General features: G+C 56.5%; 55 protein-coding genes, 1 rRNA gene and 1 pseudogene (1 of these 57 only partly in view). 28 read left to right on the top strand and 29 right to left on the bottom strand.

The genetic code is table 11. From position 1 onward, the window contains the following. Window positions 1-165: the beginning of an SDR family NAD(P)-dependent oxidoreductase gene (locus HDE72_RS12960; RefSeq protein ID WP_183741431.1), read on the bottom strand. Its footprint begins 585 nt before the window's first position; 165 of the gene's 750 nt are visible here — the first part of the coding sequence; its start codon is at window positions 163-165; its stop codon lies beyond the left edge, outside the window. 211 nt (window positions 166-376) lie between these two features. On the opposite strand from HDE72_RS12960, the gene HDE72_RS12955 reads away from it, so the two are divergent. The 4 genes from HDE72_RS12955 to HDE72_RS12940 all read left to right on the top strand — a co-directional run bounded on the left by HDE72_RS12955 (window position 377) and on the right by HDE72_RS12940 (window position 4,470). Beyond that, window positions 377-1,300, top strand: coding sequence for a LysR family transcriptional regulator (locus HDE72_RS12955; RefSeq protein WP_260176670.1), 924 nt, complete (start codon window positions 377-379; stop codon window positions 1,298-1,300). 169 nt (window positions 1,301-1,469) lie between these two features. Continuing rightward, window positions 1,470-2,939, top strand: coding sequence for an aldehyde dehydrogenase family protein (locus tag HDE72_RS12950; RefSeq protein WP_183741428.1), 1,470 nt, complete (start codon window positions 1,470-1,472; stop codon window positions 2,937-2,939). Beyond that, complete coding sequence (locus HDE72_RS12945) at window positions 2,939-3,403, top strand: nuclear transport factor 2 family protein (RefSeq protein ID WP_183741426.1); 465 nt, start codon at window positions 2,939-2,941, stop codon at window positions 3,401-3,403. The genes HDE72_RS12950 and HDE72_RS12945 overlap by 1 nt, the downstream gene beginning before the upstream one ends. 71 nt (window positions 3,404-3,474) lie before the next feature. Then, a complete protein-coding gene (locus HDE72_RS12940) occupies window positions 3,475-4,470 on the top strand; it encodes an AraC family transcriptional regulator (RefSeq protein WP_183741424.1) in 996 nt (331 codons plus the stop codon). Window positions 4,471-4,477: 7 nt separating this feature from the next. On the opposite strand, the gene HDE72_RS12935 is transcribed toward HDE72_RS12940, so the two are convergent. Further along, window positions 4,478-5,122: an NADPH-dependent F420 reductase gene (locus HDE72_RS12935; protein ID WP_183741422.1), complete on the bottom strand. Its 645-nt coding sequence runs from the start codon at window positions 5,120-5,122 to the stop codon at window positions 4,478-4,480. Window positions 5,123-5,254: 132 nt separating this feature from the next. After that, window positions 5,255-5,701 carry an Rrf2 family transcriptional regulator gene (locus HDE72_RS12930; RefSeq protein WP_183741421.1) on the bottom strand — a complete coding sequence of 149 codons (447 nt, stop codon included), beginning with the start codon at window positions 5,699-5,701 and terminating at the stop codon, window positions 5,255-5,257. Window positions 5,702-6,269: 568 nt separating this feature from the next. Here HDE72_RS12930 and HDE72_RS12925 point away from each other — a divergent pair. Continuing rightward, window positions 6,270-7,438 (top strand): IS3 family transposase gene (locus HDE72_RS12925; RefSeq protein WP_409254962.1). Its coding sequence is split into 2 segments (ribosomal slippage): window positions 6,270-6,537 and window positions 6,537-7,438, totalling 1,170 coding nucleotides; the frame shifts between segments, so codons are not numbered across the junction. Between the two features lie 30 nt (window positions 7,439-7,468). On the opposite strand, the gene HDE72_RS12920 is transcribed toward HDE72_RS12925, so the two are convergent. The 4 genes from HDE72_RS12920 to HDE72_RS12905 all read right to left on the bottom strand — a co-directional run bounded on the left by HDE72_RS12920 (window position 7,469) and on the right by HDE72_RS12905 (window position 11,251). Next, window positions 7,469-7,975, bottom strand: a complete 507-nt coding sequence (locus tag HDE72_RS12920; RefSeq protein ID WP_183741417.1) for a TniB family NTP-binding protein — start codon at window positions 7,973-7,975, stop codon at window positions 7,469-7,471. Continuing rightward, the gene (locus HDE72_RS12915; RefSeq protein ID WP_183741415.1) at window positions 7,972-9,936 is read right to left on the bottom strand and encodes a DDE-type integrase/transposase/recombinase; all 1,965 of its coding nucleotides are present in this window, start codon (window positions 9,934-9,936) and stop codon (window positions 7,972-7,974) included. Before HDE72_RS12915 ends, HDE72_RS12920 begins: the two co-directional genes overlap by 4 nt. A gap of 11 nt (window positions 9,937-9,947) precedes the next feature. After that, window positions 9,948-10,634 (bottom strand): hypothetical protein, encoded by a 687-nt coding sequence (locus tag HDE72_RS12910; protein WP_183741413.1) that lies wholly within the window; start codon window positions 10,632-10,634, stop codon window positions 9,948-9,950. A 230-nt stretch (window positions 10,635-10,864) separates the two neighbouring features. Then, the gene (locus HDE72_RS12905; protein ID WP_183759316.1) at window positions 10,865-11,251 is read right to left on the bottom strand and encodes a helix-turn-helix domain-containing protein; all 387 of its coding nucleotides are present in this window, start codon (window positions 11,249-11,251) and stop codon (window positions 10,865-10,867) included. Between the two features lie 430 nt (window positions 11,252-11,681). Here HDE72_RS12905 and HDE72_RS12900 point away from each other — a divergent pair, with 430 nt between their 5' ends. After that, window positions 11,682-12,101, top strand: coding sequence for a hypothetical protein (locus HDE72_RS12900; RefSeq protein WP_183741409.1), 420 nt, complete (start codon window positions 11,682-11,684; stop codon window positions 12,099-12,101). A gap of 208 nt (window positions 12,102-12,309) precedes the next feature. Here HDE72_RS12900 and HDE72_RS12895 read toward each other — a convergent pair whose 3' ends face one another. After that, window positions 12,310-14,031, bottom strand: a complete 1,722-nt coding sequence (locus HDE72_RS12895; RefSeq protein ID WP_260176669.1) for a reverse transcriptase domain-containing protein — start codon at window positions 14,029-14,031, stop codon at window positions 12,310-12,312. 438 nt (window positions 14,032-14,469) lie between these two features. Here HDE72_RS12895 and HDE72_RS12890 point away from each other — a divergent pair, with 438 nt between their 5' ends. Next, window positions 14,470-15,288 carry a TIGR02391 family protein gene (locus HDE72_RS12890; protein WP_183741406.1) on the top strand — a complete coding sequence of 273 codons (819 nt, stop codon included), beginning with the start codon at window positions 14,470-14,472 and terminating at the stop codon, window positions 15,286-15,288. A 210-nt stretch (window positions 15,289-15,498) separates the two neighbouring features. On the opposite strand, the gene HDE72_RS12885 is transcribed toward HDE72_RS12890, so the two are convergent. Continuing rightward, on the bottom strand, window positions 15,499-16,248 hold the full coding sequence (locus tag HDE72_RS12885) for a hypothetical protein (protein ID WP_183741404.1): 750 nt from the start codon (window positions 16,246-16,248) through the stop codon (window positions 15,499-15,501). Between the two features lie 55 nt (window positions 16,249-16,303). On the opposite strand from HDE72_RS12885, the gene HDE72_RS12880 reads away from it, so the two are divergent. Continuing rightward, entirely contained in the window at window positions 16,304-16,732 is a 429-nt protein-coding gene (locus HDE72_RS12880) for a helix-turn-helix domain-containing protein (RefSeq protein WP_260176668.1), read from the top strand. Between the two features lie 84 nt (window positions 16,733-16,816). On the opposite strand, the pseudogene HDE72_RS28070 reads toward HDE72_RS12880, so the two are convergent. Then, window positions 16,817-17,056: pseudogene (locus HDE72_RS28070) on the bottom strand (hypothetical protein); the annotation flags it as partial. A gap of 333 nt (window positions 17,057-17,389) precedes the next feature. On the opposite strand from HDE72_RS28070, the gene HDE72_RS12875 reads away from it, so the two are divergent. Continuing rightward, complete coding sequence (locus HDE72_RS12875; protein ID WP_183759315.1) at window positions 17,390-18,535, top strand: FRG domain-containing protein; 1,146 nt, start codon at window positions 17,390-17,392, stop codon at window positions 18,533-18,535. An 858-nt stretch (window positions 18,536-19,393) separates the two neighbouring features. Here HDE72_RS12875 and HDE72_RS12870 read toward each other — a convergent pair. Beyond that, window positions 19,394-20,863: a S41 family peptidase gene (locus HDE72_RS12870; protein WP_183741399.1), complete on the bottom strand. Its 1,470-nt coding sequence runs from the start codon at window positions 20,861-20,863 to the stop codon at window positions 19,394-19,396. 284 nt (window positions 20,864-21,147) lie between these two features. Here HDE72_RS12870 and HDE72_RS12865 point away from each other — a divergent pair, with 284 nt between their 5' ends. The 3 genes from HDE72_RS12865 (at window position 21,148) to HDE72_RS12855 (ending at window position 22,246) form a co-directional block, all read left to right on the top strand. Next, window positions 21,148-21,606: a GNAT family N-acetyltransferase gene (locus HDE72_RS12865; protein WP_183741398.1), complete on the top strand. Its 459-nt coding sequence runs from the start codon at window positions 21,148-21,150 to the stop codon at window positions 21,604-21,606. A gap of 126 nt (window positions 21,607-21,732) precedes the next feature. Continuing rightward, window positions 21,733-21,921: a DUF1737 domain-containing protein gene (locus HDE72_RS12860; RefSeq protein WP_183741396.1), complete on the top strand. Its 189-nt coding sequence runs from the start codon at window positions 21,733-21,735 to the stop codon at window positions 21,919-21,921. Window positions 21,922-22,000: 79 nt separating this feature from the next. Then, window positions 22,001-22,246, top strand: a complete 246-nt coding sequence (locus tag HDE72_RS12855) for a hypothetical protein (RefSeq protein ID WP_183741393.1) — start codon at window positions 22,001-22,003, stop codon at window positions 22,244-22,246. A gap of 97 nt (window positions 22,247-22,343) precedes the next feature. Here HDE72_RS12855 and HDE72_RS12850 read toward each other — a convergent pair whose 3' ends face one another. Next, the gene (locus tag HDE72_RS12850; RefSeq protein ID WP_183741391.1) at window positions 22,344-23,258 is read right to left on the bottom strand and encodes a LysR family transcriptional regulator; all 915 of its coding nucleotides are present in this window, start codon (window positions 23,256-23,258) and stop codon (window positions 22,344-22,346) included. Between HDE72_RS12850 and HDE72_RS12845 the strand changes: the two genes are divergently transcribed. The 3 genes from HDE72_RS12845 (at window position 23,257) to HDE72_RS12835 (ending at window position 25,353) form a co-directional block, all read left to right on the top strand. After that, the gene (locus tag HDE72_RS12845) at window positions 23,257-24,159 is read left to right on the top strand and encodes an isocitrate lyase/PEP mutase family protein (protein WP_260176666.1); all 903 of its coding nucleotides are present in this window, start codon (window positions 23,257-23,259) and stop codon (window positions 24,157-24,159) included. The two genes, HDE72_RS12850 and HDE72_RS12845, sit on opposite strands and share 2 nt — an antisense overlap. 157 nt (window positions 24,160-24,316) lie before the next feature. Further along, window positions 24,317-24,613 carry a hypothetical protein gene (locus HDE72_RS12840; RefSeq protein ID WP_183741389.1) on the top strand — a complete coding sequence of 99 codons (297 nt, stop codon included), beginning with the start codon at window positions 24,317-24,319 and terminating at the stop codon, window positions 24,611-24,613. A 194-nt stretch (window positions 24,614-24,807) separates the two neighbouring features. After that, a complete protein-coding gene (locus HDE72_RS12835) occupies window positions 24,808-25,353 on the top strand; it encodes a demethoxyubiquinone hydroxylase family protein (protein WP_260176664.1) in 546 nt (181 codons plus the stop codon). Between the two features lie 116 nt (window positions 25,354-25,469). Here the strand turns inward: HDE72_RS12835 and HDE72_RS12830 are convergent, their stop codons facing one another. Further along, window positions 25,470-26,363, bottom strand: a complete 894-nt coding sequence (locus tag HDE72_RS12830; protein ID WP_034788517.1) for a LysR family transcriptional regulator — start codon at window positions 26,361-26,363, stop codon at window positions 25,470-25,472. Between the two features lie 224 nt (window positions 26,364-26,587). On the opposite strand from HDE72_RS12830, the gene HDE72_RS12825 reads away from it, so the two are divergent. From HDE72_RS12825 to HDE72_RS12815, 3 genes are all read left to right on the top strand, one after another. Further along, window positions 26,588-27,679 carry an alpha/beta hydrolase gene (locus HDE72_RS12825; protein ID WP_152615395.1) on the top strand — a complete coding sequence of 364 codons (1,092 nt, stop codon included), beginning with the start codon at window positions 26,588-26,590 and terminating at the stop codon, window positions 27,677-27,679. Window positions 27,680-27,781: 102 nt separating this feature from the next. Next, window positions 27,782-28,903 carry an MFS transporter gene (locus tag HDE72_RS12820; protein WP_205412615.1) on the top strand — a complete coding sequence of 374 codons (1,122 nt, stop codon included), beginning with the start codon at window positions 27,782-27,784 and terminating at the stop codon, window positions 28,901-28,903. A 239-nt stretch (window positions 28,904-29,142) separates the two neighbouring features. Further along, the gene (locus HDE72_RS12815) at window positions 29,143-29,487 is read left to right on the top strand and encodes a cyclophilin-like fold protein (RefSeq protein WP_034788561.1); all 345 of its coding nucleotides are present in this window, start codon (window positions 29,143-29,145) and stop codon (window positions 29,485-29,487) included. 608 nt (window positions 29,488-30,095) lie between these two features. On the opposite strand, the gene gyrB is transcribed toward HDE72_RS12815, so the two are convergent. The 3 genes from gyrB to dnaA all read right to left on the bottom strand — a co-directional run bounded on the left by gyrB (window position 30,096) and on the right by dnaA (window position 35,423). Then, the gene (gene gyrB, locus HDE72_RS12810; RefSeq protein ID WP_183741386.1) at window positions 30,096-32,594 is read right to left on the bottom strand and encodes a DNA topoisomerase (ATP-hydrolyzing) subunit B; all 2,499 of its coding nucleotides are present in this window, start codon (window positions 32,592-32,594) and stop codon (window positions 30,096-30,098) included. Between the two features lie 163 nt (window positions 32,595-32,757). Then, window positions 32,758-33,864: a DNA polymerase III subunit beta gene (gene dnaN, locus HDE72_RS12805; protein ID WP_034754341.1), complete on the bottom strand. Its 1,107-nt coding sequence runs from the start codon at window positions 33,862-33,864 to the stop codon at window positions 32,758-32,760. Window positions 33,865-34,025: 161 nt separating this feature from the next. Next, window positions 34,026-35,423: a chromosomal replication initiator protein DnaA gene (dnaA, locus tag HDE72_RS12800; protein ID WP_183741384.1), complete on the bottom strand. Its 1,398-nt coding sequence runs from the start codon at window positions 35,421-35,423 to the stop codon at window positions 34,026-34,028. A 531-nt stretch (window positions 35,424-35,954) separates the two neighbouring features. Between dnaA and rpmH the strand changes: the two genes are divergently transcribed. From rpmH to mnmE, 5 genes are all read left to right on the top strand, one after another. After that, window positions 35,955-36,089, top strand: a complete 135-nt coding sequence (gene rpmH, locus HDE72_RS12795) for a 50S ribosomal protein L34 (RefSeq protein ID WP_010401996.1) — start codon at window positions 35,955-35,957, stop codon at window positions 36,087-36,089. A gap of 23 nt (window positions 36,090-36,112) precedes the next feature. Then, entirely contained in the window at window positions 36,113-36,559 is a 447-nt protein-coding gene (rnpA, locus tag HDE72_RS12790) for a ribonuclease P protein component (protein ID WP_183741382.1), read from the top strand. Next, a complete protein-coding gene (gene yidD, locus HDE72_RS12785) occupies window positions 36,556-36,816 on the top strand; it encodes a membrane protein insertion efficiency factor YidD (RefSeq protein WP_183741380.1) in 261 nt (86 codons plus the stop codon). The genes rnpA and yidD overlap by 4 nt, the downstream gene beginning before the upstream one ends. Before the next feature lie 11 nt (window positions 36,817-36,827). After that, window positions 36,828-38,561 (top strand): membrane protein insertase YidC, encoded by a 1,734-nt coding sequence (gene yidC, locus HDE72_RS12780; protein WP_183741378.1) that lies wholly within the window; start codon window positions 36,828-36,830, stop codon window positions 38,559-38,561. A gap of 82 nt (window positions 38,562-38,643) precedes the next feature. After that, window positions 38,644-40,023, top strand: a complete 1,380-nt coding sequence (mnmE, locus tag HDE72_RS12775) for a tRNA uridine-5-carboxymethylaminomethyl(34) synthesis GTPase MnmE (protein WP_183741376.1) — start codon at window positions 38,644-38,646, stop codon at window positions 40,021-40,023. Window positions 40,024-40,041: 18 nt separating this feature from the next. On the opposite strand, the gene HDE72_RS12770 is transcribed toward mnmE, so the two are convergent. Then, window positions 40,042-40,992 (bottom strand): AraC family transcriptional regulator, encoded by a 951-nt coding sequence (locus HDE72_RS12770; protein WP_183741374.1) that lies wholly within the window; start codon window positions 40,990-40,992, stop codon window positions 40,042-40,044. Between the two features lie 76 nt (window positions 40,993-41,068). On the opposite strand from HDE72_RS12770, the gene HDE72_RS12765 reads away from it, so the two are divergent. The 3 genes from HDE72_RS12765 (at window position 41,069) to HDE72_RS12755 (ending at window position 42,574) form a co-directional block, all read left to right on the top strand. Then, window positions 41,069-41,887 carry an SDR family oxidoreductase gene (locus HDE72_RS12765; RefSeq protein WP_183741373.1) on the top strand — a complete coding sequence of 273 codons (819 nt, stop codon included), beginning with the start codon at window positions 41,069-41,071 and terminating at the stop codon, window positions 41,885-41,887. Between the two features lie 15 nt (window positions 41,888-41,902). After that, entirely contained in the window at window positions 41,903-42,265 is a 363-nt protein-coding gene (locus HDE72_RS12760) for a patatin-like phospholipase family protein (RefSeq protein ID WP_183741370.1), read from the top strand. Window positions 42,266-42,370: 105 nt separating this feature from the next. Next, a complete protein-coding gene (locus HDE72_RS12755; RefSeq protein WP_183741716.1) occupies window positions 42,371-42,574 on the top strand; it encodes a hypothetical protein in 204 nt (67 codons plus the stop codon). A gap of 9 nt (window positions 42,575-42,583) precedes the next feature. On the opposite strand, the gene HDE72_RS12750 is transcribed toward HDE72_RS12755, so the two are convergent. Further along, window positions 42,584-43,219, bottom strand: a complete 636-nt coding sequence (locus tag HDE72_RS12750) for an Hpt domain-containing protein (protein ID WP_183741369.1) — start codon at window positions 43,217-43,219, stop codon at window positions 42,584-42,586. Between the two features lie 104 nt (window positions 43,220-43,323). Further along, entirely contained in the window at window positions 43,324-44,292 is a 969-nt protein-coding gene (locus HDE72_RS12745) for a CAP domain-containing protein (RefSeq protein WP_221291260.1), read from the bottom strand. A 252-nt stretch (window positions 44,293-44,544) separates the two neighbouring features. Here HDE72_RS12745 and pssA point away from each other — a divergent pair, with 252 nt between their 5' ends. After that, complete coding sequence (pssA, locus tag HDE72_RS12740) at window positions 44,545-45,330, top strand: CDP-diacylglycerol--serine O-phosphatidyltransferase (RefSeq protein ID WP_409254964.1); 786 nt, start codon at window positions 44,545-44,547, stop codon at window positions 45,328-45,330. A gap of 16 nt (window positions 45,331-45,346) precedes the next feature. Here pssA and HDE72_RS12735 read toward each other — a convergent pair whose 3' ends face one another. From HDE72_RS12735 to HDE72_RS12690, 10 genes are all read right to left on the bottom strand, one after another. Continuing rightward, window positions 45,347-46,273 carry an aldo/keto reductase gene (locus HDE72_RS12735; protein WP_183741366.1) on the bottom strand — a complete coding sequence of 309 codons (927 nt, stop codon included), beginning with the start codon at window positions 46,271-46,273 and terminating at the stop codon, window positions 45,347-45,349. Window positions 46,274-46,407: 134 nt separating this feature from the next. Continuing rightward, window positions 46,408-47,553, bottom strand: a complete 1,146-nt coding sequence (locus HDE72_RS12730) for a D-alanyl-D-alanine carboxypeptidase family protein (protein ID WP_183741364.1) — start codon at window positions 47,551-47,553, stop codon at window positions 46,408-46,410. A 113-nt stretch (window positions 47,554-47,666) separates the two neighbouring features. Further along, the gene (locus HDE72_RS12725; RefSeq protein ID WP_183741362.1) at window positions 47,667-48,320 is read right to left on the bottom strand and encodes an alpha/beta hydrolase; all 654 of its coding nucleotides are present in this window, start codon (window positions 48,318-48,320) and stop codon (window positions 47,667-47,669) included. Between the two features lie 57 nt (window positions 48,321-48,377). Further along, complete coding sequence (locus tag HDE72_RS12720; RefSeq protein ID WP_183741360.1) at window positions 48,378-48,695, bottom strand: (2Fe-2S) ferredoxin domain-containing protein; 318 nt, start codon at window positions 48,693-48,695, stop codon at window positions 48,378-48,380. 40 nt (window positions 48,696-48,735) lie between these two features. Beyond that, the gene (locus tag HDE72_RS12715) at window positions 48,736-49,923 is read right to left on the bottom strand and encodes a VanZ family protein (RefSeq protein WP_183741358.1); all 1,188 of its coding nucleotides are present in this window, start codon (window positions 49,921-49,923) and stop codon (window positions 48,736-48,738) included. Beyond that, complete coding sequence (locus HDE72_RS12710) at window positions 49,920-50,531, bottom strand: ABC-type transport auxiliary lipoprotein family protein (RefSeq protein ID WP_183741356.1); 612 nt, start codon at window positions 50,529-50,531, stop codon at window positions 49,920-49,922. The genes HDE72_RS12715 and HDE72_RS12710 overlap by 4 nt, the downstream gene beginning before the upstream one ends. Before the next feature lie 12 nt (window positions 50,532-50,543). Beyond that, entirely contained in the window at window positions 50,544-51,503 is a 960-nt protein-coding gene (locus HDE72_RS12705; protein ID WP_183741354.1) for an MlaD family protein, read from the bottom strand. Then, a complete protein-coding gene (locus HDE72_RS12700) occupies window positions 51,503-52,393 on the bottom strand; it encodes an ABC transporter ATP-binding protein (RefSeq protein WP_183741352.1) in 891 nt (296 codons plus the stop codon). The genes HDE72_RS12705 and HDE72_RS12700 overlap by 1 nt, the downstream gene beginning before the upstream one ends. After that, window positions 52,390-53,526, bottom strand: a complete 1,137-nt coding sequence (locus HDE72_RS12695) for an MlaE family ABC transporter permease (protein WP_183741350.1) — start codon at window positions 53,524-53,526, stop codon at window positions 52,390-52,392. Before HDE72_RS12695 ends, HDE72_RS12700 begins: the two co-directional genes overlap by 4 nt. A gap of 69 nt (window positions 53,527-53,595) precedes the next feature. Then, window positions 53,596-55,089, bottom strand: a complete 1,494-nt coding sequence (locus tag HDE72_RS12690) for a B12-binding domain-containing radical SAM protein (protein WP_183741348.1) — start codon at window positions 55,087-55,089, stop codon at window positions 53,596-53,598. A gap of 436 nt (window positions 55,090-55,525) precedes the next feature. On the opposite strand from HDE72_RS12690, the gene HDE72_RS12685 reads away from it, so the two are divergent. After that, a 16S ribosomal RNA gene (locus tag HDE72_RS12685) occupies window positions 55,526-55,602 on the top strand; the annotation flags it as partial.

Genomic DNA, 55,602 nt, shown 5'->3' with positions numbered 1-55,602 from the left:
AGTGACGTTGCTGCCGATCAGTGCGACTGCCTTGTCCAGTTCGGACTGGCGGCGGCCGGTGATGTAGACGTACGCGCCTTCCTTGACGAAACGTTGTGCCGTTGCCAGGCCGATGCCGCTGCTGCCGCCGGTGATGACGGCTACTTTGCCTTTAAGATTGCTCATTTCAATACTCCAGTAATGGTCAGGTGAAGGGCTTGCTTGCGAGGGCCAGGTTTGCCTTGCATCCAAGCTACCCATGAAGCAAGTATCGGGGCGGGGCTACCCGCCGATAAGACCATCCAGCCGTATAATGCCTATGCCTCAAAGGCATGAATGAGCATGGAAATGACAGTGGCTATAGCTAAAGGAGCATCAATTGGATCGTCTGTTACTCATGCAATGTTTTGTACGCGCGGTGGAAACCGGCAGCTTTTCAGCCGTGGCGCGTGAGCTGGGCACGGGGCAACCCAATGTGAGCCGTAATATTGCGGCGCTGGAACAGCATCTTGCTACGCGCCTGCTGCACCGTTCGACGCGCAAACTGACGATGACGGCGGAGGGCGAGCGCTACTACGCGGAGGTCAGGCAAGTGCTCGATGCGATTGCCGAAGCCGAGTCCAATGCCCGTGGAGAAGACAAACCCGGTGGCGTGCTGAAAGTGAGTTGCCCCACCTCGCTGGGCCGCACCCAGTTGCTGCCGTGGGTAGTGAAATTTCTGGAACTGCATCCCGAGATGGAGATCGATGTGCAGATCAGCGACCGTTTTATCGATATGGTGGAAGACGGGGTCGACCTGGCTATCCGCATCGGTACCTTGAAAGACAGCAACCTGCGTGCCCGGCGTATCGGCGCGTCCGAGCGCGTGTGTGTCGCCAGCACCGCCTATCTGCAAAAAAATCGGGCGCCGACGTTGCCATCAGACCTGGCGCAGCATAACTGCATCGCTTATACCTTGTTTTCCTCCGGCACCTCCTGGCTGTTCAGTGTAGGGGAAGTGGCGATCAAGGGTAGCCTAAAGTCCAACACGCTCGATGGTGTCCATCAGGCCGTCATCGATGGCCTGGGTATCGGTTATGGTCCCCTGTGGATGTTCGAAGACGCCGTGCGCCGTGGCGAGGTGAAACTGCTGCTGACCGACTTCAGCCCGCAGCCGGTGCCGATCCAGATCGTCTATTCTGCCGCCCGGCTGATGCCGCGCAGGGCCAGCGTTTTCATGGATTTCTTTGCGGAAGCATTCAAAAGCCAGCCATCCTTGAACGAGGGTGCCTTGCAGAAACTGCTGGCTAGCGATGAAAAAGGATTGATCTTCACGGCGTGAGACTGCTGCCGCAGTTTGGCACTATGCGATGTAACTTTGGCGTGATCTGATTGGCGCGTGGCGCAAGGCAGCTTTACTCTTGACCTGTCCACCGTCAGTGGGCCTCAAGCAGGGCTCACTTTACGGGGCTCTCGTCCCTACGCTGCCCATCAACCCATAGAGGTTTGCCATGAACACATCTGCTGCCAAAGATACAGTCAAAGATACAGTCCAGACGATCACCACCCATTATATCGACGGTGCTTTCGTCGAGTCGCACGGCCGTGAAGTGGTCGACATCATCCGCCCCACCGACCGTGCCGTCATCGGCCACGCCACCCTGGCCGACGAGGAAGATACGCGGCGCGCCATCGCCGCGGCCAGACGCGCTTTCCCCAGCTACAGCCAGTCCGGCAAGGAAGAGCGCGTGCAAATCTTGCGCCGCCTGCATGCCGCCACCTCGGCGCGCGTCGATGAGCTGACCGCCGCCATGGTGGAAGAATATGGCGGCGTGGTGCAATTTTCCCGCTTGATCGTGGAAGCCGCCATCAACGCCTTCCATGCGGCAGAAGTTGCACTGCAAGACATGCCGCTGGAAAGCAGCTGGGGTACCACCAAAGTCACCCAGGAAGCGGTCGGTGTCGCCGGTTTGATTACCGCCTGGAATGCGAACGCCCTGTTCATTTGCCTGAAACTTGCTTCGGCCGTGGCCGCCGGTTGTACTGTCGTCGTCAAGCCCAGCGAGTTGTGCTCGCTGCAAACCCGCGTCTTGCTCGAAGCGCTGCACGCGGCCGACTTGCCCAAGGGCTTGCTCAACGTTGTCACGGGCCGCGGCGGCGTGGTTGGCGCAGAACTGGTGCGTCATCCCGACGTGGACAAGATCTCGTTCACGGGTTCGGTTGCTGTTGGTCAACATATCATGCGCGAAGGCGCGGCAACCATGAAGCGCATCACCCTGGAACTGGGTGGCAAGTCGCCGACCATCGTGCTGGACGACGCTGACTTGGGCCAGGCAATACCGTCGGCCCTGATCATGGCTTTCCTGAACAGCGGCCAGGCTTGCGCCGCCGGCACGCGTTTGCTGGTGCCGCGCAGCCGCCTGGAAGAAGTCAAGCAAGTCACGAAGGAAGTGATGCGCGCGTTTGCCGTCGGCGATCCGGCCGACCCCAAGACGGCGGTCGGGCCGATGGTATCGCTCAATCAATATGAGCGCGTGCAATCGTATATCCGCAAGGGTATAGAGGAAGGCGCCGAAGTGCTGGTCGGCGGCCTTGGCCATCCGCAAGGTTTTGAAGCCGGTTATTTCGTGAAACCGACCGTGTTCGTCAACGTGAAAAACGCTATGACGATTGCCCAGGAAGAAATTTTCGGCCCCGTGCTGGCTATCATTGCCTACGACACGGACGAAGACGCGATCCAGATCGCCAACGATTCCAACTACGGCTTGCACGCCGCCGTGATCGGCGCCGACACGCAGCGCGCACGCCACGTTGCCGTCCAATTGCGCGCCGGCCGCGTTGTCATCAATAATATGGCGGACGATCCGCAAGCGCCCTGGGGCGGATTCAAGCATTCCGGCGTCGGCCGCGAATATGGCCGTTACGGCATTGAGGCATATCTGGAACCACGCGCCATCCTCGAATCCAAAGGAGCATTCTAATGAGCAAGCACATCACCATTTCCCCCGCGCAAGCAGCCGATCGCCTGGCCATCCGTGAACTGGTCGAAGCCTACGCCTATTGCGCCGACCGCCGCGATGCCGAAGGCCAAATGGCGTTGTTTACCGAAGACACCCACTTCGTGGTCTACATGAACGCCAAGGACCCGACCCCGGCGATGGACTTGCACACGCGCCAGGACCTCGCCCCCGTGTTCGCGGCATTGAATCAGTACGACGCCACCACCCACTTCATCGGCCAGAGCACGATCTTGAGCTTGACGGGCGACACCGCCACCGGCGTGGCCTATTGCCTGGCGCACCATGTGACGGTGGCTGACGGCAAGCGCCGTCTGATGATTGCATCGATCCGCTATCACGACAGCTTCGTGAAAGTGGATGGCGAGTGGCTGTTCTCGGAACGCCAACTTCTGGTTGATTGGGTAGACGAGCGCCCATTAGCCTAATTCGAATAGCCAGCAGCATCGTGCTACTGTAGCTGCTGCTGGCCTTTTTCCACTATTTTCAAACACAGACGATGGCTGACCGCGTCCCCATACCCATGGTGCTGTTCGAGCATCTTGCGCAAACCGGCCTCGATGTCGATGCCGTCCTGCGCCTGGCAAAATTGCCGCGCTCGCGCTTCAACGTTGCCAGGCCGGAAGGCACGACGGCCGAATTTTTCGCCCTGTGGCGCGCCGTCGAGCAGACCGCCGCCGACCCTGGCCTTGGCTTGCAACTAGGGCATGCCGCGCTGACTGATGAAGAGAACGTGGCCTCGCTGGCCGCCCTGCATTCGAATACTTTGGGTGAAGGGCTGGAGCGCCTGGCCCGCTACAAGCGCCTGGTCTGTCCGGAAAAAGTCTGGCTTGATATTGCGCAAGGCGAAGCGCGTTTGCGCTTCCAATGGCTGCTGGCCCATGAAGAACCGCCCGCGCTGCTGACCGACCTGATCTTTGCAGGCATCGTCAAAGTCGTCCAGCAAGGTACGAATACGCCCATCAAGCCGCGCCGCATCGAACTGACCCGTGCACCCGCGCACGAAGCCATGCTGCAACAGCATTTCGGCTGCGAAATTTGCTTCGACGCCCCGCACGACGTGATGGTGTTCGACGAGGCCGCGCTGGCGCTGCCCATGGTCAAGCGCAATGCCCAATTCCTGGCGATTTTATTGCCGGGACTGGACCTCGCGCTATCGAACAATGACGCCAGCCGCACCCTGGTCGACGACGTGCGCGACGCCTTGGTCGAAGCCATGGCCGGCGAGCGCCCCGCGATCTCAAAGATAGCCAAGTCGCTCGGCATGAGCGTACGCACCCTGCAGCGCCGCCTGGGAGAACTGGGCACCACCCATCAAGACTTGCTAGACGAAGTGCGCCACCAGTCCGCACGCCGCCTGCTGAAAGCCACCAGCCTGGGCATAGGCGAAGTGGCCTTTTTGCTGGGCTACGAGGAAGTCAACTCCTTCGCCCGCGCTTTCCATTTATGGGAAGGCGTCACGCCGGCGGGGTGGCGGGCGAACACCGCAGCGTGAGTTGCCCTTACACCCTGACGAAATTATGCGTAGACAAGGCGCCAAAAGGCAGCGATGCCAATCGGCCTCCCGCGTCCAGGGTACCCAGGTCTACCGGGAAGAAACCCGTGCTTTCAATCAATTGCCGCACTGCCGACTTGGCCGCTGCGTCATCGCCGCAATAGAACAGCACGCGCTGGCCACCGTTGACTTCCGCTTCTGCGTAAGCGTTGGCATCGAGATGGTTGTACGCCTTGACCACGCGCGCGCCAGGCAGCAACTGGCTGATCAATTCACTGGAATGCTGTGCTCCAAGATCGATGGCCTTGATGCCATAAGCGGCCAGCGGATTGGTGGGGTCCTTGGCATCGGCCGAATCGGGATCGAGGAATTCGACCGGGTTGATGCCGTCGATCACGATACGTCCATGCCAGGCCGGCAAGTGAGCCAAAGCCTGCCTGGCATCGGCCCAGCGCACGGCGAGAAAAACGATATCCGCGCTGGCCGCTGCTTCGACCGTCCCTGCCGTGATGGAAGGCCCCAGTTCCTGCACCAGCGCCGCGAGTGATTGCGGACCGCGGCGGTTGGCAATGGTGGCGGCAATGCCGTTCCTGGCAAGCAGACGGGCAATGCTGGAACCCAGGGCGCCTGCGCCAATAATACCTATACTCATGATGTACTCCTGTGGATGTAAGGGGCTGGAAAGAAGAGCCGCCAGCGCCCCTGCAGGCTGGCGGTCCTTTGCATGTGTCGTTCGTATATTAATAGTGTGTTTGCGACACATCGACATTTATAAATAAAAAAATCACCAAATCAATGGAATGGAAAATTTCCCCAGGCGCGACACTTCCAGCGCAATGTCCGCGATGGTCGTTTTTGCCAATTCATCCTCCAGCGCACTACGCGCACGTGCCAGAGCAGGCTGCAGCGCATCGAGAATATTGCCACCGACAGCGCAGCTTTCACAAGGCGGCGTGCGGTGCACGGAAAACAGTTCCGTATCCTCAACCGCCGCATACACGTCCAGCAGCCTGATCTCGGCCGCCGGCTTGGCCAGCATGGCGCCACCACCAGCCCCCAACTGCGAGCGCGTCAACCCCGCATCGTTCAGGCGCGACAGCAAACCACGAATAACGACAGCACCCGTGTTCGCGGAATACGCAAGGTCTTCCGAGCGCAAGGGCTTGTCGCCACTGACAGCCAGCGCAGCGAGGACATGGGCAGCAACGGCGAAGCGGGTACTGGTGGGCATGGTGAGATGATTGGTTTGTGTGTTGGTGACTTTATTACAGATAAGTGGTGCTGTCAAACTTTGTACGGCAAGATTTTCACCGACTTAGCCAGGAAATGAGGCCAGATCTATTTGATTTGTTAAACGTGTTTATAATCAAGTGGGTCTTAACAAAAATCCTTGTGTCGGTGGTTCGACTCCGCCCCGGGCCACCAAGAATGCTTTCAAAGAGAACGCCAACCCATGCAGGTTGGTGTTTTTATTTCTGCGGATGTAAAGTCCTTGTGTCGGTCTATTTCCGGGAAATCACTCGCTCCGCAGCCCGCCACCTGATAGGTCAAAATTCAGCCTGTAGTGGGACCGCAGCTAGAAATCGCGTAACTCTCTATTTGCTCCGCTAAGCTTTTTTTTCAAATGGCTCCATCAGTAGATGGTATCCAATCAAAAGGAACCAGAGCACTACCCCTCCACTCTTCAACAAGATGCACGTCCGTAAGCTCACCCCATACTTCGTCATCTGCATGATCAATGGGGTACCCTGACTTTTTCGGACACTCTGGTTTGGTAAACTTCACCAACTGGAGAACATATGAAACGCTCAACAACATACACACCTGAGCTTCGTGAAGAAGCGGTAAAACTAGTTCTGACACAGGGCCTGACGCTGGAAGACGCCGCGTTGCGCCTCACCATTCCCAAAGGCACACTGGCCAATTGGGTGGCGGCAGCGAGACGTGGTACGTCGCCTAAAGTGGCTCCTGGCAGCCGCTCCGTGCCTGAGCTGGAAGCCGAGGTAAGCAAGCTGCGCAAAGAGCTCGCCGAGGCACGCATGGAGCGCGATATCATAAAAAAAGCGGCAGCGTACTTTGCGCGGGAGTCGCTGCCAGGTACGCGGTCATGAAGATATTGCGACTCGAATTTCCCGTCACCGTTATGTGCCGCGTCTTTGACGTGTCGCGCAGTGGTTTTTATGCCTGGGCGAATGGCAAACCGTCGCAGCGGGCACAGGACGATGCACGCCTGAAAGTGGCCATCGAGGCGGTGCACGCGCAGAGTCGGCAGACCTACGGCCCGCTGCGCATGCAGCCGGAATTGACGGCGCAGGGCTTTCCGGCGGGGCGTGACCGCATCGTCCGCCTGCGTCGCGAACTCGCCTTACGCTGCAAGCAGAAGCGCAAGTTCAAAGCCACCACGAACTCGAATCATGACCTGCCGGTGGCCGACAACCTGCTCAATCAGACCTTTGCGCCGACCCGGCCGAACGAAGCCTGGGTGACCGACATCACCTATGTGGCGACCGGCGAGGGCTGGCTTTACCTGGCCGGTATCAAGGACGTGTTCACCTGCGAGCTGGTGGGCTACGCGATGGACGAGCGCATGACGCAAACGCTGACGGCAACAGCCCTGTGGAAGGCCGTGCACAACAAACGTCCCGCGCCGGGCCTGATTCACCACTCCGACCGCGGCAGTCAGTACTGCGCTCATGACTATCAAAAACTGGTGAAGCAGTTCGGCATGCAGCCATCCATGTCGCGCCGGGGAAACTGCTATGACAACGCGCCCATGGAGAGCTTCTGGGGCAGCCTGAAAAACGAGCTGGTGCACCATCAACGTTACGCCACCCGGGCCGATGCGAAAGCTGCAATACAGGAATACATCGAAAGCTTTTACAACCGCCAGCGGCGCCACTCGCGCCTCGGCAATGTTCCGCCCGCGTTGTTCGCTGAAAAATTCAGTAAACAGCCACGGGCGGCTTGAAACAAGAGTGTCCGCTATTGACAGTACACCTCAGACGATGGGAATGCGGGCCTCGTCCAATAAGACTTTGAGCCAATCTGCCGTGTAGTGGTGAGTTTTGATTCCTCCTTTGTCGACTAGATGGTTGGCCTCGTCCAAAAGGATGACCTTGACCTTGCATTGCTTGAGTAGGCACAGCAACTGATGGGTGAGATCTTTGATTCTTCCCCGATCCCAAAAAGGTGACCCGAGTTCAAGGAGCATTGCGCTTGCGAGCGTACTTGCATTGCCGTTCGGGGGAACTCTCACGTAGAGAACCGGCACTTCGGTGTACTCCGTGTGGATAATGGGAGGGTGGGTGCCCCTGAATTTTTTAAGCAGTCGCGATTTTCCAACGCCTGAATCGCCCAGTACAAATATGTTGTCGGCTTCTTCGTCTTGCCATTTCCGCTGGACTAGCTGATCTAATTTTTCGATCAAGGACGCAACGTGTGGGAACTTCACGAATGAGCGCTTCATGGTTTGAATAATCATGATGGACTTTTCGGGAGCACTCATTGATCGTCTCCATTAACGTCGTTCATCATTTCATACTCATAGCCGTCGAGATCCTCGGAACGCGGGGCCATTTCGTCTTCCATAGAGTGGCTTGGTTTCGACTCGCTCGGTGCAGAGGCGGGCTGGTGCATTTCTTTGCTAGTTTGATTGTTGAGCTTGGCTGCCGTCTTCCTGACCTTATATTTTTTATCTACAGAGGCTTGCGCTACCATATCGCGAACGATAGCTTGAGCTGAGGCGCGAGTACGCTGATGAACATCGGTAGATTTGATCGATTGCTTCGCTGCCTTACCCTGATCTAGCGTGAGGCCAACGTAGTCGGTATCGACATTGGGCACTTCGAAATATCTCTTTTCAAACGGGTCCCAAACATGAATGTGTCCGACATCATGTCGTGGCCATTTCACATCTACGCGAGTTTTCTTCTCAGGAAGCATGCAGCGCAGATCAGAAAGCTGTTTCGATGCATAACGATACGTATTTAGATCTATTCCGTAGTGCTGTATCTTTGATACGCATGACTCGGAGAATTCGATCTCCAGGTCTTTGGCATTCGCCTTGAGCTGAGGGGGATGCAAGGCTGCGCTTTCACGCCAGACTTCAATAGGTGTTCTGCGTCCAAGACCAACATGAGGACGAACATGATAAATGCCCAGTATCCAAGCATGAATCATCCGATCTAACTGCTCCAAGGTAATACAAGCATCATCCTCAGCCTTAAACCCGATGCGATCAGTGATACGGGCGAGCGTAGTGCCGGGCAAGCGGTGAATAAATGAGTAGTTGAACGTGCGATTGAATCGTTCGATGAACGGCTTGTCATTAGGTTCACGGGATCCAGAGAATTCGGTAATCACTCCCATATTAAGTAGTGCATCGACAACAGCAAAGGCATGGAATTCGCGGCCGTTATCCATGAGCAGGCGCTCGAGCCAGCCGTAACACTCCCACTCCATGTTGAGATCTGGATATCGGTCTTTGATATAGGTTTTTGGCAGCATAGCGTGCCTAAGCGCCTCGAAGACAGCCGGCGTCCCATGTCCCGCAAGCGATAGGTGGTATCCGAGAACGCAGCGTGAATAGCGATCGAAGACAATGGTGATTGTTGGCCTGCCGATGACAATTCCCTTGTCATCAACGACCATCATATCCACAGGTGTATGATCGATTTCAACCAATTCGAGTATCTTGGATACCCGGCGCGAGGCCAACGTTGCACCATAACGACGATCTGCTTCGCGCTTACCATACCGCGCTACAGCGAGATCGTAGCCATAAATGAGATTGATCCGGCGCTGAATGGTCCGAAAGCTCGGCATTTTTAGCCATTCGCTTTCAATAAGCATAGTGTTTTTGAGCGTAATGGCCAGGAATACTGCATTGTGAATTTCTTCTGTTGAGCTAGTCTTTTGCGCCAAAAAAATGTTGTCGATTTTTGCGTCGATGATCGCTTCAACGTCGGCGCTCAGGCGTGATCGGTTTTTACCTCCGCGAGAGTCGATTCTTGAAGACAACGCTCGAATGTCTTCTTGAGCTTGCTGAAATTGCTTGTGCCAGCGATAGACAGTCGTAACGTGCGGTGGCGTGGATTCGTTTCTTTGCTGGCTGATTTCTGCGATGGCACCAATGAGATTGTGCTTTGTTCCTTCAAAAGCGTATTGATCAATCAGCTTCACGATGTAGTCGATTTGGCGCCGAGAGGCTGATTGCGCCGCTGCCGATTTCTGTAGCATTGAATACTGCCGAACTTGTGAGGTTGCGCAGCGGCTCTTGGGTTGCAGATTTAAGGGAACGACTGCCAGTTCGCCTTTGGTGTATTCCGTCAATAGCGCATACAGGTCGTGCATTGAGAACTCGCCGGTGGTCTTCTTCTCGAGTTGTACTCCCGTCGCTGTACGCCGGTCTACGCGATATTCGATACCGTTACGGAAGACAGTTTGGTCTTTCAGGAACGCAATCATGATTTCTCCACTTAGGCTGGTTCAAAAAGAGAGTCTGGGTCTCGGCGCATCACGCGCTGGAGTAGCGCATCACATTCTTGTTGTGCTGCATACCAGCGGCGAAGAATTTCTGGCGTTGCTGTGTGTATGCAATGGGGATCCCAGAGAATGCCGTCCCGCGTCGGATCAAATCGGCCTGGTGCCGGGCGCAGTCGCACGAGGTCTTTCAGCTCTTCCTGGAGGCCTTCTGGCCGCAGATCGGTATCGGTGATGAGCGCGAAGGGACTCCGCGATGTTTTCAAATGTCGGATGACATGTTGAAGACGGATTGCAACGTGCCTATTCTTTTGGAAGTCAGCTGGTTTAATTTCGATGTAGTAGTTTTGGCCGCAAAAGGCGACTTGGAGATCGGGCGTGTAACGGCGGGGCTTAAGATCTGTGGGGATGTCCAGCACGCAGGGCTGCGTTACCAGCGAGGTCACCATACTCGCCACATTGAGCACTCGCAGAGCATCCTCTTCAATGAGGCTTTCAAATTTCAGCAACTTTCCTTTGTAGCTAGGAAAGTGACCCCGTACCCCGCGGCCGCTGACTGTAACGATCTCGCGTACTTTTCTATCGGAGAGATGCAGTGCGACGTTGTTGGTAGTAGTAGGGGTTTCTAATCTGCCAAACCGACCCGGGCGCAACTTGGTTCTACGGCCGATAGGGGCGTTCATGCTCACAGCCTGGGACGTGCTCGTCCCTCCTTGATGCTTGGTCATGGTTATTCTCGTCAAAGTAATGGACGTGTTTTGTCCAGATCGCAATAAAAAAATTACGAAATTGTCGACAAGGGGGCTTGACTTGAGAAGGCGGGCAGTAGAAACTAGATTTACTAGATCAGCATCACTGCAATAGCCAAAAGCGCCAGCTCCTTGTGGGTTTCGGTGCTTTTTTGGTTTCTAGCTCATCCCAGCTCCTCCTTGCGTTGATTTAGCTGATGCGTTAAGGCAGACACCGCCCAATCGAGTGAATTCCATTCTCTGTCGCCAAAATCAGCGACTTGGCGCAGCAGTTTCCCAACTCTGGCCGCGATCTCGTCTTCTTCACCATATTCTTCAATCACATCCAGCAGCCGGTCTGTCAGAGCGAATGTGACGAGCCTATTGGTATGGTTTGCCGGCGCATTGAGAGCGGACAACAGCTTCCTGGTGGTTTCAGCATTGGGAGCTTTTCTTCTTCCGCCTTCGATTCCAGCCAGATAACTGGCGTCCATACCAACCTCACGTGCGAGTTCACCTTGGCGCTTTCGCTCGCGGGTTCTAGCCAAAGTGAACGCACTTCCAAACAACATGCTGGACATTTTTTACGGACTGGAGAGGTTATTAATGTGACCAAGATAGCATTTATTGATTACCAACGCTAGCGTTATATTTCAGTAAGATGTTGATTTTAAAGGTTTTATTTTGAATTTTATCGTGTGTTGCAAATAACGTAGCCGTCGCATATGTGCCTCCGCAGCCAAGTACTCCGAGCGCGAGAAAATTAATTCCTCTAGAGAAGGTACTGGTTAGGAGAGCACGAGGCGCTGTTGATGCAACAGTGGTCGATTTTGCATTGGGTCGATGAAATATACCGGCTGAGCGCCGAACATTCGGAGCTGATAGTTACGCCCACTTTTCATCAGAGGAAGATTGTGTTAAATTTTGAATGTTTCCACGAGGAAATTTTTGATGATTAATTTTCTTCTGGCCTAGCAATACTTAGTTGGAGTTGAGGGTTTTATGTTTATTTTGAAAGAAGGACGCAGTGCTTTTCTAGAATTTCTACGCAATTTAACCCCTCAAATATTACTCCTGTCGTTGTGTTTTTTTATGGGTAAGAAGTTAAATTTTTCAAAAATAGACTTTGGTAATTTCCCGCCAACATTCATATTTTTTATTTTTTTATTTTTGGCAATTATTGCTGGTTGGGCAAATGCGTCAATCTTCATGGAGAAATTCGTTCCTTTAATACGCATTAGACGAGCAATGGGATTGATCGGGAAGAAGCAGAGTGGCAAGCGAGCCAGGATGAGAGTAACTTACGCTTTTAAAAAAAAGATGGTTTTTTTAGAAGGTATTTTCATAATAGCAATAGTGGAATTTGGATTGGCCGGTGTATTCGTTTCAGCCGTAGTGACGGCTAATAGGATGTCGATATAAATCGCTACTGAAACGTCGTGGAAATTCTAGCCGTTGACATCACCTTTACGGTTAGTTTAATTGTTTGCTCGCCGTTGCTGCAGAGTGTAACCTATTCTACCTAGCTCATCTTGGGAATGTTTCTTTTTGCGTTGTCGGGTTCAACTATCGTCATGACTTTACTGAAGGCGGAAGGCCTTTCCATTAGCGCATAAAATCGGAAGTGTATTTAGTTCCTTGTTTTCCATGTCGCAATCCATGTATCAAGCTCATCCACGGTGAGGCATTCATCATTTCCACTAACCTGTGTCGCTCCTTCTTGGGCGACCCCAGCGACACGGAAAAGGTCATCGACGAATGGTCCGCCGCTATTACCTTGTCTAATGGTTGTTGATATTTCTAATCGCTGAAATGTACGGCGAGCAAATCGATTCGTGACGACGACATTTACTTGATTTGCTACCCGCCCAGCATTCCAGTTTGGATATCCAATTAAGTAGCCTGTTTCGTTTCGCTTTATCGGAGCGTCGAGTCCTGCAAAGTGCCGAATGTTGGGTGGTGGACCTATAAATTCAAGAATTGCTAGATCTCGATCGACGTCTCGATGGACTACCCTGACCGGCCATTCCAGGCCGAGTGCGGGACTAATTACCTTTAGATTCGCGCCGTGAACGTCTACGGAAGTGCAGTCAGTGGAAACATTATTCTCATTGACGACTCCTTCCCAGCGCAACACATGATCGCAGGTAACGAGACAGTTATTCGATTGGTATGGGAACGCTGTCCCTTGGCCTCCAACAGCTTCTGATTCGGCTACCCCAACTGGCTGGTAATCCCCCAACCAAGAAACAACAAGAACGGCACGCTCAGCATCATTGGCGTTGCGTACGATAGATTCAATTGGAAGGCGAGAAAATGAGAAGTCTGCGCTAAGCCCCTGCTCGTGCTCGCACAGTACATTGTATCGTTCGGCCAGCCTTGTGTAGATTACGTCATCAGCCCCGCGAATCATCCGTACGTATAGTAGTTTCCCCCAAAGTACATTGATTAACTCTGGGATTTTTCGTGTCCGAGTTTGACGTTTCCAAGGTCGTTTTTCATAGATGCAGGTCTTGCCTTTTGTGATGCGCCTTTCCCATTCAGCGCTGGCTGCGTCAAAACCATGCTTTTCCCAGGCATGGAGTGCACCACGAATACGATCAATAAAAATTCGCTTTACGTTTGGGAACTCATTGATCGTAATGCCAGTCACTTCGAGCCGATGAAGGCGAGTGCTCAAGCGGCTCTTAGTCGGATTGATATCAAAATTATGTTTATCGATGATAGACAGCAATTCGTGACCGATTGTGAGCCCGCCGCTTTCAAACGCGCAGATATTTTCTGGCAAGCGAGAAGTGTCACGAACGGAAAACGAGAAGGTCAGATCGTCCGCATAGCGCGTATACGTTGATCGGTGACGGCGTGCTAGATCCATGAGGTCACTGTCGAGTCGACGACATACGAGGTTCGCCAACATCGGGGAAGTCGGTGCACCTTGTGGGAGTTCATTGCGATGGGTACACAAATGAGCCAGGACTGTGGCGACGCTGTGTGAGCATGCGAATGGCCTTTTCTGAAGAACGCCGCGCACCCGGAAAAATCCTATTGACGGGAAGAAGTCTTTTAGATCAATGTTTAACAGGTGCTGAGTTTGCCGCGAACAATGCTTTCTCGCATTGGTGACAATGCTGCGGTTTTTGGTAAACCCATGAACGCAAGGTTTCGGCTTGCCGCCGTGCTCTTCGAGGAATGCCAATACCTTGAGCTGAAGCTCTTTCAATTTGCGTCTTGGCTCTTGGATCAGGCGTGGTCCGCCGCTACGTTTCGTGATTACGAAAACCTTATACGGCGGGGTTGGATAGATAATTTTCTGTATTTCGCTGTAAGGCATGCCAAGCAGATTCTTCGACATGTATTCCACGTCCGAACGCATTAGAACATCATGGAATGGGGATGCTAGTGTGGGAATGGAGATCGTGGGGCCAGTCATAATACCTTCAGAAAATGCCGTCCTAGCAACTTTCACCTGTACCTATGGCGCCATAATCTACATGGAGCAATCGTCAAGCGGCGGGGATACCTCACTGCAAGGTCTGCGTTAACGTGGACCAAATTAAGCCTGCACCAGGACGGCGATTGATTGTAGTGCAATTCTTAAGAACATGGCAACAATAGGAGTCAATTTCTTGGCCGTGCGGAACAGAAAGTCGCCGTGTCCTGCGTGTAGATTTGGATGAGTGTATTGTGTGATTTCATTATTGATAACTTTAATGGCATCAACGTGTAATTACAACAAAAAATCGCGATAGAATCTGAGGTGTATGTTTCGATGAATTTTTGGGGTAGACAAATGGCTGCGGCACCAACTCTCAACGACGCGACGTTGCAGGCACTGTCCGATATTCTTGGCGATACCGGAACAGGCCTAACTGGATCGGAAATCGGCCGATTTCTTGGTGAATGTGGCATCGTTGATCCCAATCCGCAGGTTACTAAACGCCATCGGCTTTTCCAGGCGCTTCGTGCTAGGCAGCTGCAAGACAGGTGTGCTAATCATGTATTGGGTTTTATTATGCATGTGATGAACCCAGTGCGTCATGTTGGCGGTCGTGAGCACTTCGAAACGGAACGAAGCAAGCTAAATGCGGTCTTGGGCTTTGCGGGCTATGGACTCGGAGAGGACGGTATCATTGCAATTGTTGCATCAGTAAAGACTCTCAGTGAAGCTGAAGCAAGAGCCGGTGCCTTTCGGAAAGCGCTTGTGGGCCGCCAAGTGCATACGGACGTACTTCGCTTTTGCAAAGCTGAACTTTTAGTGGATAACTACTTTCACGCCGTATTCGAAGCAGTCAAGAGTATTGGTGAAAAACTCCGGTTTCGCACAGGTTTGGCTGGTGATGGCGCGGCGCTTGTGGATGAGGCGCTTGCAATTGGAAAGGCTGGACATCCCCGCTTGGCACTTAATGCTCTGAGTACGGATAGTGAGCGGAATGAACAAAGCGGCTTGACGAACATTATTAAAGGGCTGTTCAGTGCATTTCGGAATACCGCCGCGCATGCACCAAAAATCACCTGGCCCATCTCGGAACAAGATGCGCTGGACATTCTTTCCACTGTCTCGCTTGTTCACCGACGCTTGGACGCGGCTGTTAGAACACATATTACTTAACACTTAACACTTCGACAGCAAAAGTCGCTGTGAATGCAGATTCCATCTACTTGTTTCGGTACCTTAAGCCCAAGCGCCAAGAACGAACCGTCCGTTGTATACGGCTCAGCGGATCAGCCTCAGAATTGCATCAAGTTCATTAACGGGCCTCTAAACCTGTGCATTAAGCGAGCGGGGTGTTGGTATGACGGCTCCAGAGCGATGCGCGCCCTATCTGCAAAGATCCCACTGCATAGGTGAATCCCACACCGTCGTGGCGGTAAAGGCGCTGGGGCGGAGGCTGGGGTTTCCCTTGAAATGGGCCTCAGCGATACGGATTTTAAGCTTGTCATCGGCGACCTGCTCCACGTATCCGGTATAGATAATGTTCCGGCCGACCTCTTGGCACACGTGTGCACCTACCTTGCGGATCATGGACTGATCTCGTTGGCGTTGTTCGCTAATCTGGAGGCTGGCATTAGCCGCAGCCGTTAGTTCATTGCGCTGCATGGCCTTCCAAACTTGGTCGCTGACGAACTCGTGCTGCGAGACTGAGTACAGTTCGCCGAGGTGTGATTTCTTGAATCGGTCAAGCATCACAATGGTTTGCATCGGGCCGCGCAATACGTAGGCCACACCCGGCTTTGCCTCGAACACGTAGGTGTCTGGAGTGCAGCTTTGCGTGCTGCTGGCATAACAGACATTCACCTGAACGGTGTGTCGTCCCGGGAGCACATTGACGCCCGGTCGGGTGCTCACGCCGGGGAGGATGTGGCTGCCCTCGGCCGTCATTTGTAACGCCACCCGATTGGGACCGCGATCGATTTCGGTGACTGCGGCGCCATTCCCATATATGTCTTGGGGTACGAGGAGTGCATAGTTTTGCAGTTGCACCGGGGGAATCGGCGTGGTTGCACATCCCGACATGACGAATCCAAGGCCGACTATCACACACCGAAAGACAGCAGGGGAATAGGGCATTGAAGTCTCCATTTTGAAGTGATATGCAAAATTTGTGGTTTAACCACAAATTGTGATGTTACCAGAATTTCCCCATGGCACCACCATTCATGTGGTTACTCATCATGGAATGTGGAATATGGTCACGGCGCGGCAGGAAGGGCAATTTGCCAAGAGGATAGGCATGGCATTGGCCAAGCAGCGCATCGCCCGCAATTTCACCCAGGAGCAAGTGGCGGCGCTGATCGGGGTGGAGCAGGAAACAATTTCACGCTTCGAGCGCGGCGCCACGCTGCCGCCGTTACTCCGGCTAATTGACCTGGCGGAGATTTTTGACGTGCCGCTTGATGCCTTGGTGCGCGCCGGTTCCGCCCGCTCCATAGATCAGGCCATTGGTCTAGCCGAGTCCTTAAATACACTAAGTGAAGAGGATCGCGTTTGGGTGCTCGGTTGGGTCACGGACATGTGCGCCAAACTCGCCGCAGTGACGGAAGGTAAGAAGTAGCGTATACCGAAGACTGATAATCTGAATACATCATGATATGGTTTCCAGATACATGCTTTGGGTATCCCAGGTATGCCCTGGACGTTATGTCGTTTTCTGTGATGATGAACTCGTCGAGCTGGTCGCATAGGGGTCACTAGGAGGCCAATCTAGGCCAGACTCCAAATTAGGATGGCGCGATTCATCTGTCGGCCTGCCATATTCCAGACGCCATTCTTCAATTTGACCGAGAAGGCTTAGGGCGGACTTCCGCCGCTTTGCATCCTCCAGCGACATTTTGAAGAGCCGCGCGCGTGCTTCATTCGACGCGCGTGCATGCTCTGTGAAGAAATTAGGACTTGGCCCATAGCAATCGCTATGCGCTTCACGGACGCCGGGAAGTTGGTGGCGAAGTGGGCGGGAAGACTCGCTGGTCGGCTTGCTGCGCCAGCGCGGCGATGGCTTCGCCGGTCTTCTTCAGCTTGTCCGTGATGGCGTGCCCGTCATCGAGTTTTTTCAGCCCGCTTTCGCGTCACCCAAGACGAGCGACGCCTTGTCAGACCATGCTGCGCCGGTTTCGATGGCTTGCTGACGAAACTCCGTATCTTACCTGGATGGACACGGAGGTAATTCGACACTATGATCGGTATCAATTTGAACAACCAACAAGAAGAATCTATGGCCGATAACGAAGGAATCGCGTCCCTCGGCGAATTCATGGCATGGGTGGAGGAGATGGTTAGCAAGGCCAAAGAGCAGGAGCACGACGCGTTGTTTTATCGCGGCCACTCAAATGCAAAGTACACGCTTGAACCCACTGTCTACAGGACGGACCGCAAGGGTTCGAGTTTCCGCGCGGTCGAACACCAGCTATATGAAGAAATGCTCCGCCGCGATCCTATGGCGTTCGCCAACGACACCTCGGTACTCCAACGCATGGTTCGCATGCAGCACCATGGCCTGCCGACCAGGCTCCTAGACCTGACGCATAGTCCATTGGTCGCATTATATTTTGCATGCGAGAGCCGCAGCGCAGAAACAGGCGAGGTGATGTTTTTCCATTGCAAGACCAAGGAAGTGTTGCACCCATCGGATGTTCCCGACACTGCCCTGGCAGGAATCGAGCATGCATGTAATCTAGCAGTTGTAGGGGAGAATGCCGTTCGTGCGCTCCAAAAATATCTGAACATAGAAAAGTCGAGAAAGACCGAACTGGAAGAATTCAATGGCGCCTATCAGGCGTTCCTTGATCTCTGCATAGCAAGACTCGATCTTGCACTGCGCCACAAAGACCTGCTTGTTCAAGCGTCGGTTATTACCGAGATCGAAGGAAAGCTGTTATCTGCCTTCGTGCAGGAGTGGGACGAGAAATTCGATGGGAACGTCAACGGCACTTTGGCCGAGCAATTGATAATCTCGCAAACTCATGGCGCACTGCATAAATTCAATAATCTCATCAAGAAGGAGATAGAAGTACTCATCGGGATTTTTTGTGAAAAGATGCGCATAAAATTCAACGACGAAAAAATCTCTCTTGGAAAATTCCTGCAGCAATTCACATTCTTCCATTTCGCCTTCCCGCCGATCAATAACGAACGAATACGGCGCCAACAAGGCGCGTTCGTGATTTGTCCGCCAGGTAAGACGGAACACTGGCCCCTAGAGAGTCACATCGGCCCGCATCGTATTCCAGTGCAAGCAGAGGCGAAAGCACGCATTCTCCAAGAGCTTGCCCAACTCGGCATTAATCGCAGCTACATATTTCCAGAGCTTCACGAACTGGCTGCGGACGCAAAATTGCGTTACCCAGCGATGCCCGACTAACTAGGCATCTTACCGATCTTACCCCGTTTCCACGCGTCCGGGCTTCACTCGGTAACTGAGGAGATATCGGTCATGTTGGGTAATTGACGATATTGGTGATCGGGAATTTGAGGGGCCGATCTTATACGTGACCGATTGACGGCGCGGCTATGGTCGTAGGCGGTGCGGGCTTTACGCTTACGGATTAAGTGTAGTGATTGCAAGTGATCTGACAGTTAAAGCTACTGCGTAATCGTGGAATATTCGCACATCGCCGCTACTTGATCGCATTGATTACTGATATGGCTCCCACAGATCATAACTGTCCAAGCGCATAGATCGCAGCCTCCCAACAACCAAAGGTGCGGCCCCATTGAGCGGACGATATCGGCAAAGTCCTTCACCTGACAGACCCGACTGATCACTTGATTTCAAATTCGGCGCACGCTACGCTAGCGTTTCAAGCGAATGGCGATATGCCAACCGCAACGCGACGGGGGAATATGCCTCATCGCGAAGGGGCCACTGCATCGGATCATCCAATAGCATGATGTGGGACTCGGTCATATAGTTAAAGAAGCCGGCGTCGAGTCCCCTCAGGAATTCCGTGTTGTGACTTTGTATATCGTCATCAAACAAACAATACGGGGTCGCATTGGCCAGAAATGCCTTACCTTGCATAGCTGAATATTCCTGACGGTGTTAGCACTACGCTAACTGTTGAAGTTATCGCGTTCCGTGAACAAGTGTCCTTCTATACGGCTATGGAATAGCACGCTGTCTGGCTGGCCTCTCGCAGAAAAATCCCGCGCTGCTTTTGCTCCCTCAGCGTCAGCGTTTTGTAGACATGTCAGCCAATAAGCCAAACAAGACAGCGAGCTACTTTAACAATCCGCGCTCTCGAAGAGCCTGGAGCGCTCTTTCAATTTGGGCCCGGCCACCATCGCGCAAGTCAGCAAGCGTGCTTTTGCTCTCCAAATCAGGGCGCATGCCGGCTGCTTGAGTCGCAAACGGGCGCGCACGACTTGGCGCAAAGCGGTCAATGGATACCTTTTCAAGTAATGCCGTCTCGTTTGCTTCCCCTGCCTGTAGCTCTCCACGTGGATCGAAGAAAGCGAAGCTTTCACTGGCACGAACGTTGAAGTTTGAATTCGGTAACGCGAACCCTTTCGATCCAGCTTCGAGACCACCTCCGGCACCAATCGTGCGCTCACCAATGAGCAGCGCTTTGCCCGCCCACATCCACGCTGCCGTATGCTCGCCGGCAGAGCGTGTGCCCGCATCCGTCATGACAATGATTGGCTTGTGGCTCTTGACTCGTCCGCAAGACGCATCGGTCGGCTGTGCAACCAGTTTCAGCACGCCGGATTTGCCAGAGGCGAAGACGTCGAAGGTTGGCGTTGAAACAGATGTCATCGCCTCGACCAGCAGCCTGGCTTCCCTGCCAAAGCCTCCCATGTTCCCGCGCAGATCCACCACCATCACGTCTGCCTGATCTGCGACGGCGTCAAATTCTGCAATATAGCTGCGCACGACAGCGCAGAAGCCGGCCAGCATCGCCTGGTCTTCGGTAGTTCCGGGGACCTTTTCCGCTTGGTCGTTTGCCTTATTGAAGGTGTCGGAATATTGAGGCGCGAACAGTCCTAAACGCATCGTCCCGATACGTGTTCCTGCTGCAGAGAAATGACGCGGTAGATCGCGTTGCTCGACGGCGTTGACCATTGCCAGAGCACGCTGCTCGGACATGGGCTGATACTTGAGTGTGACTTTGCGAGGAGGGTGCGCATCGGTCTGCACAAGCAGCGACACGGCATCGCCAAGCCCCTGAATCTGATGATTAGCACGCGTGCTCATCCCCAGCTGAAATGCGGCAAGAGCGGCCCGCGACCGGCGATTGCCGCCAAAGGTGACAGCCTGGACGCGATCAAGCCACGCAGCGGTCGGCACGTCATCGATGGACAATATCGCGTCCCCTGACTTGAGCTCGGCGCCGTGTGTGTCGAATACGTGCCAAACAATCATCTGGTTATCGCTTGAGGTACGAAACAGCGCCCCAAGGGTCCGGTTGCTGCCCACAGCTGTTCCTTTGAGAGAAACGTGATAATCCTCAAGACCAACCAGCGCGGAAACCAAATCCTGCGCTGTCGCGGCAGGTGGAAGAGGGCCCTCCGCCCACAGAGCATTGGAGCCTTGAATCTCTTCTGGATAGGCTGAACGGTATCGCTCTACGTAGGCCAGTGATGGATAGGTCTGACGCAAATAATTGCGCAAAGCGACCGCTTCACTCTTTTCCGCAGCGATGCCAGCCAATGGCACGAGCATGATCAGGCCGATGATGCAAGACTTCATTAACACTCCTTCGTTGAATAAGATGCACCGACGCAAGGATAGCATTTTTGTTAATGTTGAAACATGCGAATTCCGCACTTTATATTGGTGCCATCGTTTCATTCAGATGGATTCCGGTTTCAGTATTTAGCGAATATCGACCGGCGGCTTCGGGGCCCAACCTGCCAACGACGGCAACCGGCCAATACCAGACGGTCCGTGATGGATGGGAGGAATGGCGCTCCCTCGACATAGGGGAAAGCTCTCGCATAGAATCATTGCTCTGAATCACTCAAGAGGTAGCAATGTCAATTCGTAAAGCTCTTCCTATCGATAATTCCGGTGCCAAGGCTGTAGTACAGAAATCATTAGCTTCTTTCGGTTTAATCGCGGATTTTGACACTTTAGATGCTGCCATTGGTGCGCTTGGCCAAGCCAACACCCCTAACGAAATCGAATTAGTGGCAGAGGTAGATGGCAAACTAGTCGGCTGCCTTGCAATTCAGCGTATGGAAGGGGCTGTCGCCAAGCTGTTCGGCTTCCACGTCGATGCGAGCATGCAAGGACAGGGCATCGGTAGAACGCTGTTGAGCGAGGGAATAGCACAGGCCGTTATCCATAACTTCACTCAACTGGAACTCGAGACTTGGGGCGACATGGGGGCTGCGGTTCACCTGTATGAGTCTTTGGGATGGGTTCGTGGACCGGACCCACTACCAGAAAGTGGAGCGGACCGCTTTTACTGCTTGGCACTAATCAGCTAAAACCCGATTTAATGAGCGCCTCTCGCAGCTGACGACTACTGGAAAACTGAATGTTTGTAATGGAGCGATACCTGGCAACGACAGCAGCCGGCCAGTAGCCGCCACTTCAACGAGTGAAAGTAAACTATGGAAACTCCACCAGACGATTTGCCGGTCTATCGAGTATTAACTGGACCAGATGATGCAAAGTTTTGCCGTCGCGTCAGCGAGGCACTTGCGAAAGGATATGTGCTTTATGGCTCCCCATCGGTGACGTTTAATGGGGAAACCGTCATCGTGGCCCAAGCAGTTGTGTGGCCCGCAATTGCCCCTTAGTCTTCTTCATCCGGCCACAAGCGGCCATTCGGATTGCGTTCACCATCGGGAATGCTTGCAACACCTTGAGGAACGTAACGTGAAAATTGCTCACTCTGATGGAGAGACCTTGCTCGGCCCCGCCTTGGTTGGGGTCTACATTGGCGTCCTTGTCGCAGCCTGCGCCATTGCCTTTGGGAGCGAATATGGCAGAGGGACGTTGCTGTGGCAACGCGCACTCGACGTGATGTTTAGCTTAGTGGGTGGCTTTTTGCTTACCTTTGTACCGTTCGGGCTGGCGCCTGTATTGATTGGACGTTCGGTGCGTGCCGTCAAAAAGCGATAGTGGGCAATATGCCTGTTCGACTACGCCAGCGGCGGCGAGGTAGAGAGGCAGGCGTGTCATTCAGGTCCCGTTGTTGAAGTTTGCGCGAAATATAACATCAGACTACGTAAGGAGCGAGATCAGGGCTAGCCTGCCAGCGGGCGAGGAGAAATGCGAGGAAGGCACGTGCAGTGGGGCCGGGAGTTTGCGGAGGGCGAACGCAGTAGACGCCGGTCTCGCGTCCCGTCCACCCAGGCAGCACCTGGACCAGCTCTCCCGTGCGCAGCGGGTTCGCCATGGCCACGGCGGAGTGGAAGGCGAGGCCATGCCCATCCAGACAGAAGCGGTGCACGGCTTCGCCATTGTCAGCGCGCAGCCGGCCCCGTGGCCGGAAGCTGCACTCACCATCTGGCCCGAACAGGCGCCACGATTCGCCATCGTGGCTGGCCGTGGAGACCAAGCATTCGTGGCGCTTCAGTTCGTCAAGGGAGGCCGGCGTGCCTGCACGCGCCAGATAGGATGGCGAAGCGGCCAGCACACGGCGGTTGTTCAGCAGCTTGCGTGCCACCAGAGCGGAATCGTCCATCTTGCCGATGCGAATCGCTACGCTCACGCCCTCGCCAACGATGTCCACATAACGGTCCGTCATCACTACATCAAGCTCGATGTCGGGATAGGCCTGCATGAAGGCGGATAAATGCGGCACTACATGCATGCGGCCGAAAGCCAGCGGCGCGCTGACCTTGAGCAGGCCGTGCACGAGATCCTGCTGCTCCCGCACATTGCGGTAGGCGGTGTGCAACTGATTCATGGCTGCGCTGCATTCAGCGAAGTAGCGCTGGCCTACGTCGGTCAGCGACATGGTGCGGGTAGTGCGGTTGATCAGCACCACGCCCAGTTGTTCCTCCAGCTGCTTGACCAGGCGGCTGATGGACGATGGTGTCATGCCGGTTGCACCGGCGGCGCGGGCGAAGCTGCGACATTGAGCTACGGTGACGAAGACGCGGACTAATTGCAGAGAGGGTGCTTCCATGGATTCCATCGATTGGATCGCCTTAATTGATGTCAATGGCAACAGAATATGTGAGATTTTAGGCTATTATCGCGCGAAATCAACATGGATAGAATGGGCTTCTTTGCCAAGGAGAGCCCGAATGTTCCGCGACCTGCATCTGCAAACCCAACCCCTTCGCCTGCCCAACGCCTGGGATGCAGGCAGCGCCCGCCTGATCGCCAGCCTGGGCTCTCAGGCGATTGCCACCACCAGCGCCGGTGTCGCCTGGTCGCTTGGCTATCGCGATGGCGATGTGCTGCCGATGGACGAGCATGTGGCGGCTGTGCGTCGCATGGCGCGCGTGCTTGATGTGCCGCTCAGCGTGGACGTGGAGGGCGGCTATGCAAGCGGCGCGGCTGTTGTGGCTGATAATGTGGCTCGCTTCATGGACGCTGGCGCGGTGGGTATCAATATTCAGGATGGCAGCGAAGAGCCGGCGCTGTTGTGCCGCAAGATCGAGGCGATTCGCGCAGCGGCGCAGCGTGAGGGCGTGCCGCTGTATATCAATGTTCGTACGGACGTATATACTCGCAAGCTTGTTGTGGCGGGCAAAGAAGCCGATGAGGTGTTGCACCGCGCGGCGGATTATCATGCTGCAGGCGCCGATGGCTTGTTTGTGCTTGGCCTGACCGCGCAGGATGAGATTCGCCGCATTGCGGCCGGCACGCCGCTGCTGTTGAATGTGATCGTCTGGCCAGGTTTGGCGCCTGTGAACGAACTCGCGGCGCTGGGAGTTCGCCGCGTCAGCGCGGGCTCGTGGCTGCCGCAGACTATGTGGGCGCAGACGCAGGCCCTGGTGCGGGGCTTCCTTACGGACGGGCGCAGCGAGCCGTTGCTGGCAGGCGCCGCACCGTACGGCGACGTGAACGCGGCCTTCTGAGTCCACGTCGCAGCACAGGCTGCACACGTGAATCGGCCATGCGGGCCGGACGGCAGTTGCGGCTGGCGCCGCCGGTGGCACCATGTGCACATCATAAGAACTAGAAACACCGAGCCCCGTGCAAGAAAACTAGCTTCGCCTACTAAGATCCGGCAGGGTGAGCGGCGCGTTTGCCCAAGGATTGATTGCGTTTATCGTCAATGTGTCGTTGCCTGCATTGACGCCAAAGGTCGTGATGGTCATTCAGGGCGGTTCTGGTTTTTTCGTCCGAGATGAGCAAGGCAATCGCTATCTCGGCGGTGGGGTGTGGTGCATGACCGAACATATGCTCGAGGGCGTGGATCTCGCCCCGATATTTGGCGCAAACGCAGGCGTAGATGAGGAGTCAAATGTCCGGCAGGAGAATCAGTGTCCGGTTATGAGATTGACTCTCCGGGTATCCTTCACGGAATAAGTGCGCTTCTCGCAGGTTCGTTGTTTGCGCTTAGCTACATGATTTTGCGGCCTTTGGGATATCTTCCTGCGTTTTGGGCGTCCTACGTAGCACATGCTATTCATAATGGATTAATGCTCTATACAGTGCCCTCTATATTTCCAAGCCTGGGGTGACGGTGGCTGCAACCGGCCAAGAGCTGCCAGTCATTCTAAATGAAACGCGAAGGATTTTCGGCATCGATGAAGGCAACTAACTTGGCTGGGCGGGTAATGAAAGTGAACCATGCTGGTGAGCATGGAGCCGTCAGCATCTACACGGGTCAGATTTTTATGGCGCGCTTTACTGCAAAGTCGCTTTTACCGGAGCTGTTGGCCTTCAAGGTGGATGAAGAGAAGCACCGGACTATTTTTGGCAACGAACTCAAACGTCGTGGTTTGAGCCGTTGCAAGAGTTATTGGCTGTGTGCGGCGGGTGGTTATGCTCTGGGAATCGGAACCGGGTTACTTGGTGCGCACGCAATATCGCTTACGACAGTAGCTGTTGAGCGAACAGTGCTTCGCCATCTGCGTCATCAGATTGAACTCCTGGCACAGGACGTCGAGGCAGTTTCCGCCATCTCTGGCATTCTAAACGATGAGCAAGAGCATCATGATTCGGCAGCGAATCACAATTACCCGATCGGCATGTTTGGGCGAATACTTAGCTCCGCAGTCTCTCGCGCTACTGAATCAGTCATATGGCTGGGAATGCGCCTGTAGGCATCTGAACGTCTGCAACCGGCCAGAAGCAGACGGTCAGAAATATGGGCTGTATGTTGCAGCGGCTCGGACACATCAATTTAGGCGCGGTCTGATCTGACGATCAGCTCCTTGGCTTACTCCTTGTGACGAATAGCTTCGACAACAATCCGAAGTGCCCTCGATTCGTGGCGGCGGCTGGGATAGTACGCATGGAGGCCAGGAAACCTTTTACACCAGTCGCTCATGACGCTGATTAATCGGCCTTCCCGTATGTGTCCCGCAACCAGGTCTTCCGTGACGAACGCCAGGCCATTGCCGCTCAAGGCCGCTTGTACCATGGGCACGGCGCTGGTAAACACGGCCTGGCCGCTCACCCTAGCTTCCACGCTGCGTCCATCATGCTGCAGTTCCCACGCGTAGATGCCGCCACTGCCTGCGAGCCGCAGTGTGATGCAATTGTGCTTCATCAGGTCATGCAAATTGGTGGGTTGCATATGCCAAGAGAAGTAGGCAGGTGAGCCAACGATCATGGTAGGAATGTCGGGCGTGAGCCGGACAGCAATCATGTCCTCCGCCACCTGGTCTCCATAGCGTACTCCGATGTCATAACGGTCCGCGGCAATATCGATCAGCTTGTAATCTGATTGAATCTCGATATTCAGGTCTGGATAGTGAGGCAGCACCGGTGCCAGCCGTGGCCACAGCAGGGTATCGATAACGTGGTCGATAGCAGTGATGCGCACCGTACCCGCTGGCTTGCCATTTAAATCGCTGACAGCAGCGATTTCGGCATGGACCTCATCAAGCCGCGGCGCGACATTGGTCAGCAGGCGCTCGCCTGCTTCGGTCGGCGAAACACTCCTGGTCGTACGATTGAGCAGCCGCACGCCCAGCCGGGCCTCCAGATCCCGAATGATGTGACTGAGAGTGGACTGGGACATGCCTAGCTTGATGGCGGCACGGGTGAAACTGCGTTGGCGAGCGACCTCGAAAAATATAAGAATATCAATAATATTATCTCTGGCCATTTTGATGATTCCTGAAACCTGCAGTTGATGATGTCTCGGCGTGCTGCCCAGCTACCTATGATATCAAGGGGAATGTGTGAATTTAGATATAAATATACAGAGTATTCATGGCTGTAGCACATATGTTTGTTCGAGTTTTCGGTGTGCCGACGCGGTAACCGCCACGTACGATGTCGCTAAACGTAATACGCCCAGCCCATACCGAACGAACTGGAGAAACAAACATGAACATAGATGATGTAGCGCGCCGCGATTTCCTGAAGACTGCTGGCACCGGCATGGCCGTGCTGGGCAGCCTTTCCGTTGCCCCCAGTTCCGCGTTCGCCGCCGATAACAGGCCCGTGACGGACATGTCCAACAAAGCGGACAACTTCTACAGGAGCGCGACAGTCACTGCGCGCAAGGTCAGCTTCAACAACCAGTACCAGATGCAGGTCGTCGGCAATTTGTTCACGCCCAAGGATCTCAACCGCAATGCCAAGCATCCGGCGATCATCATCGGCCATCCGATGGGCGCGGTAAAGGAGCAAAGTTCAAATCTGTATGCGCAGAAACTGGCGGAGCAGGGGTTCGTCACTTTGGCCATCGATCAGTCCTTCTGGGGCAAAAGCGCCGGCCAACCGCGCAATGCCGTGGCACCTGATATCTATGCCGAAGCCTTCAGCGCCGCAGTAGACTATCTGGGCACCCAGCCATTCATCGACAGGGAGCGGATCGGCGTTCTCGGTATTTGCGGCAGCGGCAGTTTCGTCATCAGTGCCGCCAAGATCGATCCGCGCATGAAGGCCATTGCCACTGTCAGCATGTACGACATGGGTGCCGCCAACCGAAATGCGCTGAACCACTCGCAGACGCTAGAGCAACGCAAGCAGATCATTGGCGAGGCGGCGCAACAGCGCTACGTGGAATTTACCGGTGGCGCAATCGCGTACACCGGCGGTACCGTGCACCAGCTCGATGCCAATACGCATCCCATCCAGCGCGAGTTCTATGACTTCTATCGCACCTCGCGCGGCGAGTTCACGCCGGCAGGGGCGTCGCGTGAGCTGACGACTCACCCTACGCTGGCCAGCAACGTCAAGTTCATGAACTTTTACCCGTTCAACGATATCGAGACGATTTCCCCGCGCCCCATGTTGTTCATCACGGGCGACCAAGCGCATTCCCGGGAGTTCAGCGAAGATGCTTATCGCCTCAGTGCGGAGCCGAAGGAACTGGTGATCGTACCAGGCGCAGGGCACGTCGATCTGTATGACCGGGTCAAGCTCATCCCTTGGGACAAGCTGAACGCATTCTTCCACAAGAATCTGGCGTAGGCGCATCCCATGACAGCACCAATCAGCAACGCAACCCCAGGTGGCGTGCACGGGCACGCTGATGCCGTTACGCAAGCGGCCATGTGGGGCGGGGTCTTCGCAATGACGCTGTGCGTTTTCGCGCTGATCGCCTCGGAATTCATGCCCGTCAGCCTGTTGACGCCCATGGCTAAGGATCTCCTGGTCAGCGAAGGCTTGGCAGGACAGGGCATTGCCATCTCCGGCGCCTTCGCCGTACTCACCAGCCTGTCGATTTCCACAATCGCTGGCAGCATGGACCGCAAGACGCTCCTGCTGGGGCTGACCGCACTGATGGCCGTTTCTGGGGCCGTCGTCGCGATGGCGCCGAACTATTTTCTGTACATGGCGGGACGTGCGCTAATCGGCGTGGTGGTTGGCGGCTTCTGGTCTTTGTCGGCCGCCACCGCGATGCGCCTTGTGCCTTCCCATCAGGTGCCGCGCGCGCTGGCCATCTTCAATGGCGGTAATGCGCTGGCGACCGTTGTCGCCGCGCCCCTGGGCAGTTACCTCGGTTCCGTCATCGGCTGGCGTGGTGCCTTCCTTTGCCTGGTGCCAGTGGCCCTGGTTGCCTTTGTCTGGCAGTGGATCAGTCTGCCTTCCATGCCGCCCCAGGCTAGCTCGGCGGGTTCGCGCAAGGTCTTCACACTGCTGCGGGACCCGAAGGTTGCCCTGGGCATGCTGGCTGTCAGCACATTTTTCATGGGACAGTTCGCCTTGTTCACCTATTTGCGTCCATTCCTTGAAAGCGTGACGCGCGTAGACATATCCACGCTGTCGCTGATATTGCTGGCGATTGGCGCAGGCGGCTTTATCGGCACCACCGTCATCAGCAAGTTCCTGAATTGGAATTTTCCCCGGACGCTGGTCGCCATTCCCGTCCTGATGGCATTGATCGCCGTGGCGCTGACCCTCTTTGGCAGCAAGGTTGCTGCCGTGACGGTACTGCTGGGCATCTGGGGCGTTGTCGCGACCGCTGCGCCGGTGGGCTGGTGGTCATGGTTGGCTACAACGCTGCCGCGCGATGCAGAGGCGGGGGGCGGGTTGATGGTTGCCGTCGTGCAACTCGCCATCGCCCTCGGTTCCACGATCGGCGGCTTCCTGTTCGACAAGAGCGGATATCAGAGCACGTTCATCGCCAGTGCAGCCGTACTGCTTCTGGCTGCCTTCCTAACCTCGCGCTCGCAAGCGCTGCAGGCAAGCTGAGCCGGCTACCAACGAAGGAGCAAGCAATGGTTACACGCAAGCTAGAGGTTCGCAACGGCGCCCAGCATCCAGTAACCAGCATGAGCGAGCGCCGCCTATCCGGTGGCCTGCATGGGCTGGGCCTGTTGCTATGCTTGCTACCCCTCGGCGCTTGCGAGGCCCGACAGCAGTCCGCCTCCGCGCCATTCGTTCTTGCCCCGGTTGCGGCTAGCGCATCCCTGAGGCCCGAGGAGTCGCGTATGTGGATGGTTGTTGGAGAACGTCGCTTCGTCGTCATCTTGTCCGACAACGTGACCGGGCATGCATTTGCCAAGATGCTGCCGCTGACGCTGGATATGGCCGAACTCAACGGAAACGAGAAGTATGCAGATCTGCAAAGGGCGCTGCCGGCTAACGCGACTAGGATGGAAATGATCAGCAATGGCGACCTTTTGCTGTACGGCTCGAAGACCTTGGTTGTCTTCTATAAGGCATTTACTTCACCGTACTCCTACTCAAACGTTGGTCGCGTGGCAAATCCGGTTGGGCTGGCCCATGCACTGGGCGAGCACGGCGCTAGGGTCGAGTTTCTTAGATACAAATGAACGCTCACATGGCTTGCACAATGACCGCTTTGGGGCGGAAGCAGTCATTCGTAGCTTCCTAGGGTGATGGCCGCAACGCCCGCTAAGCGCTGGCGGTGTGAGCAATGAGAACGGTTGGCGGCGCTTTATGCAATTGAGTGGCGGCAGTCAGTGAGAACAGGTGGCGGCAGTGATGAGAATATTCAGGACTGCGATCCTCCTGTGGAACCACTGCTTTATTCACCACGCCGTTCCCTGTAGCTGGCAGACCTGAGACAATAACCGAACGATCAAACTCTGTTTTGATATCTGCACAGGTCAGCAGGGGGGAATATGGTCGATTGGACGATTTGGTAGGTTACCGGTACTGGGTGGCGCGGTGAGCGGGAAATATACCGGACACCAGGATTTTCCGTTGCGTGAGGTATGTTCTTGGTGGCCCAGGGCGGAATCGAACCACCGACACAAGGATTTTCAATCCTCGTGTCATCAGTTACTGACTAATTCTGCACGGCTTTTGCATTCAGCTTAGCGAAAACAATAGGCCAGTCGCACAAACTAACGGTTTTTAGTCGCAAAATTGTGGCGCCAGTTGCAGATACTTTGGCGCCCTACGTGCTACATGACGCTTAAACGTCAATATTCCCCGCCCGTAACGCATTATTCTCAATAAACGCCCGACGTGGCTCCACATCATCGCCCATCAGCGTCGTGAAGATCTGATCCGCAGCAATCGCATCTTCGATCTGCACTTTCAGCAAGCGGCGCACGGTGGGGTCCATGGTGGTTTCCCACAGTTGGTCCGGGTTCATTTCGCCCAGTCCTTTGTAGCGCTGTTTGGTGACGGTGCGTTCGGCTTCGTCGCGCAGCCATTGGATGGCCTGGTGGAAGTCGGTGACGGCGATTTCCTTGATGCGCTCGCCTTCGCCGCGGCGCACGAATGCGCCTGGGCCGATCAGGCCTTCGAAGGTGGAGGCGCCGCTGGTCAGGACTGCGTAGTCGGGGCCTTGCACGAAGTCGGCGTCGATGGAGCTGACTTTGATGTTGCCGTGATGCATGCGTTCGATGCGCAGCACGTGTTTTTCCGACAGGTCGTCGGAGCGCACGTGCACTTTCACGGCCGGGTCGTTGATGGCCGTTTGCAGGGCCTGCGCCGAGGTGTCGGCCAGTTCCAGGGTGGACAGGTCCAGCTGCACGCCGGTCATGATGGCGGTCAGGGCGGCACGGTCGATGACGCGGGTCAGACGTGTCATGATGCTGTTCGACAAGTTGAACTTGCGTACCAGTTCGGCCAGGGTGTCGCCGGACAGGCCTTCTGCGCCTTCTTTTGGCACCAGCACGGCCGTGTTCAGGGCCACCGTCATCATGTAGGTAGCTTCTTCGGCGTCATCTTTCAGATAGCGCTCGTCGCGGCCGGCCTTGACCTTGTACAGCGGCGGTTGCGCGATGTAGATGTGGCCGCGTTCGACCAGTTGCGGCATCTGGCGGTAGAACAGGGTCAGCAGCAGGGTACGGATGTGGGCGCCGTCGACGTCCGCATCGGTCATGATGATGATGCGGTGGTAGCGCAGTTTTTCAACGTTGAATTCGTCCGGTCCGATCGAGGTGCCCAGGGTGGCGATCAGGGTGGTGATCTGCTCCGAGGACAGCATTTTTTCGAAACGGGCCTTCTCGACGTTCAGGACCTTGCCGCGCAGTGGCAGAATCGCCTGGAATTTGCGGTCGCGTCCCTGTTTTGCCGAGCCACCTGCCGAGTCACCCTCGACGATGTACAGTTCGCACAGGGCGGGGTCTTTTTCCTGGCAATCGGCCAGCTTGGCCGACAGGCCCAGGCCGTCCATGATGCCTTTGCGGCGGGTCAGGTCGCGCGCCTTGCGGGCCGCTTCGCGCGCGCGCGCCGCTTCGACGATCTTGCCGCAAATGATTTTGGCGTCGTTCGGTTTTTCTTGCAGGTAATCAGCCAGGGTCTTGGCGACGATCTCTTCGACCGGGCCGCGTACTTCCGACGAGACCAGCTTGTCTTTCGTCTGCGACGAGAATTTCGGTTCCGGCACTTTCACCGACAACACGCAGGTCAGGCCTTCGCGCATGTCGTCGCCGTTGATTTCCACTTTCGCCTTCTTGGCGAATTCGTGTTCATCGATGTATTTGTTGATCACGCGCGTCATCGCCGCGCGCAGACCCGTCAGGTGGGTACCGCCGTCGCGTTGCGGGATGTTATTCGTGAAGCACAGCACTTGTTCGTTGTAGGCATCATTCCACTGCATCGACACGTCGACCGTGATGTTGGTGCCCTGGTCCGACAGGCGTTCGCCGGTGGCCTGGAAAATGGTCGGGTGCAAGACCGATTTGGCCTTGTTGATGTATTCCACGAAACCGCGGGTGCCGCCTTCGAAGGCGAATACTTCTTCCTTGCCGGTGCGCTGGTCGGACAACTTGATGTTGACGCCATTGTTCAGGAAGGACAGTTCGCGGATGCGCTTGGCCAGGATTTCGTAGTGGAATTCGACATGCGTGAAGATTTGTTCGTCGGCCCAGAAGTGCACATCGGTGCCGCGCTTGTCGGTGTCGCCGATCACCTGGATAGGCGAAGTGGCCACGCCGTCGATCATTTCGACGATGCGGTTTTGCGGCACGCCACGCACGAATTCCATGTAGTGCACTTTGCCGTTGCGGCGAATGGTCAGTTTCAGCAGTTTCGACAGGCCGTTGACGCACGATACGCCCACGCCGTGCAAGCCGCCCGATACTTTGTACGAGTTCTGGTCGAACTTGCCGCCGGCGTGCAGCTCGGTCATGACGATTTCAGCGGCCGAACGCTTCGGTTCGTGCTTGTCGTCCATTTTCAGGCCGGTCGGTACGCCGCGGCCATTGTCGGTAATCGAGATCGAGTTATCCGCGTGGATGGTGACGTGGATTTCGGTGCAGTGGCCGGCCAGCGATTCATCGATCGAGTTGTCCAGCACTTCGAACACCAGATGGTGCAAGCCGGTGCCGTCCGAGGTGTCGCCAATATACATGCCGGGGCGTTTGCGTACGGCTTCCAGGCCTTCCAGGATCTGGATGGAGGAGGCGCCGTATTCTTCCGTTTTGGCCTGGATCGGGGTGTCTTGTGGATTCTCGGACATGGACTGCTTTCTCAATTAACTGCTACTGTTCCGGGGTCAGACCCTTCGGGTCTGACCCCAGCTTTTCATTGGGTTTCTTGATTGCGTGATATTGCATTTAACCCAACGGCGAAATGCTGGGGTCAGACGGGGACGCCGAGTCCCGAGGGTCCGCCCCTTATTTTTAAATGCGCATTGGCATGACGACATATTTAAAGTCGGCATTGTCTGGAATCGAAATGAGTGCGGACGAATTCGAGTCGCCCAGCGCGATATTGACATATTCGCACTTCAGGTTGTTCAACACGTCCAGCAAATACGTCACATTGAAGCCGATGTCGACGGAATCGCCGCCGTAGTCGATTTCCAGTTCCTCGACCGCTTCTTCCTGGTCGGCATTGGTCGAGCTGATCTTCATGCTGCCCGGGGTGATGATGCAGCGCACGCCCTTGAACTTGTCGCTGGTCATGATGGCGGCGCGTTGCAGCGAGCGCAGCAGTTCATCGCGGCCAATCGTGAAGTCGTTTTTGTAACCCTTTGGAATCACGCGCGTGTAGTCAGGGAACTTGCCTTCCACCAGTTTCGAGATCAGCTCGATGTCGGCAAAGGTCAGTTTTACCTGGTTGGCGGCGATGTCCAGTTGCACTGGCTCATCGTTTTCTTCCAGCAGGCGCTGCAGTTCGATGATGGTCTTGCGCGGAATAATGACTTCCTGGCGCGCAAAAGTTTGCTCGGTTGCCACCTGGCAGAAAGCCAGGCGGTGGCCGTCGGTCGCCACGGCGATCACGTTATTGCCATCCAGAACCAGCAGCAAGCCGTTCAGGTAGTAGCGGATGTCTTGCTGCGCCATCGAGAAATGCACCATATTGAACAGGTGTTTCAGCGTTTTTTGCGGCAGGGTGACGCTGGCGTTGTAGCTTTCCGCTTGTTGCACAGTTGGAAACTCTTCCGCCGCCAGGGTTTGCAGCGCGAAGCGCGACTTGCCCGTTTGCACGGTCAGGCGCTTGTTCAGCAGGGTCATGGTGACGTCGCCCGATTCGGGCAGCGCGCGCAGAATGTCGAGCAGCTTGCGGGCGGCCACGGTGGTGCCCGTCACATCGGCGCCCGAACCGATTTCCGCGTGCGTGGTGATCTGCACTTCGGTGTCGGTGGACAGGAAGGAGACATTTTCACCGTCTTTGCGGATGAGGATATTGGCCAGAATCGGCATAGTGTGCCGACGCTCGACAATACCGCTCACGATCTGCAGTGGCCGGAGAAGGGTATCTCGGGTGGTTTTGACCAATTGCATATTTATCCTCAATCTATAGGTTTAACAATACTTAGTTTAACGTATTTATTTAACAATGTTGCTCTGGAAGCTGCTCTGCAAAGTCCGACGGATCGGCCGCGGACTCTCTTCCAGATAATAAGGGTAAAGCACGATTTGAGCCAGTGTTGCGGCTGCGTGCTCTAGCCTTTTAGCGTTTGCTCAAGAACGTGCAGTTCGTGGTTGCATTCCGGATTTTTTGTGCGGTCCAGGGCGATCTTGCGCACGGCGTGCAACACGGTCGTGTGGTCGCGGCCGCCAAACAGTTCGCCGATCTCCGGCAAGCTCTTCTGCGTCAATTCCTTGGCCAGATACATGGCGATCTGGCGCGGCCGGGCGATATTGGCCGGGCGGCGCTTCGAATACATGTCGGCGACCTTGATATTGAAGAAGTCGGCTACTGTTTTCTGGATGTTTTCCACGGAAATCTGGCGATTCTGTACCGACAGCAAGTCCTTCAGGGCTTCCTTGACGATATCGATGGTGATATCTTTACCATGGAAACGCGAGTAGGCCAGGATCTTGCGCAGCGCGCCTTCCAGTTCGCGCACGTTCGAGCGCAAGTGCTTGGCGACAAAGAAGGCCACATCGTCCGAGAAGGTCACGCCTTCCTGTTTGGCTTTTTTCAACAGAATCGCCACCCGCATTTCCAGTTCCGGCGGTTCGATGGCCACTGTCAGGCCCGAGTCGAAGCGCGAAATCAAGCGGTCATCCATGCCGGTGATTTCTTTCGGATAGGTATCCGAGGTGATGATGATCTGTTTCTTGGCAGCAATCAGTGCTTCAAAGGCATAGAAAAACTCTTCCTGCGTGCGGCTCTTGCCGCCGAAGAATTGAATATCATCGATCAACAGCATGTCGAGCGAGTGATAGTAATGCTTGAAGTCGTCGAAACCCTTGCGTTGGTAAGCGGTCACTACGTCGCGAACATACTGTTCTGCGTGGATGTAGCGAATCTTCGCGCCCGGATTGTCGGCCATTACCTGGTTGCCGATAGCATGGATCAAGTGCGTCTTGCCGAGGCCCACGCCGCCGTAGAAGAACAGCGGGTTGTAGGACACGCCCGGATTGTTGGCTACCTGGATCGCGGCGGCACGCGCCAATTGGTTGGCCTTGCCGGTCACGAAGCTGTCGAAGGTCAGGTCGGTGTTGATGCGGCTTTGCTCGCGGCGCGGCGCGGCGCCTATGCTCAGTTCCGGCACACTCGGGGGCGCTTCCACGGCGCTGCGCGCACTGGGCGCGCCGCCATTCGGATCGCTGGCCGGGGTGCTGGCGGCAACTGGTTTTTTAGGCAATGCCAGGCGCGGATCGAGCACGAACTGCACGTCCGTGGGCGCTTCGAAATATTGTATGGCCAATGCGGTAATGCGGCTGGCGAACTGGGTCTTGACCCAATCGAGCTTGAAGCGATTGGGCGCAGCGATGCGCAGCTTGCCCTCTTCGTAATCGAGAGGGATAAGCGGTTTTATCCACGCACTGAATTGTTGCGGTGTCAGCTCCAGTTCCAACTGCGCGGAACAGGCCTGCCAGAAATTATCCATGAATCGTCTATGTGAAAAGGTGTGGGAGGGCGTATCGATTCTGCCCTGCGTGCACCGTGTTGCAAGGCCGGCGTCGCGCGAGGGCTCGCCACACGTAACGCGCTATTCTACTCCCGACCGTCAAAGTTATCCACAGGCGCGGCGCTTATTTTTATGTGGAAGGCGTGGCGGCATGTGTATAAGACGCGACTTATCCTTGCTGTTTTTTCGCCCTTACCCAGTGCTGGTGCGGCATAGCGCCCTATGGCGCCAGATGGAAAATCCCTGGCGATCACGGCAATCCTTGACAACAGGGGGCCATATGCTGAATAATTCAGGGTTCCCCGCCCGTATTCCGTGTTTATTCATTTGGAACGACAATATGGACTAAGCGTGGATTAACGACGCATTAGCAGATTTGCTAGGCGTTTAAGCGGGCGATGAGATTGGCCAGCTTGTGCCTTGGCATAAGTGCGCGATTGTCATTGGCACCAAAAACTGACGGGACGTCAGACCCGATTTTGCATTTTTTTTGTTTTTAGCGAGACCAACATGAAACGTACTTACCAACCTTCCGTCGTTCGCCGTAAGCGTACGCACGGCTTCCGCGCTCGTATGGCTACCCGTGGTGGCCGTGATGTGCTCAACGCACGTCGCGCAAAAGGCCGCAAACGTCTGGCCGTCTAGGCTTGTCGTTGACAGCTGATCGCGTGGCTAGCTGTACTCCAGTCGGCAATTTCCGCGAAGGTTCACACGACTTCGCGCGCTTTCGGCGTATCGTTAAAACGGATGAATTTTCATCCGTTTTTCGTTTGCGCCCTTCGCAAAAAACAGCGCATTTTGTGCTGTACACCCGACATAATCAATTGCCGCATGCGCGGCTGGGCGTCGTTGTGGCCAAGCGTTTCGCGCCGCGCGCGGCGACCCGCAACACGATCAAGCGCGTGACGCGCGAGCTGTTTCGCAACAGCGCGCTGCCGCCGGTCGACTGTGTGGTGCGCCTGTCGCGCGCCGTCAACAGCAAGGATGGTCCGGCCACCACGGCCAGGCTGAAAGCCGAACTGCGTGATGAACTGAGCCGTTTGTTTGCGGCACAAGTCGCCGCCCAGGCCCGCTCGTCTGCTGTTGCTGCACCGCCAGCACCTTCTGTGCCATGAAAACCCTGCTGCTGTTCTTGCTGCGTGCTTATCAGTTACTGATCAGCCCCGTGCTGGGACAGAATTGCCGTTTCTATCCTAGCTGTTCGCATTACGCGATGGAAGCGTTGCGCGTGCACGGTGCCGCCAAGGGCAGCCTGCTGGCTGCCAAACGCGTGTGCCGTTGCCACCCCTGGAATGAAGGGGGCGTCGATCCGGTGCCACCGGCCGATGGCAAACAATCTTCAACGACCGCTTGCGGTTGCAACCACTCCTGACAAATACCCTAATGGATATCAATAAACGTACCATCCTGTGGATCGTGTTTTCCGTCTCGCTGGTAATTCTCTGGAACGAATGGATGATCTCGAACGGCAAGCCGTCGATGTTCTCCTCGAACACGGAACAAACCGCGAAGGCCCCCGTTTCCCCAGCCGCGACCGTTTTGCCGGCGACCGGCGGCGTGACCACGGGCGCGCCTGGCGATAGCGCCGATCCTGCCGCTTTCAAGAGCGAGCGCATTACCATCACCACCGATGTCATCAAGGTCGATATCGATACACTGGGTGGCCAGGTCAAGCGTCTGGAATTGCTGAAATTCAAGGGCGCGGGCAATCCGGGCTGGTTCGGCGGCTGCTTCGGCCTGTTCAAGGCTTGCCAGCCTGACGCCGGCAAGGAAAATGAAGTGCTGTTCGACGAAGGCGTCAACCACACCTACCTGGCGCAATCGGGCCTGGTCGGCGGTCCTTTCCCTACGCACAACACCGGTTTTACGGTATTGCCTGGCGTGCGCACCCTGGGTGATGGCAAGCAAGTTCAACTGGTGATGGAAGCGGTGCAAGGCGGCGTCAAGCTGACCAAGACGTTTACCTTTACCCGTGGCGATTACGTAATCGACGTGCGCCATGACGTATCGAACGTGGGCACCACGCCAGTTTCGCCACAGTTGTACATGCAACTGGTTCATGACGGCAACAAACCTGTCACCGATTCCTTCTTCAACAGCAGCTACACGGGTCCAACCCTGTACACGCCGCAAGACAAGTACCAAAAGCTGACGTTCGAGAAAATCGAAAAAGCCACCTTGGAAGATGAGAAAAAAGGCACGGACGCGGCCATGAAGGGCTTGCATCCGCAAAAAGCGGACGGCGGCTGGTTTGCTATTTCGCAACACTTCTTTGTCTCGGCTTTCATACCGCCAGCAAATATTGCACGCGATATCTTCACCAAGAAACTGTCGACCAATCTGTACGCGATTGGCAACGTGGTGTCCCTGCCTACCCTGGCGCCAGGCGCCTCGGCTGCGCTGGACAGCAAGCTGTATTCGGGTCCGCAAATTGCCCACCTGCTCGAACCGGTCTCGCCTGGTCTGGAACTGGTCAAGGATTATGGCTGGCTGACGATCTTCGCCAAGCCGATTTTTTGGGTCATGGAGCATATCCACAGCGTGCTGGGTAACTGGGGCTGGACGATTATTGCCTTCACTATCCTGATCAAGCTGGCGTTCTTCCCGCTGTCGGCTGCCGGTTACCGCAGCATGGCCAAGATGAAACTGGTCACGCCGAAGATGCAGGCGATCCGCGAGCGCTATAAAGGCGATCCGCAAAAGATGAACCAGGCCACCATGGAGTTGTACAAGACTGAAAAGATCAATCCGCTGGGCGGCTGCCTGCCGATTTTGATCCAGATGCCGGTCTTTATCGCCTTGTACTGGGTGCTGAACGCGTCGGTGGAAATCCGCGGCGCGCCGTGGATAGGCTGGATCACCGACCTGGCCCAGCATGATCCATGGTGCATCCTGCCTGTGCTGTACGCGATTTCGATGTTTATCACGACCAAGCTGAACCCGGCCCCGGCCGATCCGATGCAAGCGAAGATGATGCTGTTCATGCCTTTGGCATTCTCGGTGATGTTCTTCTTCTTCCCGTCGGGCCTGGTACTGTACTGGGTCGTCAACAACGTCCTGTCGATCGGCCAGCAATGGGTGATCACCAAGAAATACGCGCCAGCCGCCGCCAAGTAAGCACGGCCCGCGAACCGAAAGCCCGCCTCGCGCGGGCTTTTTTTGCGCCTGCTTTTGCCCTGAAATAATCTACAATATCCCCATGAAACTTGACTCTTCCCCTATCGCCGCCATCGCCACTGCTCCCGGACGCGGCGGCATCGGCGTGGTACGCGCCTCCGGCAAAAACCTCGTTCCCCTGATGACGGCCCTGTTCGGGACCCAGGTCCTGAAACCGCGCCACGCCAGCTATTTGCCATTTACGCAGGCCGATGGCAGCCTGATCGACCAGGGCATCGCCATCCACTTCAAGGGACCGAATTCGTACACAGGCGAAGACGTGCTGGAATTGCAGGGCCATGGCGGCCCCGTCGTGCTGCAATTGCTGCTGGCGCGCGTGCTGGAAGCGGGCAAGGACAGTGGCTTGCGCCTGGCCGAGCCCGGTGAATTCACGCGCCGCGCGTTTCTGAACGATAAACTGGACCTGGCGCAAGCCGAGGCGGTGGCCGACCTGATCGATGCGTCGACCGAAGCGGCGGCGAAATCGGCCTCGCAATCCTTGTCGGGCGCATTCTCGAAAACCATCCATGCCCTGGTGGAGCAGGTGACGGGCTTGCGCATGCTGGTCGAAGCGACGCTGGATTTTCCGGAAGAAGAAATCGATTTCCTGGAAAAATCGAATGCGCGTGGCCAATTGAAAGCCGTGATCGAGGCATTGAATAAAGTGTTCAGCCAGGCGGCGCAGGGCGCGCTGCTGCGCGAAGGTTTGAATGTGGTGCTGGCCGGCCAGCCCAACGTGGGTAAATCGTCGTTGCTGAACGCGCTGGCGGGCGCCGATGTGGCGATTGTCACGCCGATTGCCGGCACCACGCGCGACAAGGTCAGCGAAACCATCCAGATCGAGGGCATACCGCTCAACATCATCGACACGGCCGGCATCCGCAATGCGGGCGACACCATCGACGCCGTCGAGCGCATCGGCATCGAGCGCACCTGGGGCGAAATCGGCAAGGCCGATGTAATTTTGCACTTGCTTGACGCCGACCAAGGGCCGACCCTGGCCGATGAAACCATCGTCGCCGCCTTCCCGGCAGGCGTGCCGGTGGTGCGCGTGTGGAACAAGATCGACTTGTCTGGCCACAAGCCCAGCGTGGACGTTTTGCCGGACGCCACCCACGTCTATCTGTCTGCCCACGATCATCTCGGCATCGACCTGTTGCGGGCTGAATTGCTGCGCATCGCCGGCTGGCAACAGACGGGCGAATCGCTGTATCTGGCGCGCGAACGCCATTTGATCGCCCTCAAATCGGCCGGCAAGCATTTGAATATCGCCGCCGAGCACGCCGCCCAGGACGATCAATCGCTGGACCTGTTCGCCGAAGAGCTGCGCCTGGCGCAAGTGCAATTGTCGAGCATCACCGGTGAATTCTCGCCCGACGATTTGCTGGGCGTGATTTTCAGCCGTTTCTGTATTGGTAAATAAGCCGGATTCGGTTTCCTCTTATTGCGCGGCCGTCGCAGCACGGTTGCTGCGCGCAAATGCACTTGGCGACAAGCCAACCGAGCGGCTGAAGGCCGTGCTGAAGGCGCTGGCCGATTGATAACCGATCGCATGCGCCACTTCCCCCAGGGACAGGCCATCGTGCCATAACATGTCCTTGGCCAGGGCCATGCGCCACCGCAGCACGTATTCCATGGGAGGAATACCCAGCACCTGCATGAAGCGCGCGGCAAACGCGGCACGCGACATGCCGGCCTGGCTGGCGAGGTCTTCCACCGTCCAGCGCCTAGCCACATCGGCATGGATCAGGCGCAGCGCCACCGCCATGCGCGTATCGCTCAGGCCGGCAAGCAAGCCGGACATTGCCTCTCGCCCTGCGGGCGGTTGCCAGCGCAGCGCTTCAATCAGCATCACTTCAACCAGGCGCATCAGGATGGCGTCGGCGCCCGGCCGTTGCGACTGCGTTTCCGTGCCGATGGCGCGCACGATCCAGGCCAGGTGGTCTGCGCCGCTATCGTCAGCCTTGATATGGATCACGGACGGCAGCAAACTTACCAGTAGCGGAGCGCTGGTAGGATCGAATAAAAAGTAGCCGCCCAGCATGCGGATGGCGGGTGCGTCTTGCTGGTTGCCATGGTGCACCTCCCCGATCGGACTTGCTTCTGCGATGCGTGTAACCGGCTGTTCAAGGGCGGTCAGGTCGCTGCCCATGCGAAAACCCGGCGTGGCCGGCAGCAGGATGTAATCCCCAGGCTCCATCAGGAATGGTGCGCTGGCGTCGAGCTGCATCCAGCAGGAACCTTCCAGCATCAGGCAGAAACTGGGTTGGCCATAGTTCGGGTATTGCACCGCCCAGCTGCCTGAACCACTGACGAATTTCGACAGCACGGTGCGTGGTCGCAAGAGGCCAACGATGGAAGCTAAAGGGTCGTTATTTAGATGATCACGCATGATTCCAAGACTACTCGCTATGGATCGTCTTGGTCAAGCGTCTTATCATGTATCTCACTTTTTAAAGGAGATGCACATGAAAACGGTATTGATCACAGGTTGTTCCTCGGGTTACGGCAAGGCGACGGCCGAGTACTTTCTGGCACAGGGCTGGAATGTCATCGCGACCATGCGTCAGCCCGATGCCGATTTACTGCAGGGGCCGGCGGAGCACCTTTGCGTGGTCCCACTCGATATTACGGACGCAGACAGCATAAGTCGCGCCATACGCCTGGGCCAGGCGGCCTTTGGCAAGATCGATGTGCTGGTCAACAATGCCGGCATCGGCCTGTTTTCGGCATTTGAAGCCACGCCGGCCGCGACCATCCGCGAAGTGTTTGAAACGAATACTTTCGGTGTGATGGCCATGACGCAAGCTGTGATACCGCTCATGCGCGCAGCGGGCGAAGGCATGATCATCAATGTGACTTCGAGCGTCTGTTTTGCGGGCATGCCGCTGGTAGCCCCGTATGCGGCAAGTAAATTTGCCATCGAAGGTTTTACGGAATCGCTGTTTTATGAACTCGATAGTGTCGGCTTGCGCGTCAAGCTGGTCGAGCCTGGCTACGGTCCGAATACGCGCTTCACGGCCAATGCAGGCGACCGCATGAATGGCCTCGTGTCGCAGGCCTACGCCGCTTATGCCGGACAATTGATGGCGCAATGGGCGAGTCCTGGCGCGATTACCGAAGCGCAAGATGTTGCCGAGACCATCTTCTTTGCCGCCAACGACCAGTCCGATCAATTGCGCTTTGCGGCGGGCGCCGACAGCGCCCATCTGGCCCATGCGCGATGGAATAGTACGGATGAGCAATTCCTGTCCGGCATGCGCGCCATGATGAGGATGGAAAAATGAATGCGGTGAAAGCCATTGCGTGGCGTATCTTCGCCGCGCGGTCCACTGGTCGATGGCGGTATTTCCAGTCTGGTGCCGGTGCGCTTTGCCCGTGCGATGGGGGCACAGGTGGTCATCGGCGTGGATATTTATTGCCATAGTCCGCGCCAGCAGGGGAACTCATTCCTGACGGCTTTTACCAAGGTTGCGCGCACCCAGACTTGCCTCGTGAGCCGGGCGGAAATGCCGGAGGCCGATATGCTGATTGCGCCCAGCGTGAGCGTGACCGACATGCACAGCGCTGCCCAGCGTACGCAAGCTATCATGGCAGGTTATCAGGCCGCCAGGCAGGCCATGCCGAAGATCGTCGCGCTGCTCGATAAGAAAGCCTCCGCATAAGTTTTCTTTGCAGACAAGCCCCCATTGAGAATTGTCATATACGGCAAATCACGCTGGCGTAATCTTGCTGAGCGGCCTTGAAGTGCCGCTAGGAAAGGAAACGCCATGGACAGCAAGCAGCCGGAAGTCGTGCAAGGCGAGAGGGACGTGACAGCCAGATTGTCATTGCCCTCTGCGCCGGAACTGATCGCGGTCTTGCCGCCCAAGGGCGCGTGTTGGTATTGCGATAAGCCGCTCGACGCCGTGCGCCGCTTTTGCGGCAGGAATTGCAGTGCGGCGTATGCAGAAGAAGTGTTATATCAGGGGTAGTCCGGGCGCTTAGCGGCAGCGCAGCAGCGCCGCCAGGGCGGCGTCGAAATCGAATTCATGCGCGGCGGCTGCCACTTCCTGATACACGTTGACGCCCAGGCTGGCGGCGAGCAGGGTGGCGGAATTTTCCAGGATATCGATGGCTGCGCCGTCGCCTTCGCGCAAATGGCTGGCCAGGCGCGCCAGCAGCAGCTGGATGGCGGGGGCGGCCGGATCGGGCGCCATGTCTTGCGCCGCGATCTGTTTTTCGTCGGGTGTGCCCAGCAGATTGCTGACTGCTTTCAATAATTGATCTTGCGCCAGTTCCAGTTGCTGCATCTGCTGTTGCAAATCGGGCGCCTGGGCGCGCAACGATGCTTCCAGGGCCAGCGACAGCGCATGGACGCGGTGCGCGCCTATCATGCCGGCGGCGCCTTTCAGGCTATGGGTTTTCAGGCGGGCCGAGGCATAGTTACCGGCCTTAAATTCGCTGCGGATCTGGCAGGGCGTGGCGCCATGGTCGTGCAGGAAGCGGCGCAGGATTTTCAGGTACAGGATGCGGTCGCCCATAATGCGGCCCAGTCCGGTCTCGATGTCGAGTACCGGAACTGTGCCGGAGGCCGCCGTGGCGGCATCGTCATCGCAAGTGGTCTGTGTTTTCAGCATACCTGATCTGCAGAGTAGAGCCCAAAACTTGTCGATTGTGAAGAAGCGGGAACGGCAATTCTACATCCGGATATCCTTCAGGCCGTGTTCGTTTGACTGCCTGATCAGCGTGTTGTAAATGACCAGTTGCGCACTACCGCTGCGCCATTGACCGTGCCTGTGAAGCTGACGTCAAAGGTGCTTGCTGCCGATAGTGTTGACAGGGGAATGATGGAAGCGGCCGAGGCTGGCGTATTCGTGTCGGTGGCTTTCTTCAGCAGCAGCACCGTCAAATCGCTGCTGGCGCCACGCTGGCGTACCGTGAAACTCGTTACGTTGAGTGTATCGTAGATGTTCGCATGCACGCTGATCGGGTAGCCGACGATGTCCTGGTTGGGTACGGGGTCCGGCGACTCGTTGTCGCTGGAGAAGCTGGTGGCCACCTTGGTCTGACCATTGAACGGGTAGGTGACGACTTGTCCATTCGACAGGCCGGGGCCATAACCATTGTTGGCGGCAAAATCGGTGGTGAAATAGGCATAGCCGCTGGTACTGACGGCGGCGCCGGCGCCGGCTTCCTTGAAGATCGGTTCAAAGATGACGAAGCGGTGATAAATGGCCGTGATCAATTCTTCGGCCAGATAAAAGCCCGAGGTATTTGTTGCGCCGGCGATGACTTCGCCGTAGGCATAGGAATTGGACGTGTTGATTACATAGCCTGCGTTGCTCAGCCGGTCTCCCAGTTTGACGCCCGTGAAGCCTGGTTTGCCGGCAACCTGCTCGTGCGATACCGTGTTATTGGCTTTCAGATAATCGGAATGCCCTTGCGCCGCGCGGTCGATCAGGCTGTTGCGTGACAGGGACGCCACGCCGATCTGGCCGCGCCGGTAATTGATCCAGTTGTAGCCATCCGTGGCGATGTTGTTGGTCGCTACCGGTGCGCCCGGTTCTTGCGTCAATTGCGACGCTGGCGTGGATGGCGATAGTGCTGTGCTATTACTCGTATCGCTGCTTCCGCCGCCGCAGGCACTGAGCAATGCCGCGATCAAGAGGGCGGGGATCCATGGTTTCCAACGCTGGGATGAGGCGATCAAGCTGGCTCCTGTCTTCAAAAGGGTAAGCTGATTACGGCGCCTGGCTAGTGTCAGCAAGGCGGCGAACCTTGTGAATCGATTCTAAGGCATTTTTATGTGCTGTAGAGCATGATTGCAAAGATATCTCATTGCTGTGTGCGGCTGTCCACATCTGCGGTGCCGCACGTGAGCAGGGTAGAATGAGCATAGTGCATCGTTTGCGTTCCCGCTGCTTTTTTACTGATTTTTTGGATTGTCCATAATTTGAACACCTTGCCCAAGTCGCGCCTTCAACGCGCCAAATACGCCTTGCCCAGCATGGTGACTTTGCTTTCGATAGCATGTGGCTTCGCCAGCATCGTTATTTCCGTCGATAACGCCGGTGTGGGCGACCCCGGCGAATACCGCCTGGCGGCAGTGCTGCTGGTGCTGGCCGGGGTGTTTGATGCACTCGACGGCTTTGTGGCGCGCGCCACCGGCACCAGCTCGCAGTTTGGCGTGCAGCTCGATTCCATCGCCGACGTGATGAATTTCGGCTGCGCGCCAGCGGTGTTGTTGTACTGCTATGGTTTTGTGCAGATGGGCGTGCACGATCCGCTGCTGCTGCGTTTTGGCGGCATGGCCAGCTTTTTCTTTGTCGCTTGCGGCGCCATGCGCCTGGCCCGTTTCAATGTGAACGTGGGCCGTACCGATCCGCTGTATTTCGTCGGCATGCCGATCACGGCCGGCGCTGCCTGCGTGGCCGCCGTGGTGGTGGCGTGGCCGGCACCGATAGACTCGCAACTGCACAGCTATCTGCTGATGCTGTTGCTGGTGGGCGTGGGCAGTTTGATGGTGTCAACCTTGCGTTTTCCCAGCTCCAAGCAAAAGAAAAGCCTGGCCGCCTTGCTGGTGCTGATACTGGCGATCGCTGCGCTGGTGTGGCTGAAAACCAGTTTCTTTGCCTTCTTCTTCGCCGTCTACATCGTTGCCACCCTGGCGTTGAACCTGGCGTGGTACCTGGGGTGGCGCGGTATTGCTTTACCCCAGGTTTTCAACGATCCCGACGAGATGGACTAAGCTTTAGCGCACTTCTTTACGCCACCTCGTGCCCACGCGCGGCGCGCAGGATGGCGAACCATTCGTTGCGGCTGAGCGTGAATTGCGTGCCTTCCACGGCCACGCCGACCGCTTCGATGCGTCCGGTGCCGGTCAAGGGCAGCGGGCGCGATGGCAGTTGCATGATCCAGGCAAATACCACGCTGGCAAACGGACGCTGATGCGCGTCGGCGATGGCCTTGATGACATTGCGCAGGTTTTCCACATTCGCATCGCCGCCCTGGAACAAGCGGCCACCGGCCAGCGGCGACCAGATCATTGGCGCTACGCCAACATCTTGCAAGCCATCGAAGGTTTCATCGAACAGCGGCGCCACATGCAGCGGCGAAAACTCGACCTGGTTGGTCACCAGCGGGAAGCGCCGGTTCAGGCTCTCGAACTGGTGGCGGCTGAAATTCGATACGCCGAAGTGCAGCACTTTGCCGGCAGTTTTCAATTGCGTGAACGCGCTGGCGACTTCATCGAAATCCATCAACGGATCAGGACGGTGTATCAGCAGCAAGTCCAGGCGGTCGGTGCGCAGCTGGCGCAGCGATTGCTCGACCGAAGCGGTGATGTGCGCCGCGCTGGTGTCGTAATGCTGGATCGTGTGGCTGGGGTGGTGCTGCGACAGCAGCTTGATGCCGCATTTGCTGACCAGCTCCATCTTGTCGCGCAAGCCAGGCTGCAAGGCCAGCGCTTCGCCAAACAGGCCTTCGGCGCTGTAGTCGCCATAAATGTCGGCATGGTCGAAACTGGTAACGCCCAAGGCCAGGCATTGTTCAATAAACGTCAGGCGTTGTTGCGCAGTCATGTTCCATTCGCCGATGCGCCACATGCCGGCGACGATGCGCGACAATTCGGGACCAGTGGAACTGAGGCGGCTGCGTGGCGACTGCAAGCTGGCGGGTAGTACTTGGCTCATGAATGGCTTTCTGATGAAGACGGGTGGGTAATCCTGACGATTATAATCAGATGAGCTGCTTTGAGCTGGCACGCAGACAAAAAAATGCCCGCATCGCTGCGGGCATTTTTGATCGGGCTATCACTGCGCGGCGATTATTTCAGCCACAAGCGCATCGAATCCCAGGCGCGGCCAAAGATGGTGGCCTGATTGATCGTTTCCAGCGCGACCACTGGCAGTTCCAGCAGCACTTTGTCGTCGACCATCATTTTCAACTTGCCGACCGGTGCATTTTCAGCCAAAGGCGCAACCAGCGGGTCTTTGCGTTCCAGCACTGGTTTCATCTTGGCGGCAACGCCTTTCGGTACGGTGACCAGCACGTCACGCGCGAAACCGATTTTCACGGTGCCTTTCGAGCCTTTCCAGACTTCCGGCGTGGCCACGGCCTGGCCTTTCGAGTACAGCTTGACTGTATCGAAGTTCTGGAAGCCCCAGTTCAGCAGCTTCTGGCTTTCCTGCGTACGGGCCTGGTCGGATGTGGTGCCCAGCACCACGGAAATCAAGCGGCGTTCGCCCGAACCACCAGGACGGCGGGCCGAAGCGATCATGCAAAAGCCGGCCGCTTCCGTGTGGCCGGTTTTCATGCCGTCAACGGTAGGGTCCAGCCACAGCAGGCGGTTGCGGTTAGGCTGGGTGATCTTGTTGTAGGTGAAGCTCTTGATGGAATCGATTTTATAGAATTCCGGGTAGTCGATGATCACGCGCGCGGCCAGCACGGACAAGTCTTGCGCCGTGGAATAGTTCTCGGGGCTAGGCAAACCGTGTGGATTGCCAAAATGGGTGTTTTTCAAGCCCATGCGTTGCGCTTCGCGGTTCATCAGCACCACGAAAGTGCCTTCATCGCCGGCGACGGCTTCGGCCAGCGCCACGGCGGCGTCGTTACCCGACTGTATCATCAAGCCATGCAGCAAGTCATCGATGGAAACCGGGGTGGCTGGGTCGATGAACATTTTCGAGCTGCTGGAATCAACTTTCCACGCGTGCACGGAGACATTCACTTTTTGATCGAGGGTCAGTTTCTTTTCACGCAGAGCGGCAAACGTCAGGTATGCCGTCATGATCTTCGTCAGGGAAGCCGGTTCGATGCGCGCATCCGGATCTTGCGAAGCAATGATCTGGCCACTGGTGGCGTCGAGCAGCAGCCAGGACTTGGCGGCGATGGTCGGGGCCGGAATGGTTTGCGCGAAGGCGGAAGATAGGAAAAGTACACTGGAGGCCAGTGCCGCTAAGAGTTTTTTCATGGAGGCTGGTCTGCGAAAAAGATGAAGGCTGAGGACCATGTCGACTACGCTGACACGGTCGCGTGGAAAAAACGGACTAATTATAGCCGTGGAAACGGTAGTAAGCCCACACTTCAGTGCTCATCCGGTGCCGAAACCGGTTTATCGCCATGCCATAGCGCGATCACCAGATTCTTGATGTGATTGAGCTTGCGATGGAAGAAGTGGTCGGCGCCCGGGATCACGATCACGGGGATGTCTTGTGGCCGCGCCCAGTCGAACACGGCGGACAAAGGAATCGTCTCGTCGAGCTCGCCGTGGATCAGGATGGTGTCGGCCGGAATGTCGGCCATGGCCCATTTGCCGGCCGCGCTGCCGATCAGCGCCAGGCGCTCGGCCGGCGTGCCGGCGGCAGTCAAGCGTTCCTGCAATTTCGATTGCACGTAGGTGCCGAAGGAAAAACCGGACAAGGCTACCGGCAAGCCTGGGTACAGCTTGAGCATGTGTTCGTATAACAATTGCATATCGTCGGTTTCGCCTGCGCCATGGTCGTGCACGCCTTCCGAGGCGCCCACGCCGCGAAAGTTGATGCGGGCCACCACATAACCGAGGGCGACAAAGGCGCGCGCCAGGGTTTGCGTTACCTTGTTATCCATCGTGCCGCCGTACAGCGGATGCGGATGGGCAACCAGCGCGATGCCACGCGGGGTGTCTGCCGGGAAATCGAGCAAGCCTTCCATGCTGCCTGCATGACCGGCGAGGGTAAATTTTTCCGAATTTCTGTTCATGATGCTCATACTGGTGGCGGATGCTTAAGTTAAAGTTAAAACTTGAGGTGAAAGGGCTTAAATCTTCAGCCGGTCGACGACTTTGCCGCCCACCAGGTGGGTATCGATGATTTCATCGATATCGCTGTTGTCGACATAGGTGTACCAGGTCGCTTCCGGGTAGATGACCAGCACCGGTCCCTCTTCGCAGCGGTCCAGGCAGCCGGCCTGGTTGATGCGGATCTTGCCCGCGCCACTCATGTTCAAGTCCTTGATGCGGCGCTTGCAATGCTTTTGTGCGCTTTCCGCACCATGGTCGCCGCAGCTGTTGCGGCCGTCTTCACGTTTGTTCATGCAGAAAAAAACGTGGCGTTCAAAATACGATGTTTCGCTCATACTGTTCTCCTGCTATTTGCTCAATGCGCCATCATAACGCTTATGGATGGTCCTCGCGACGTTGGCGCGGTACATCTTCTTGCCGATTCAAGCGATGCGAGGGCAGGCACAGGAACCACAAGGTCACGAATGGCCACAGCAAGGCCAGGAATTGCGCCGCGCCATTAAAGTTGAGGAACTTGCCTTGTACCCAGCCTTGCAAGGTAGACATGAAGTAGGGATTGATCGGCGTGATATTCACCATGACCAGGCTGAGCAGCAAAGTGGCGGCCGCGACCCTGCGCTGCGCCACATGCGGTGCGAAAGCCAGGCCGCCCAGCATGATCAGGCCGATCAGGAAGCCGCCCTGGGCGCCCGGCGTAATCCACACAAAAGCGTTTTGCGGCGAGAACAGCAGGGCGCTGGCCATGGAGCGCACCACCAGTGCCGCGCCTATCAGTGCCAGCATCATGGTGGCGCGCGGTGCGCCACGGCGCAGCAGGCACAGCAAAGTCAGTACGGCGCCCGTCATGCCGCAGGCCGTGATGATGGTTTCCGATAGCCAATACTGTTCCACCGTCAGGATGGTATCGGGCCGCAAGTAGGCGGCCACGTCGATGTCCGTACCCATCAGTGTCGATAGCCAGTCCGACAGAATCGGCAGCAATTGTCCCAGGCCGAACAGATAGCCTTGTGGATAGATTTGCGCCAGCGGCCACAGCGCGACCAGTATCAAGCCCTGGCTGGCATGCTGGGCAAACCAGCGCTGGCGCAAGCGTATCAAATGGCTTTGATCGAGCAGTTTGCGGGCCGACAGGGCGCCGATGATGGCGCCAGCGCAGCAACCGGCCGAATTGGTATAAAAATCGAGGTTCGATGAAACGCGGCTGGGCAGATAACTTTGCACGGTTTCCATGCTGCCAGAAACGAGCACGCCGCACAGGCTGGCGATCAGGATAGCTAGCCAGCCCGTAACTCTTGGAAACAAGGAATACACAATCAGCGCGCCCAGCGGCACATAGCCGACGATATTGATGCCCACGTCGAAACCGGTCCAGTAGCGCGGCATGGCCGTGTTTTCCAGGAAGGTAAACGGCGACAAGCCCGTGCTGCGCCAGCCCGTAAACGGAAACCAGCTGGCGTAGACGATCAGGAAGATATACGCGAGCAGCGCTGCGCGCGCCAGCGGCGAGTGTCTCAGGGACGTCAGCGCTGCTGGCGGACTATCGGCGGCATGCGGGGCAGTCATTCTTTCGGTATGTTCAGCGTGCCCAGCCAGGTAAGCAGGTCGGTGGCGACCGCATCCGAGGCTGACGCCAGCGCTTGCGCGCCCCCTTGCGCGTCAGCGCTACGGGCGTCGCTGCTGCGGCTGAAAGTTTTCTGGTCGATCAGGCGGTGGCCCCGGAACAGCGAGGCGCGCAGCGACACATGGCCGCTGCTTTGCGTCTGGGTATCGAAGTTTTGCGAAAAATCATCGACGTCGATGCGCAGCAGCGGTATGCCGCTGGCGGCATCGGTGGTCGACAGCACTTTCACGCCGCCCTGGGCGATGCGTGTTTTCAGGCGCTGGCTCAGCAGCTGCAGCGGCGGCGTATTCCAGCGGTTGTAGGCATAGGGCCGCGATTGCTGCGCATCGGCGTACAGCAAGCGGTAATACATGCGCTGACTGTCCAGCCAGGAGGGGCCATTCGCGTCGGCAATCACCAGCACCGGCAGCGGCGGCGCCGCTTGTTGTGTCGCAGAAATACCGGCCGGGCCGAAATCATAGAACGTGGGCAAGGGGCCGCGGCTGGCGCAGCCGCCCAGCAGCAAGGCGGTGGACAGGGTCAGCAGGGTGACTGGACGAGAGATGGACATGATGGGTTCTCCTTATTTGCCTGGCGCCGAAAAGCCGGGTTCGCCCGGACCGGGCGGGATGTCGGGGGCGCCGAACAAGATGCTTTGCGGCTGTTCGTTGAGCGTGCTCATGGTAGTTTTCAGGGCGCGCATCGAAGAACGGGCTTCACCGCTCAGGTCGATGACTTGCGGCAGCACTTCCAGCGAGACGCCATTGGCCACCGTTTCCACCGAGGTCCCCACTTTGTCGACCGTGCCATTGACCTTGTCCAGAACGCCACCTGGCGCCTGGATATCATTACCCAGTTTTTTCCAGGTTTGCGTCAAATCAGATACATTCTTGCTGGCCGTGCTGACGGCCGTCAAAGTTTGCCGCGTCTGTTCAGTCAATTGCGGCAATTGCACCAGGGTCGGCTGCAACTGCTGGGGAATCGCGCCAAAAGCCTTGGCCGCCTTGCCCACTTCATTGAAGGCGCCCAGCATGGCCGCCTGATTGTCCGGGCTCAGCAAGTTGTTGACCTTGTTGGTGATCTGTTCTGCCTGGTCGAGGATGCGCTTGCCGCGCTTTTCCAATTGATCAAGCAAGCCCGCGCGCAGGGGGATCAGTGTCGGCTGTTCCTTGCTGGTGCCCAGCAATTTGGAACCCACATGTTCATCGTCCAGCTGAATGTAGGCGATACCCGTCACGCCCTGGTAGCCCAGGCTGGCAAAGGTGGTGGTGGTTACCGGCGTATCGGGCGCGACACTGATATGCACCAGGATTTGCCCGGCTTTTTGCGTGTCGAAATCAATTGCGTCCACCTTGCCCACTTCCAGGCCACGGTAGCGCACGGTAGCTTGCGGGTTCAGGCCGGGCACCGACAAGGTGGTGGCCAGCAGATAAGGCACCCGCTCCACGCGGTCGCGGTTGAACCAGACGCCGAACAGGATGGCGGCGATCAGCAGGGTGAGCGTGAAAAAGCCCGTCATCAGGGCGTGTGATCTGTTTTCCATTACTTCTCCGCTTTCTTGTCTATGCCGGCGAGTTCGCCTGGCGCTGCAGCGTTGTCATTTCCATTATTCTTTTCATCGAGCGCTTCCAGCGCGCGTTTGCCGCGGTCGCCAAGGAAAAATTGCTTGATGAACGGGTGATCGAACTGGATCACCTCGCGCGTGGGACCGATCGTGATCACATGTTTTTCCGCCAGCACGGCGATGCGCGTGGACAGGGCGAACAGGGTGTCGAGGTCATGCGTGACCATCACCACCGTCAAGCCCAGTTCGCGGTGCAGCGACTGTATCAGGCTGACGAAACTTTCCGACAGATCAGGGTCCAGGCCCGCCGTCGGTTCATCGAGAAACAGCAGTTTCGGTTCCAGCGCCAGGGCGCGCGCCAGCGCCACGCGCTTGATCATGCCGCCCGATAAGTCCGACGGCATCTTGGCGGCGTGTTCCGGCCCCAGGCCCACCATATTCATTTTGAGCAATACGGCGTCGCGTATCAGCGCTTCCGGCAGCACCCGCAATTCGCGCATGGGCTGGGCCACATTGTCGAACACGGTCAGCGCCGAATACAGCGCGCCTTGCTGGAACAACATGCCCCAGTGATTGCGCAATTGCTGCAATTGTTCTGAACTGGCTTGATTGATATCTTCGCCAAAGACTTTGACGCAGCCGCGCGCCGGATGTTCCAGGCCCAGCATCTGGCGCAGCAACACCGTTTTACCGGTGCCGGAGCCGCCCACGATGGAGAGGATTTCACCGCGTTCGATTTCCAGGTTCAAGTCCTGGTGCACCACCGTACGGCCGAACTTGGTCCACAGATTGGAAATTTCCACCACGGGCGCGTCGCCGTGCAGATTGAACTGGCCTTCCGTGGCCGGGCTGCAAATATTCTCGCTCATCGGTAGCCCACCCCATTGAAGACGATGGCAAACACGGCATCGGCCAGGATCACCACGGTAATGGCGGTGACGACGGCGGTGGTGGTGCCGCGTCCCAGGCTTTCCGTATTGGCTTTGATGCGCAGGCCAAAGTGGCAGGAAATCAGGGCGATCAATATGCCGAAGACCACGCCCTTGCCCAGGCCTATCATGTAGTTGGCCAGTGGAACGGCATCGGGCAGTTTCTGGATGAAATAGCCTGCCGACAGATTCAGCTCGGTCTTGGCCGCCACCATGCCGCCGATCAGCGCGGCCGTATCGGTCCAGATCACCAGCAGCGGCATGGAGATGGCCAGCGCCAATACTTTCGGCATGATCAGGCGAAAGCCGTGCGAAATGCCCATCACCAGCATGGCGTCGAGCTCTTCCGTGACACGCATCACGCCCAGTTGCGCCGTGATCGATGAACCGGAACGGCCAGCTACCAGGATCGCGGCCAATAAAGGCCCCAGTTCGCGGATCACGCTCATGCCCAGCAGGTTGACCAGATAGATATCACCGCCAAAGGCACGCAATTGCTGTGCAGACAGATAAGACAGCACCACGCCGATCAAAAAGCCCACCAGCGCCGTGATACCCAGCGCCTGGAAACCGGCATGGTAGATATTGGCGGAAATTTCACGCCAGGGGCCGCGCAAAGGGTGGCGTATGAAGCGCGCCGTATCCTGTGTTACCTGGCCGACCAGGGCAATAAACCCTTTTAAGTGTTCGAAAAACAGCAGGATCGCCATGCCCAGCTTCATCACGGGCGTCAGGCGGTTGGCGCGGGACGCCGGCATTTCCAGCGGCCCGGTTTCCTCGATGCGCTTGAAAAATTCTTCCTGGCCAGGCGCCAGGGTCAGCTGCGCGGGGCGTGCCTTGCCCCAGGCGTTCCAGAAATACTGGGCGCCGATATGGTCCATGCTGGCAATTTGCGACAAGTCCCAGCTGACATTCTTGTCGCCAAGCAAAGGCTTGAGCTGGGCCTCGACGGCCTTGATGGCATTGTCATGCGCCAGCGCATGCACCTGCCAGGTGCCGCTGGCAGTCACAAGAGCTCCCTGTTGGGAGCTGGTCTGGGAAAGCTTTAATATCGGCGATTGGACAGTGGGCATCGCGCCAGTTTAAGGGAGATTGGTCCAGACCGCCACCGATGTTCATTTTGCACTGTTTGCTAGCGCACCTTAGGCGGCCAGATGACGCGCCTGGCGCTGCGGCAGAGTGACCTCCGGACGGACCTTGGCCGTGTGGGCATGCGCCTGCGCGCCACCCGCATAATCGCTGGCCAGCAAGGCATTCGCTTCGACCGCGCTCATGCCGCGCGTTTGCAGCCATTGCGCCACCAGCTTGGCCAGGCGATCCATGGCGATGCGGTGGGTGGCGTCGGTGTGGGCGTACAGCCAGTTCGAGAAATCCATGAAGTTCTCGAATGGCGCATCGCCCAGCATCCACTGCACCGTATTGGCGAAACGGCCCGAGTTGGCGACCAGGTCCCAATAGCGGGCGAAACGCACCAAGCGCTGCATGCTCATGAAGTCCAGCTGCTTGTTGGCCAGGATGGTGTAGGGCGGATACGGGTCATACACCATGCCAAATTGCTCGGTATGGCGGATGATGGGCGTGCCGCGCAGGCGTTTCAAGATGCCGAACTGGATTTCATGCGGATTCAGGGCCACCAATTTATTAAAGCCGGTGGCAAAGCTGGCTTCATCCTCGCCGGGCAAGCCGGCGATCAAGTCCACATGCAAATGGGCATTCGACTCTTCGCATAGCCAGCGGATATTGTCGGCAGCCTTTTGATTGTCTTGCTTGCGGCTCACCAGCGATTGCACGTCCGGGTTAAAACTCTGGATGCCGATCTCGAATTGCAGCGCGCCGGGCGGGAACTTGCTGATGCCTTCTTTCAGCGCATCGGGCAAGTGATCGGGCACCAGCTCGAAGTGGGCGTAGATAGGATCATCCGGGTTGGCCTCTATCTTATCGAGGAAGAACTGCATGATCTTCAGGCTGGTCTTGATATTCAGATTGAAGGTACGGTCGACGAATTTGAACAAACGGGCGCCGCGCGCATGCAGGGACTCCATCTCGGCCAGGAAATTGTCCAGTGCAAACGGCCAGGCCGTCTTGTCCAGCGCCGACAGGCAGAATTCGCACTTGAAGGGGCAGCCACGCGAAGCTTCCACATAGATGGTGCGATGCTTGATATCGTCTTCTGTATATAAGGAGTAGGGCAGTTGCAGCTCAGCCAGCGGCGCTTGCACGCCCGCATGGATCTTCATCAGCGGTTTCGGGCCGTTGAGGATCTCGCCGCACAGCTTGGGGAAAGTCACGTCGCCCCAGCCCGTGATCAGATAATCGGCCAGCTTCACGATTTCCTGTTCGCCCGGCTCATGCGACACTTCCGGCCCGCCCAGCACGATGATGACCTCCGGCGCCACACGCTTGAGCATGGCGACCAGCTTGGTGGTTTCTTCGACGTTCCATATATACACACCGAAACCGATGATGCGCGGCTTGTTCGCCAGGATACGCTCGACCAGTTCCGTGGTCTTGCTACCGATCACGAATTCCTGCAGCCGCGTCTGCTCTTGCAGCGGCCCCATATTGGCCAGCAGATAGCGTAGCCCCAGTGAGGCATGGGTATAACGGGCGTTCAAGGTGGAGAGCAGGATAGTCATGACGGGCGCAGGTCGGGAAAAACCGTCATTTTACGCGGCTATGGAAGAAAAGCTTGCGTAACCGTTCGGACTTGGCTATAGTTCGCCCCCTCGCTGAACGACGCATGCAAATGCAGAGTGAAGTAGAGAAAAAGAAGGAGTTGACGGACGTAGCGAATTGCTTCATACTCTTCCTTCTTCGCAGCTGACAAACACAACGCTTTGTCGATAGCGCGAAAGTAATACTGAATACGGTTCTTTAACAATTAACAGTCGATAAGTGTGGGCATTTGATGTCAGTGCAGCAGTGATCTTCGGATCGCTGTCAAACTTAAAATATCAAATGTTCACAAGAAATAATGAAATAGGCGCTACGAAAGTAGTGGCCTGTCAGTTTTTTGAGTGAGCGACCCATCAGCAATGATGGTGCCTGTAACAGGGCAAAGTAACAGAGATTAAACTGAAGAGTTTGATCCTGGCTCAGATTGAACGCTGGCGGCATGCCTTACACATGCAAGTCGAACGGCAGCACGG

Source organism: Janthinobacterium saanense (assembly GCF_014200675.1).
Taxonomy (GTDB): Bacteria; Pseudomonadota; Gammaproteobacteria; order Burkholderiales; family Burkholderiaceae_D; genus Janthinobacterium.
This window is presented reverse-complemented; position numbering and strand designations above follow the sequence as displayed.

What these genes read in the sequence shown, in the direction of transcription:
- HDE72_RS12955 (WP_260176670.1), top strand. Translation starts at nt 377, where the DNA reads ATGCAATGTTTTGTACGCGCGGTGGAAACCGGCAGCTTTTCAGCCGTG.
- HDE72_RS12950 (WP_183741428.1), top strand. Translation starts at nt 1,470, where the DNA reads ATGAACACATCTGCTGCCAAAGATACAGTCAAAGATACAGTCCAGACG.
- HDE72_RS12945 (WP_183741426.1), top strand. Translation starts at nt 2,939, where the DNA reads ATGAGCAAGCACATCACCATTTCCCCCGCGCAAGCAGCCGATCGCCTG.
- HDE72_RS12940 (WP_183741424.1), top strand. Translation starts at nt 3,475, where the DNA reads ATGGCTGACCGCGTCCCCATACCCATGGTGCTGTTCGAGCATCTTGCG.
- HDE72_RS12935 (WP_183741422.1), bottom strand. Translation starts at nt 5,122, where the DNA reads ATGAGTATAGGTATTATTGGCGCAGGCGCCCTGGGTTCCAGCATTGCC.
- HDE72_RS12930 (WP_183741421.1), bottom strand. Translation starts at nt 5,701, where the DNA reads ATGCCCACCAGTACCCGCTTCGCCGTTGCTGCCCATGTCCTCGCTGCG.
- HDE72_RS12920 (WP_183741417.1), bottom strand. Translation starts at nt 7,975, where the DNA reads ATGAGTGCTCCCGAAAAGTCCATCATGATTATTCAAACCATGAAGCGC.
- HDE72_RS12915 (WP_183741415.1), bottom strand. Translation starts at nt 9,936, where the DNA reads ATGATTGCGTTCCTGAAAGACCAAACTGTCTTCCGTAACGGTATCGAA.
- HDE72_RS12910 (WP_183741413.1), bottom strand. Translation starts at nt 10,634, where the DNA reads ATGAACGCCCCTATCGGCCGTAGAACCAAGTTGCGCCCGGGTCGGTTT.
- HDE72_RS12905 (WP_183759316.1), bottom strand. Translation starts at nt 11,251, where the DNA reads ATGTTGTTTGGAAGTGCGTTCACTTTGGCTAGAACCCGCGAGCGAAAG.
- HDE72_RS12900 (WP_183741409.1), top strand. Translation starts at nt 11,682, where the DNA reads ATGTTTATTTTGAAAGAAGGACGCAGTGCTTTTCTAGAATTTCTACGC.
- HDE72_RS12895 (WP_260176669.1), bottom strand. Translation starts at nt 14,031, where the DNA reads ATGTCGAAGAATCTGCTTGGCATGCCTTACAGCGAAATACAGAAAATT.
- HDE72_RS12890 (WP_183741406.1), top strand. Translation starts at nt 14,470, where the DNA reads ATGGCTGCGGCACCAACTCTCAACGACGCGACGTTGCAGGCACTGTCC.
- HDE72_RS12885 (WP_183741404.1), bottom strand. Translation starts at nt 16,248, where the DNA reads ATGCCCTATTCCCCTGCTGTCTTTCGGTGTGTGATAGTCGGCCTTGGA.
- HDE72_RS12880 (WP_260176668.1), top strand. Translation starts at nt 16,304, where the DNA reads ATGTTACCAGAATTTCCCCATGGCACCACCATTCATGTGGTTACTCAT.
- HDE72_RS12875 (WP_183759315.1), top strand. Translation starts at nt 17,390, where the DNA reads ATGGCCGATAACGAAGGAATCGCGTCCCTCGGCGAATTCATGGCATGG.
- HDE72_RS12870 (WP_183741399.1), bottom strand. Translation starts at nt 20,863, where the DNA reads ATGAAGTCTTGCATCATCGGCCTGATCATGCTCGTGCCATTGGCTGGC.
- HDE72_RS12865 (WP_183741398.1), top strand. Translation starts at nt 21,148, where the DNA reads ATGTCAATTCGTAAAGCTCTTCCTATCGATAATTCCGGTGCCAAGGCT.
- HDE72_RS12860 (WP_183741396.1), top strand. Translation starts at nt 21,733, where the DNA reads ATGGAAACTCCACCAGACGATTTGCCGGTCTATCGAGTATTAACTGGA.
- HDE72_RS12845 (WP_260176666.1), top strand. Translation starts at nt 23,257, where the DNA reads ATGGATTCCATCGATTGGATCGCCTTAATTGATGTCAATGGCAACAGA.
- HDE72_RS12850 (WP_183741391.1), bottom strand. Translation starts at nt 23,258, where the DNA reads ATGGAAGCACCCTCTCTGCAATTAGTCCGCGTCTTCGTCACCGTAGCT.
- HDE72_RS12835 (WP_260176664.1), top strand. Translation starts at nt 24,808, where the DNA reads ATGAAACGCGAAGGATTTTCGGCATCGATGAAGGCAACTAACTTGGCT.
- HDE72_RS12830 (WP_034788517.1), bottom strand. Translation starts at nt 26,363, where the DNA reads ATGGCCAGAGATAATATTATTGATATTCTTATATTTTTCGAGGTCGCT.
- HDE72_RS12825 (WP_152615395.1), top strand. Translation starts at nt 26,588, where the DNA reads ATGAACATAGATGATGTAGCGCGCCGCGATTTCCTGAAGACTGCTGGC.
- HDE72_RS12820 (WP_205412615.1), top strand. Translation starts at nt 27,782, where the DNA reads ATGACGCTGTGCGTTTTCGCGCTGATCGCCTCGGAATTCATGCCCGTC.
- HDE72_RS12815 (WP_034788561.1), top strand. Translation starts at nt 29,143, where the DNA reads ATGTGGATGGTTGTTGGAGAACGTCGCTTCGTCGTCATCTTGTCCGAC.
- gyrB (WP_183741386.1), bottom strand. Translation starts at nt 32,594, where the DNA reads ATGTCCGAGAATCCACAAGACACCCCGATCCAGGCCAAAACGGAAGAA.
- dnaN (WP_034754341.1), bottom strand. Translation starts at nt 33,864, where the DNA reads ATGCAATTGGTCAAAACCACCCGAGATACCCTTCTCCGGCCACTGCAG.
- dnaA (WP_183741384.1), bottom strand. Translation starts at nt 35,423, where the DNA reads ATGGATAATTTCTGGCAGGCCTGTTCCGCGCAGTTGGAACTGGAGCTG.
- rpmH (WP_010401996.1), top strand. Translation starts at nt 35,955, where the DNA reads ATGAAACGTACTTACCAACCTTCCGTCGTTCGCCGTAAGCGTACGCAC.
- yidD (WP_183741380.1), top strand. Translation starts at nt 36,556, where the DNA reads ATGAAAACCCTGCTGCTGTTCTTGCTGCGTGCTTATCAGTTACTGATC.
- yidC (WP_183741378.1), top strand. Translation starts at nt 36,828, where the DNA reads ATGGATATCAATAAACGTACCATCCTGTGGATCGTGTTTTCCGTCTCG.
- mnmE (WP_183741376.1), top strand. Translation starts at nt 38,644, where the DNA reads ATGAAACTTGACTCTTCCCCTATCGCCGCCATCGCCACTGCTCCCGGA.
- HDE72_RS12770 (WP_183741374.1), bottom strand. Translation starts at nt 40,992, where the DNA reads ATGCGTGATCATCTAAATAACGACCCTTTAGCTTCCATCGTTGGCCTC.
- HDE72_RS12765 (WP_183741373.1), top strand. Translation starts at nt 41,069, where the DNA reads ATGAAAACGGTATTGATCACAGGTTGTTCCTCGGGTTACGGCAAGGCG.
- HDE72_RS12755 (WP_183741716.1), top strand. Translation starts at nt 42,371, where the DNA reads ATGGACAGCAAGCAGCCGGAAGTCGTGCAAGGCGAGAGGGACGTGACA.
- HDE72_RS12750 (WP_183741369.1), bottom strand. Translation starts at nt 43,219, where the DNA reads ATGCTGAAAACACAGACCACTTGCGATGACGATGCCGCCACGGCGGCC.
- HDE72_RS12735 (WP_183741366.1), bottom strand. Translation starts at nt 46,273, where the DNA reads ATGAGCCAAGTACTACCCGCCAGCTTGCAGTCGCCACGCAGCCGCCTC.
- HDE72_RS12730 (WP_183741364.1), bottom strand. Translation starts at nt 47,553, where the DNA reads ATGAAAAAACTCTTAGCGGCACTGGCCTCCAGTGTACTTTTCCTATCT.
- HDE72_RS12725 (WP_183741362.1), bottom strand. Translation starts at nt 48,320, where the DNA reads ATGAACAGAAATTCGGAAAAATTTACCCTCGCCGGTCATGCAGGCAGC.
- HDE72_RS12720 (WP_183741360.1), bottom strand. Translation starts at nt 48,695, where the DNA reads ATGAGCGAAACATCGTATTTTGAACGCCACGTTTTTTTCTGCATGAAC.
- HDE72_RS12715 (WP_183741358.1), bottom strand. Translation starts at nt 49,923, where the DNA reads ATGACTGCCCCGCATGCCGCCGATAGTCCGCCAGCAGCGCTGACGTCC.
- HDE72_RS12710 (WP_183741356.1), bottom strand. Translation starts at nt 50,531, where the DNA reads ATGTCCATCTCTCGTCCAGTCACCCTGCTGACCCTGTCCACCGCCTTG.
- HDE72_RS12705 (WP_183741354.1), bottom strand. Translation starts at nt 51,503, where the DNA reads ATGGAAAACAGATCACACGCCCTGATGACGGGCTTTTTCACGCTCACC.
- HDE72_RS12700 (WP_183741352.1), bottom strand. Translation starts at nt 52,393, where the DNA reads ATGAGCGAGAATATTTGCAGCCCGGCCACGGAAGGCCAGTTCAATCTG.
- HDE72_RS12695 (WP_183741350.1), bottom strand. Translation starts at nt 53,526, where the DNA reads ATGCCCACTGTCCAATCGCCGATATTAAAGCTTTCCCAGACCAGCTCC.
- HDE72_RS12690 (WP_183741348.1), bottom strand. Translation starts at nt 55,089, where the DNA reads ATGACTATCCTGCTCTCCACCTTGAACGCCCGTTATACCCATGCCTCA.